We start from the raw sequence: 57671 nt of genomic DNA, 5'->3' as shown, positions 1-57671 counted from the left end.
CTGAGCGCTGCCGAGGCCGCCTCCGCGAAGCTGTTCTGCACCGAGGTTGCGCACCGCGTCATCGACCGCTGCCTCCAGCTGCACGGTGGCTACGGGTTCATGAACGAGTACCCGATCGCCCGCCTGTACGCGGACAACCGCGTGAACCGCATCTACGGCGGCACCAGCGAGATCATGAAGTCGATCATCGCGAAGAACATGGGCCTGTAACCCGGCGAGAATGTCTCCTCGGTACAACTGACCTCATGCACCACGCACTCGAATCCCTCCTCGATCTGCTCGACCTCGAGCAGATCGAGGAGGACATCTTCCGCGGCCAGTCCCGGTCCTCCGTCGTCCCCCGCGTATTCGGCGGGCAGGTGGCGGCCCAGGCGCTGGTCGCGGCCGGTCGCACCGTTCCCGCCGACCGGCACGCCCACTCGCTCCACGCCTACTTCCTCGTCGCGGGCGACCCCGGCGCGCCCATCGTCTACACCGTCGACCGGATCCGCGACGGCCGCTCCTTCACCACGCGCCGCGTCGTCGCCGTCCAGCACGGGCAGCCGATCTTCCACCTCTCCGCGTCCTTCCAGACGTACGAGGAAGGTCTCGAGCACCAGGCGGACATGCCGCCCGCGCCCGACCCGGAGTCGTTGCCGACCGCGGAGGAGATGCTCCCGCGCTACGTCGACGGAGTCCTGAAACCCGACGTCGTACAGCGCCTCCTCGAGGCCCGGGAGGCCGTCGACCTGCGGTACGTGGACGCGCCGCCGTTCGCCTTCGTCGGCGATCCGCAGCCCCCGCGCTCCCAGGTCTGGTTCCGCGCGCGGGACAAGCTCGCGGACGACCCGCTGCTGCACGTGTGCCTCGCGACGTACGTCTCCGACATGACGCTCCTCGACTCCGTGCTGCTCGCCCACGGGCGGGGCGGCTGGGCCGTCGGCGACGTCGTGGGCGCGTCCCTGGACCACGCGATGTGGTTCCACCGGCCGTTCCGGGCCGACGAATGGCTGCTGTACGACCAGGAGTCGCCGTCCACGTCCGGCGGGCGCGGGCTCGGGCAGGCCCGGATCTACACGCAGGACGGGCGGCTCGCGATCACCGTCATCCAGGAGGGTGTCGTTCGCGTTCCGCGTTGATCGGACATAACGTCCCGTACATGGATGTACGGGCGGACGATGGCGCGAGCGGAACGGAAGAAGCGGGCGGGGAGAGCGTCTTCACGGTGCTCGTCGCCGCGGCGGCCAACCTGGGCATCGCCCTCGCGAAGGCCGTCGCCGGCGTCATCAGCGGCTCCAGCGCGATGCTCTCCGAGGCCGCGCACTCCTTCGCCGACACTGTCACGGAACTGCTGCTGCTCACCTCCCTGAAGCGCAGCGACAAGCCCGCCGACGAGGAGCATCCGCTCGGCTACGGCGGCGAGCGGTACGTGTGGTCGCTGCTCGCGGCCGTCGCCACGTTCGTCGGCGGCGCCGTCTTCTCCCTGTACGACGGGATCCACACGCTCGTCGCGGGCGAGGAGCTGGGCGATCCGCTCGTGTCGTACGTGGTGCTGGGTGTCGCCTTCGTACTGGAGGGGTTCTCGCTGCGGACCGCAGTGAAGCAGGCGCGGGGCGAGGCGGCCCGGGTTCGGGTGCCCTTCGGTACGTATCTGCGGCACACGCCCGACACGGCGGTGAAGGCGGTCGTCCTGGAGGACAGTGCGGCGCTGGCCGGTCTGGTGTTCGCGGCCGGCGGGCTGCTCGGCGGCCAGCTCACCGGCTCTGGGGTGTGGGACGGGGTGGCGTCCCTGTGCATCGGCGTGCTGCTGCTGGGGGTCGCGTGGGTGCTCGGGCGGTCCAACGCGGAGCTGTTGGTGGGGCGGCCGTTGCCGAAGCCCTTCCGGGACGAGATCCGGCAGATCGTGCTCGGGGTCGAGCACGTCGAGGCCGTGCTTGAGCTGACGACGCTGGTGCAGGGGCCGCGGGAGGCGCTTGTCGCGGCGAAGGTCGACTTTCGGGATGCGTCCACCGCGGCGCAGATCGAGTGGGCGTGTGAAGACGCGGCGCGGAGGATTCGGGAGCGGTTTCCTGCGGTGCGGCGAGTCTTCTTGGACCCGACCCCGGGGTTCGCGGCGCGCCGCACGGAGGGGCTCAACCCGTGGTGAGTTCCTTCCCCTGCGGCGGTCGAGCCTTTTAAGCCCCTGCGGCGATTGAGCAGCGGGGTCCGGGGCGGAGCCCCGAGGCGTCGACCACGGCGCCGCGCTCAAAAGATTGGGGCTCTGCCCCATACCCCGCTCCTCAATCGCCGGAGGGGCTTAAATTGCGCAGGGGCTTAGCTCAGGCCCGCCGTGTCCAAGAGGTACGCCGTCATCGGGTCGTAGTGCCTCGGGCTTGTGACGTGGTCGTCCAAGGGGATCGTGACCTGCATCGTGCCCTCGGATTCGGCGACGAAGAGGGCCGGGTCGTTGCAGTCCGCGTAGCCGATGGAGTCCAGACCCCGCTGGGCCGCGCAGCCCGCCCAGCCGTGGTCGGCGACGACCAGGTCGGGCAGCGGGCGGCCGTCACGGGCGAGACCGTCGAGGATCGCGGCCATGGGGTCCGGGGAGTGCGTGTGCCACAGCGTCGCACCGCGCTCCAGCATCGCCACGTCCGCGAACTGGAAGACCATGCCCTCGTCCGTGGCGAGGCCCTCGGGGATGACCACGATCTCGCAGCCCGCCGCGCGCAACGCCGTCGCCGTCGCACGGTGGACGTCGAGGAGCCCGCCCGGGTGCCCCGTGGCGAACAGCACGCGCTGGCGATCCTCCGCCGCCTTGCGCAGGCGCGTCGCCATGCGGTCCAGCGCGTCGACCGTCAGTTCCGGGTCGATGGTGTCCTGGCCGGAGCGGTGCCCCGCGTCGGGGACGACTCCGCAGCGTTCGGCCATGACGGCGAGCACGTCCTGCTCATCGGTCCAGCGGTCACCGAGTTCCAGGCCCAGCCAATAGTGGCGGTCGCCGTTCGCGAGCCTTCGGTAGTGCGAAAGGTTGTTCTCGCGTGGGGTGGCCACGTCGCCCGCGATCCGGGTGCGGACGAGGTGGTCGACGAGGGCGGCACGGGTCGGAGTATCGCTGGGCAGTCCGGGTATCGGCATACGCCCATTGTGCCGGGGGCCGCGGCGGGCCGTTGATCGGTTCCGGGGAGTGGAACGGGACCGTCACCTCGCCCCGCGGAGCGCGAACCAGAGTTCCATGCGGGTGTCCGGGTCGTCGAGGTCGGATTCCAGGAGCGTCGCGCATCGGGCGATGCGCTGGCGGACCGTGTTGCGGTGGATGGTCAGGGCGAGGGCCGTGCTCTCCCAACTGCCGTGCAGGGAGAGCCAGGTGCGCAGGGTTTCCAGGAGCGCCGGCTTGTCCGACAGCGCGGCCAGCGTCGGCGCGGGGGCGTCGTCCGGGCGGTGGTGGGCCAGCGGGCTGCGGGTGGCCCGTGCGCGGGTGAGGGCGTGGGCCGCCTGGGCGTCGGCGAGCGGCAGGTCACGGGCGAGGGCCGGGGCGCTGACCCCGAGCACGTGGCCCGTGTGCGCCGTGACGTCCTGGTCGGCCGGGACCAGGGCACGGGTGAGCGGATCACCCCCGGAGGACGTGGAGGTCAGCGGCGTCGCCAGGTCCGGGGCCGGGCGGGACGCGAGGGGGTGGGCGTGGATCACCCGCCAAGTGGTGTCCGCGCCCAGCAGGTCCGTCGCCGCCTGCGCGCGGTCCGCGCCGAGGAGGAGGTCGACCAGGGCCGCCGCGCGGCGCGTAGCACCCGTCGAGCGGTGTTCGCCGGTGAGGAGTGAGAGCAGGACCACCGCCGCTCCCGCGATCGTGTGGTCGCCCGGCGAGCGGGCCTGCGTCGCGAGACCGAGCGCGCCGCCCGGCTGAAGCGCGTACGCCGACAGGTGCGTGCCGCCCACCGTGTCCGCCGCCGACGACGGGGTGGGGAAGAGGCGCGTGGCGTGCGGGCGGACCACCGCCGTCAGCTCGGCGAGGGCCTCGCTCGCGGCGCGCGCGGGGCGCTTCCCCGCGTGGTGCGGCTCATCGCCCTCCGGGGTGACGACCACCGCGAACCCGCCGGTGCGCTGGGCGAGTTGGCGCAGCACGGAGGGGAGCGGGTCGGGCCGGGCCGCCGCCGAGGCCAGCGCCTGCTGGGCCTCCGTGACCCGCCGCAGTTCCGCGTTCCTGGCCTGCGCCATCAGCTCCCACACGGCGCGCGCGATCCCGCTGAACGTGGTCCGTGGCGGGACCTCCAGGAGCGGGATCCCGCGCCGCTCGCAGGCCGTGACCAGCTCCGGCGGAACCGTGTCGAAGACCGGCGTCACACCGAAGCCGAGCGCCACCGCGCCGCCCCGCGCGAGCCGCTCCGCGTACTCCTCGAAGTAGCCGTCGTCGGGCGCCGCCGGCGCGTGCACGCCCGCCGTCAGCAGCAGCTCGCCGCCCAGCAGGTACGGCTCCGGGTCCGTCAGCTCGGAGGTGTGCGCGCCGTGCACCAGGACGTCCGCGGCCGGGGGCCCCGCGATCTGGCGAAGGCCCAGGTCGGCGCGGGCGAGCACCGCGGCGAGCGGAACGCCCTGCGTGGGCGGCGCGGTCACGGTCATGGGTGGACGATTCCTCTGCTCAAATCCAGATCGATGAACGGAACGTACACTTCAGCACCGCTTTTCGGCCACCTAGATTTCTTCCGACCGGTGGGTGCGGGTACGGGCGGATGTCCCCGACACCCCAGGAGCCCCGACGGACCCAAACGGTCCGACAGGGCTCCGCAGCCGGACACCCCCTGCACGACACGCCACCGAGGTGGACCAAAGGAGGACGCCCCATGGCCGTCGACTACGTAGTGATCGTCGTATACCTGGCCGGAATGCTCGCGATGGGCTGGTGGGGCATGCGCCGCGCCAAGTCCAAGAGCGACTTCCTGGTCGCAGGGCGGCGCCTCGGTCCCGCCATGTACTCCGGGACCATGGCCGCTGTCGTGCTCGGTGGCGCCTCCACCATCGGTGGCGTCGGCCTCGGCTACCAGTACGGCCTGTCGGGCGCCTGGATGGTGTTCACCATCGGCCTCGGCATCCTCGCCCTGTCGCTCTTCTTCTCGGCGCGCATCGCCCGCCTGAAGGTCTACACGGTCTCCGAGATGCTCGACCTGCGCTACGGCGGCGGCCGCGCCGGGATGATCTCCGGCATCGTGATGTGGGCGTACACGCTGATGCTCGTCGTCACGTCCACCATCGCGTACGCGACGATCTTCGACGTCCTCTTCGACGTGCCGCGCACCCTCGCCATCGTCGTCGGCGGCACCATCGTCGTCGCCTACTCGACGCTCGGCGGCATGTGGTCGATCACGATCACCGACATGGTGCAGTTCGTCGTGAAGACGATCGGTGTGCTGCTGATCCTGCTGCCGGTTGCGATCGTCAAGGCCGGCGGCTTCAGCGAGATGAAGGCGCAGTTGCCCACCGAGTACTTCGACCCGCTGGGCATCGGAGGCGAGACGATCTTCACGTACGTGCTGATCTACACGTTCGGCATGCTCATCGGTCAGGACATCTGGCAGCGCGTCTTCACCGCCCGGGGCGACAAGGTGGCCCGCTGGGGCGGCACCTTCTCCGGCGCCTACTGCCTGGTCTACGCGATCGCCGGCGCGGTGATCGGCACCGCCGCCAAGGTTCTCTACCCGACCGGTCTCGGGACCGCCGACGAGGCGTTCGCCCGGATCGTCAAGGACGAACTGCCCGTCGGTGTCCGCGGACTCGTCCTCGCCGCCGCGCTCGCCGCCGTCATGTCGACGTCCTCCGGAGCGCTCATCGCCTGCGCCACCGTCGCCAACAACGACATCTGGAAGCGGTTGCGCGGCGTCAAGGCCGAATCGTCCGGGGCGGACGAACACGACGAGGTCAAGGGCAACCGGATGTTCATCCTCGGCCTCGGCATCGTCGCGATCGTCATCTCGATCCTCCTCAACAACGTCGTCGAGGCGCTGACCGTCGCCTACAACCTGCTCGTCGGCGGGCTGCTCGTGCCCATCCTCGGCGGACTGCTCTGGAAGCGCGGCAACGTCAGCGGCGCCCTCGCCTCCGTCACCGTCGGCGGCCTCACCGTCATCGGCGGGATGTGGCGCTACGGCATCCTCGCCAACGAGCCCGTGTACTACGGCCTGGTCGCGTCGCTCGTCGTCTACGTGATCGGGTCCCTGGCCACTCGGCCCACCGACGCCGCCGTCCTCGCCAACTGGCGCGAGCGGCTTGCCGGACGCGGCGCCGAGGAGCCCGAGCCGGCTCCCGCCGCCGCGGCGCAGTAATCCCGTACGAACCCTGTACGCACTCGTAGGAAAGAAGGCATGCGCGCAATGAACAGCAACGAGACGCCCCGCGTACCCAACGGCCCCGCCGGAGCCGTCGGACCGGTCGACTCCTCCCGCGTCCCGCGCTACGCGGGCCCGGCGACGTTCGCCCGCCTGCCCCGGCTCGACGAGGTGGACGCCGCCGACGTGGCGGTCGTCGGCGTCCCCTTCGACACCGGAGTCTCCTACCGGCCCGGCGCCCGCTTCGGCGGCAACGCGATCCGCGAGGCCTCCCGCCTCCTGCGCCCCTACAACCCGGCGCAGGACGCGTCCCCGTTCGCGCTCGCGCAGGTCGCGGACGCCGGTGACATCGCCGCCAACCCGTTCAACATCAACGAGGCCGTCGACACGATCGAGGCCGCCGCCGATGATCTTCTGGGGTCGGGCGCGCGGATGATGACCCTGGGCGGCGACCACACCATCGCGCTGCCGCTGCTCCGCTCGGTCGCGAAGAAGCACGGCCCGGTCGCCCTGCTCCACTTCGACGCGCACCTCGACACGTGGGACACGTACTTCGGCGCCGAGTACACGCACGGCACGCCGTTCCGCCGCGCTGTGGAAGAGGGCATCCTCGACACCTCCGCCCTCAGCCACGTCGGCACGCGCGGCCCGCTCTACGGCCGCTCCGACCTCACGGAGGACGAGAAGCTCGGCTTCGGCATCGTCACTTCCGCCGACGTCTACCGGCGCGGCGCCGACGAGGTCGCCGACCAGCTCCGCCAGCGCATCGGCGACCGCCCGCTGTACATCTCCATCGACATCGACTGCCTCGACCCGGCCCACGCGCCCGGCACGGGTACGCCGGAGGCGGGCGGCATGACCTCCCGCGAGCTCCTGGAGATCCTCCGCGGCCTTTCTTCGTGCAACCTGGTATCCGCGGACGTCGTCGAGGTGGCGCCCGCGTACGACCACGCGGAGATCACGTCCGTCGCCGCCTCGCACACCGCGTACGAGCTGACGACGATCATGTCCCGCCAGATCGCGGAAGCACGCGCGTAAGACATACGCGCTCAGAAGGAGACGGGCACCAAGTGACGCACGACCACGACCTGCTGCATTCCCCCGGGGGATAACCCCCGGACCCCCAGCCGGACAAGCAGGCCGGCCGGTCTTGAGTCGTCGCTGACGCAGAGGACCCGGACCATACCGGCACGGACCGCGGAGACACTGGACACATGACGCACGACCACGACCTTGAGCTGACGCCCACCCCCGAGCAGATCGCGGCGGCGCTCAACCCGCCCGCCGGGCGCAACGGCGGTGACCTCGTCGTCGAGACCCTGCACGGTCTCGGCGCGGCGACCGTCTTCGGGCTGCCGGGGCAGCACGCGCTCGGCATGTTCGACGCGCTGCGCCGGTCGTCGCTCAGGTACGTGGGGCTGCGCGTCGAGAACAACGCCGGGTTCGCGGCGGACGCGTACGGCCGGGTCACGGGAGAGGTGGCGCCGCTGCTCCTCTCCACCGGGCCCGGTTCGCTGATGTCGCTCGCCGCGCTCCAGGAGGCGGCGGCCGCCTCGGCCCCCGTGCTCGCCATCGGCAGCCAGATCCCGGTCGCGGGCCTCGGCGGCGGTCGCCACGGCTACCTGCACGAACTCCGTTACCAGCAGGCCTCGTTCCGCGACGTGGTCAAGTCCGTCCACACCGTGCGTACGCAGTCCCAGATCCCGTCGGCGATCGCCGCGGCCTGGGAATCGGCGCTGAGCGCCCCGCACGGCCCGGTGTGGGTGGAGATCCCGCAGGACGTGCTCCTCGCGGAGACGACGCTTCCGGTCGTCACGGCGGTGGACGCCACCCCGCGCGAACTCGTCCCGCGGCCCGAACTCACCGCCGTGGCCGCCGACCTGCTCGCGCGCGCCGAACGCCCGGCGATCATCGCGGGCGGCGGCGTCGTCCGCGCCGACGCGACCGGCAAGCTCCGCGCGCTCGCCGAACGCGTCAACGCCCCCGTCGTCTCCACCTTCGGCGGCAAGGGCGCCTTCCCCTGGGAGCACGCCCTCTCCCTCCAGTCCTGGATGGAGGACCGGCACACGACGGACTTCCTGGAGGACGCGGACGTCCTGCTGGTCGTCGGCTCGGGCCTAGGTGAACTCTCCTCGAACTACCACACGTTCAAGCCCCGCGGCCGCGTCATCCAGATCGAGGCCGACCCCGGAAAGCTGGAGTCCAACCACCCGGCCCTCGGCATCCACGCGGATGCCAGGCTCGCGCTCCAGGCGCTGGTCGAGACGGTGGCGGAGCGCCCGGACGACTCTGCTCCGCAGCGGGTGGCCAAGGTCCTCGCGGCCGTACGGGAACGTATCGACGCGCAGGAACTCACCCTGGAACAACAGGTGTTGGCGTCCGTCCGCGAGGCGCTCCCGGCCGCGTCCCCGTCCTTCTGGGACATGACGATCCTCGCGTACTGGGCGTGGTCCGCGTGGCCGGGAGCCATGCACTCGGCGCAGGGCGCGGGCGGCCTCGGCTACGGGTTCCCGGCGGCGCTCGGCGCGGCGGTGGCCGACCCGACGACACCGGTCCTCGCGGTGTCGGGAGACGGCGGCGCGCTGTACTCCATCGCGGAACTCGCCACGGCCCGCCAGCACGACCTCGACGTCACCTGGCTCATCGTCGACGACGGCGGCTACGGCATCCTCCGCGAATACATGACGGACGCCTTCGGCGAGCCCACCGCGACGGAACTGACCCGCCCCGACTTCGTGGCCCTCGCCGAGTCCTTCGGCGTCCCCGGGGTGCGCACCACCCCGGAGACACTCGGCGCCGACCTGGCGGAGGCGTTCGCGGCGCCGGGGCCGCGCGTGGTGGTGCTCCCGGCGGTGCTGCGGATGTTCGCGCCTACGCATCTGGGCTGACGCGGACGACCGCGCCTACCAGATCGACCCGACCCACTCCGGGTGGTCGATGAACGGGTTGCGGTTGTGCTGGTACGAGTCGTAGATGACCTCGTTGCGGTTCTGCTCGAAGGCGTCCGGCGGGTCCTCGTCGCTCCAGGTCTTCAGGACGGACAGTTTGCCGATGTTGGGTGCGCTGCCGTTGTCCACGGAGTCGTTGGGTTCGAGGTCGGCGAAGGAGTCGTCGCCTTCGTAACGGACCGCCATGTAGAGGATCATGCGCGCCACGTCGCCCTTGACGGCGTCGCGCGGCTCGAACGAGTCGTCGTCGGTGAGGCTGCCGCCGCCGTTGTCGACTGCGCTGCCGCCGTCGTCGAAGTCCTTGTTGCCGCGGATCGAGTTGACCGTGACGTCCTCCGGGCGGAGGTGGTGCAGATCCGTGCCGGGGCCCGTCGCGGTGCCGAAGTCGCCGTGCGACTTGGCCCAGACGTGCTCGCGGTTCCAGTCGCCGCTGTCGCCGCCGTTGGCGGACTTCGCGCGGGAGGTGCCGCTGTACAGCAGGATCACGTTGGAGCTGTTGGCCGGGTCCTGGTCGGTGGTCTTCAGGGCGTCCCAGACGGCGTCGTAGGAGAGCTTCGTCTGGTCGCTGATGATCGTGTGCAGCGCGCTCTTGAGCTCGGTGCCGGTCTTGCCTTCCGCGTCCTGGTAGTACGTGTCGTCGTACGCGGTGGAGGTGGAGGCAGCGGGTGGGGTCGCCGTCGCTGTCGCCGCGGGGAGGGCGAAAGCGGCGAGTACGGCCGCGGTGGTGAGGGCGACGGTGCGTATGTGGATTCCGGGCATGTGGGGTGTCCGTCCGTTCTACGCGGGTTGATTGGTGGAACGGAGCGTGACATGAACACGTATGGATTGGGTGAATGCGAAGCGTCGATCGTGTGACGACAAGGGCCCCTGACTGGTTGTCAGGGGCCCTTGCTGTGGGTGGAGTTGCGGGGTCAGTTCACGTCGGACGGGTCCAGGCGGTACAGCGACTGGGAGTCGGAGGACTTGGAGGAGTCGGACGAGCTCTTGCTGTACTCGCTCGACTTCACCGCCGTGCCGTGCTTCTTCACCCAGGCGTTGACCGCGGTGCTGGCTTCGTTGCCGCCGCCCATGCCACCGCCGCCCATGCCGCTTCCGCTGACCTGGATGTAGTGCAGCTGACCGCTCTTGACCAGCTTCTTGAGCTTGGCGACGGTCATGCCGCCGTCGGAGCCCGTGAAGCCCCACATGGAGATGACGGGCTTCTTGGTGCTCAGGATGACCGACGCGGCGGACTGCGAATTGGACACCGCGAGCAGCCACTTGGCGCCGTCCTGGTGCTTCTCCAGGTACTTGATCATGGAGCTGTCGACATTGCCGCCCATGCCGCCACCACCGCCGCCGGGCATGCCGCCCTTGGTACCGGAGGAACCGCCCTTGCCGCTGGACGTGCCGTCGCTCTTCTGCGAGCCGCTGCCGGACTTGCCACCGCCGGGCATCTGACCGCCGCCGGGGCCGCCGCTGTCGCCGCTGCCGCGCGGGGGCGTGCCGCCGCCCGGCATCTCGCCGCGGCCCTGGCCCGAACCGCCGCCCGGCATCTCGCCGTTGCCCTGGCCCGAACCGCTGCCTTGCTTGCCGCCGCTGGGCATCTCGCCGCCCCCGGGGAACCCGCCCCGGCCGCCGCCACCGCCCCCACCGGGACCGCCCATGCCGCCGCCCGTCGAAGGCCCGGCCGTCGGGTTGGACCCGCCCATGCCGCCGCCCGCTCCGGACCCGAACGGCACCGAGAAGGCGTACGCCGCGGGGCCCGCCACCGACGCGACGACCGCCGCCGCCACGGCCACCGCGAGCAGCCGCAGCCGCCTCCCCGTCGACGTACGGAAGACGAGCAGACCCGCGATCGCGAGCGCCATGACGAGCGCGATCACCGGCCACAGCCAGCCGTTCCAGCCGGACGCACGGCGCAGCAGCACCGCCGACCAGATCCCGGTCACCGCGAGCGCGACCGGCAGCACCCACGCCCACCGCTTGTCGTCGCGGAAGGCGCGCCACAGCATCACGCCGCCACCGCCGCACAGCGCCGCGATGCCGGGGGCTACCGCGGTCGTGTAGTACGGGTGCATGGTGCCTTCGGCCGTGGCGAAGGTGACGTAGTGCAGGAGCAGCCAGCCGCCCCACAGCACGAGAGCCGCGCGGGTGAGGTCGGTGCGCGGGGCGCGGCCGCGCAGCACCAGGCCGCCGACCAGCGCGATCGCCGCGAAGGGGATCAGCCAGGAGATCTGGCCGCCGAGCGTGTCGTTGAAGAGCCGGCCAAGGCCCGCTGTGCCGGAGAAGCCGCCGCCTCCGCCACCGCCCCCGCCGTTGCCCTCGCCGCCGAGGATCCGGCCGAAGCCGTTGTAGCCCATGATCAGGTCCCAGGCGGTGCCGTCCGTCGAGCCGCCGATGTACGGGCGCTCGGACGCGGGGATCAGGGAGACGGCCGTCGCCCACCAGAAGCTGGAGACCGCGAGGACGAGCGCCGCGAGCACCAGGTTCCGGGCCTTCTTCGCCCAGCCCAGCTGCGACGCGTACAGGTACACGGCGAAGACGACCGGCAGCGCGATGTAGCCCTGGAGCATCTTGGTGTTGAACGCGAGCCCGAAGCAGACCGCCGAGCCGAGCAGCGGGAGCAGCTTGCCGTTGCGGGTGGCGCGCAGCGCGAGGGCCGCGCCACTGACCATCAGGAGCACCAGGATGGTGTCCGGGTTGTTGTCCCGGTTGATGGCGACGGTGATCGGGGTGAGGGCGAGGACCAGGGCGGCGACGGTCGCCGCCACGTGGCCCCACACCCGCTTCACGGAGGAGTGCAGGACCCAGATCGAGCCGAGCCCGGCCGCGACCTGCGGCAGCATCATCTGCCAGGTGCCGAAGCCGAAGATCCGGCTGGACAGGCTCATCACCATCGTGGCGAACGGCGGCTTGTCCACGGTCATGAAGTTGCCGGCGTCGATGGATCCGAAGAACCAGGCCTTCCAGCTCTGCGTGCCGCTGTAGATCGCGGCGCTGTAGAAGCTGTTGAGGCTGTTCGACGAGAGGTTCCAGGAGTACAGCACCCCGGCGACCACGAGGATCGCGAGCAGCGCAGGCAGCGACCAGCGCGGCGTGCGGCGCTCGGCCGGCGGATCCACCGGTGGCGGGGGTGCGGGTGCGTCGGAATGCGTATCGGTCATGGAGGTCACCAGTGCACGGTGCACGGCCACGGTGGGGGCGGGCTGTGATGAGGCTGGGCGTCACCTGTGCATGTCACCGAGCACCTCGTCGTTCAGCGAGGGACGCCCGCACCGATGCCCGCATCGTTCACGGAAAGTCCGCCCGGCCGTCGCCGCCCACGCCATACCGTGCCCCCATGTCGCGCAGATCAGCACGCTCCGTACTCGCCACCGTCGCCCTCTCCGCCGCCGCCTCCCTGACGGCTCTCCCGGCCCCGGCACACGCCGACTCGCCCGCCCCGACGGGGAATTGCGCCCCGTCCGTGACGGTCACCGGCTACTCCGACGCCCTCGACAAGACGACGTACGACGGCACCTTCGTCGGCAACATCTCCGCGCTCGCCACCGACCGGGGCGGAAGGATCGCCGCGCTCTCCGACCGCTCGTCCCTGTTCACCCTGGACGGGCGGACGCTCGCGCCCCGCTCCGTCGCGCCGCTCGCCGACGAGAAGGGCGCCGCGCTCGACTCCGAGGGCCTGGCCGTCGACCGTGACGGCACGTACCTCGTCACGTCCGAGACCGAGCCCTCGATCCGCCGCTACGACCGCTCGGGCGCCCACATCCTCGACCGGCTGCCCGTCCCGGCCGCGCTGCTGAGCCGGGCCCGCGCCAACGCCACGTTCGAGGGACTGACCCTGCTGCCCGGCGGCCGCACCCTCCTCGCCTCCATGGAGTCCCCGCTCACCGGCGACACCGTCAACCGGCTCCAGACCTGGCGGCGCACGCCCACAGGCCACTTCACCCCCGCCGCCCAGTACGGCTACCGCGCCGACGCGAACCTCGGCATCTCCGAGGTCACCGCCGCCCCCGACGGCCGCCTCCTCGTCCTGGAACGCGGCTTCACCAGCGGCGTCGGCAACACGATCCGGCTGTACGAAGCCGATCTCCGCGGCGCCACCGACACCTCGGACCTCGACACCATCGGCGACGACACCCGCCTCGCCCACAAGAGGCTCCTTGCCGACCTGGCGGACTGCCCGTCCCTCGGCGCGCCCTCCCACCAGCCCCAGACCAACCCGCTGCTCGACAACATCGAGGCGATGACCGTGACGGGCCGCGGGCCGCACGGCGCCCTCCGCCTGCTCCTCGCCAGCGACGACAACCAGAGCGCGAACCAGATCACCCGGTTCTACTCGCTGCGGATCGCGCCGCGGATTGTTGCGGCGGGATGAAATCCGCTCCCGGTCGCGTTGGCCCTCACGGCAGAGCAGCAGGTGAGACGTGGAGGCGAAAGCGTGGCGGAACAACGGGGCTGGGCGAAACGACTCGCGGGGTACGCATGGCGTCATCCCAAGGACGTCGTCCTCGCGCTCGGGGCCTCGCTCGGCGGCATGGGCGTCATGGCGCTCGTCCCGCTGATCACGAAGGTGATCATCGACGACGTGATCGGGAACCACTCCCGGTCCATGGCGACGTGGGCGGGCGTGCTCATCGGCGCGGCCGTCGTCGTCTACGTCCTCGCGTTCGTCCGCCGCTACTACGGGGGCCGGCTCGCCCTCGACGTCCAGCACGACCTGCGTACGGAGATGTACGGGTCGATCACCCGGCTCGACGGCCGGCGCCAGGACGAGCTGTCGACCGGGCAGGTCGTGGGGCGCGCCACCAGTGACCTCCAGCTGATCCAGGGCCTGCTCTTCATGCTCCCGATGACCATCGGGAACGTCCTGCTCTTCCTCATCTCCCTGGTGATCATGGCGTGGCTGTCGCCGCCGCTGACCCTGGTCGCGCTCGCCGTCGCCCCCGCCATCTGGTTCATCGCCAAGCGCAGCCGCACCCGGCTGCACCCCGCCACCTGGTACGCGCAGGCGCAGGCCGCCGCCGTGGCCGGGGTCGTCGACGGGTCCGTCAGTGGCGTCCGCGTCGTGAAGGGGTTCGGGCAGGAGGAGCAGGAGACCGGGAAGCTCAAGACGGTCGGCCGCAGGCTCTTCGCGGGACGGCTCCGCACCGTCCGGCTGAACTCGAAGTACACCCCCGCGCTCCAGGCCGTGCCCGCCCTCGGGCAGGTCGCGATGCTGGCCCTCGGCGGCTGGCTCGCCGTGCACGGAGAGGTCACGCTCGGCACGTTCGTCGCGTTCTCCTCGTACCTCGCCCAGCTCGTCGGTCCCGTACGGATGCTCGCGGTCGTCCTCACCGTCGGGCAGCAGGCGCGGGCGGGTGTCGAGCGCGTCCTCGAACTCATCGACACCGAGCCCTCGCTGACCGACGGCACGAAGGAGCTTCCCGCGGACGCCCCCGCGACCGTCGAGTTCGACGACGTGTCCTTCGCGTACGCGGACGCCGAGGACCGCCCCGTCCTCAACGGCCTCTCCTTCGGGATCAGGGCCGGTGAGACCCTCGCCGTCGTCGGCTCGTCCGGCTCCGGCAAGTCCACCGTCTCGCTGCTGCTCCCGCGCTTCTACGACGTCACGCACGGCGCCGTCCTCGTCGGCGGGCACGACGTGCGCGAGCTGACGACGGCGTCGCTGCGCGCCGCGATCGGGCTCGTCCCGGAGGACTCGTTCCTGTTCTCCGACACCGTCGGCGCCAACATCGCGTACGGCTTCCCGGACGCGACGCAGGAGCAGATCGAGACGGCCGCGCGCGCCGCGCAGGCCCACGGCTTCATCAGCGCGCTGCCCGACGGCTACGACACCACGGTCGGCGAACACGGCCTCACCCTCTCCGGCGGCCAGCGCCAGCGCGTCGCGCTCGCCCGCGCCATCCTCACCGACCCCCGCCTCCTCGTCCTCGACGACGCGACGTCCGCCGTCGACGCCCGCGTCGAGCACGAGATCCACGAGGCGCTCGCGCACGTGATGGCGGGCCGTACGACGCTGCTCATCGCGCACCGCCGCTCCACCCTCGGCCTCGCCGACCGGATCGCCGTCCTCGACGGCGGGCGGCTCGCCGCGATCGGCACGCACGAGGAGCTGGAGGCAGGATCGCCGCTGTACCGGCGCCTGCTCACCGACCCCGACGAGTTGGGCGGAGTGTCACCGGGACACACCCCGCCCGTCGCGGGGGAGCCGGTGGAGGACACCTCCGTACGGGACGAACTCGACGCCGAGTTCGACGCCGAGCGCGGCGTCACCCCCAGGCTGTGGACGGGCGACCGCGAGCCGCGGGACGCCGCGCTCGCCGGGTCGCCCGCGACGCCGGAACTCCTCGCGCAGGTCGACGCGCTGCCACCGGCCACCGACACCCCCGACGTCGACGAGACGCGGGCCGTCACGGCCGAGGAGTCGTACGGGCTTCGTCGCCTGCTGCGCGGATTCCGGGCGCCGCTGCTGATCAGCCTCGCGCTCGTCGCCGTCGACGCGGGCATGGGCCTGCTGCTGCCGATCCTCATCCGGCACGGCATCGACGAGGGCGTCTCGCAGCTCGCGATCGGCGCGGTGTGGGCGGCGGCCGGGCTCGGCCTCGTCGCCGTGCTCGTGCAGTGGGCCGCGCAGTTCGGCGAGACGCGGATGACGGGACGTACCGGCGAGCGAGTGCTCTACTCGCTCCGGCTCAAGATCTTCTCCCAGCTCCAGCGGCTCGGACTCGACTTCTACGAGCGGGAGTTGACGGGTCGCATCATGACCCGCATGACCACCGACGTCGACGCGCTCTCGACGTTCCTGCAAACCGGGCTCGTCACCGCGTTCGTCTCCCTCGTCACGTTCTTCGGCATCATGGTCGCGCTCCTCGTGATCGACGTACAGCTCGCGCTGGTCGTCTTCGCGACGCTGCCGCCGCTGATCGTCGGGACGTTCTTCTTCCGGCGCTCCAGCGTCAAGGCGTACGAGCTGGCGCGCGAGCGGATCTCCGTCGTGAACGCCGACCTCCAGGAGACGGTGGCCGGGCTGCGGATCGTGCAGGCCTTCCGGCGTGAGCGGGACGGCAGCGCGAAGTTCGCCGCGGGCAGCGCCAGTTACCGCAAGGCGCGGATCCGCGGCCAGTGGCTGATCTCCGTGTACTTCCCGTTCGTGCAGCTCCTGTCGGCGGTGGCGACCGCGGCCGTCCTCGCGGTGGGCGCGCACCGGGTCGACGCGGGCACCCTGACGACGGGCGCACTGGTCGCGTATCTCCTCTACATCGACCTGTTCTTCGCGCCCGTGCAGCAGCTCTCCCAGGTCTTCGACGGCTACCAGCAGGCCACCGTCTCGCTCGGCCGCATCCAGGAACTGCTGCGCGAGCCGACGTCGACGAAGAACGCCGAACGCCCCCGCGAGGTGCCGTCGCTGCGCGGCGAGATCGCCTTCGAGGACGTGGACTTCGCGTACGGGTCCGCCGACAAGCCGGAGGTCGCCCTGAGCGATGTGGACCTGCGCATCCCCGCCGGGCAGACCGTCGCGTTCGTCGGCGAGACCGGCGCGGGCAAGTCGACCCTCGTCAAGCTCGTCGCCCGGTTCTACGACCCGACGGGGGGCCGGGTCACCGCCGACGGCATCGACCTGCGCGAACTCGACCTCACCGGCTACCGGCACCGGCTCGGCGTCGTCCCGCAGGAGGCCTACCTCTTCCCCGGCACGGTCCGCGACGCGATCGCCTACGGCCGGCCCGGCGCGAGCGACGCCGAGGTGGAGGCGGCGGCGCGGGCCGTCGGCGCGCACGAGATGATCGCGACGCTCGACGGCGGCTACCTCCACGAGGTCGCGGAGCGGGGCCGCAACCTCTCCGCCGGGCAGCGGCAGTTGATCGCCCTGGCCCGCGCCGAACTCGTCGACCCGGACATCCTCCTGCTCGACGAGGCGACCGCCGCCCTCGACCTCGCCACCGAGGCCCAGGTCAACCAGGCCACGGACCGCATCTCCGGAAAGCGCACCACCCTGGTCGTCGCCCACCGCCTGACGACGGCGGCCCGCGCGGACCGGGTGGTCGTCATGGACGACGGCCGGGTCGCGGAGGACGGCACGCACGACGAACTGCTGCAACTGGACGGGAAGTACGCGGCGCTGTGGCGGACGTTCCTGGGGGAGCCGGTGGCGGCCGACGAGGTCAGCTCTTCGACGTGAGGCACGCAACCGCCGGCCGGTCTGGTGCGTCAGTTCACCAGTACGCTGGTGCGGATGTGACGGGAGGGGCTGTGGTGCGCGGACGAGGGCTCGGTGAAGGCGGCATACGTACGCCGCGCGCGCCCCGCGGGGTGCTCGCGCCGGCCCTGTCCGTACTGGTCGCCGCGGCCCTGCTGGTCCTCGCGGGCCCCACGGTCACCGGCGTTCAGGCCGCCTCGCTGTGCGGGGGACACAATGCGCGCACGCTGCACTTCGAGACGGGCCGCACGGTCGTCTACAAGAACAGCGGCTACGTCTGCGCCGTCACCTACGCCAAGCGCACCGGCGCCCGCCGCACCATGTCCGTGAGCGTCCAGGCCCGCGGCAACCGGGCCGTCGTCGACAAGGGCCGCTACAGCCGGCACGCGGGCCCGATCACCGTGCACGCAGGGCACCGCTGCGTCCGAGTGAAGGGCTCCGTGGGCGCGAAGTCGGTGCGCAGCGGCTGGATCCTGTGCTGAACGGGGCTCCGGGTGCGGTTGCGGTGTTCGGCCGCGGCCCTCACACCGTGACCGCGCAGCCCACCGGTTTGCTGCCGCCCAGGGTCACGTAGAGCGAGGTCGACGGCGGGCACGCCGAGCGGGACAGGACTGCCGTGAGCACCCGGTACCGCGGGGCGTCCCGGTCCGTGCCTGCGCAGGCCGTCTCGCGGACCTGGCCCTTGCCCGCCGCCGTGAGGCAGTCGCCGACGATCGTGCGGGGGCCGCCGCCGCGACCCGGGTCGCCGGGGTGCGGGGGAGCCAGATTGCGCATGCAGGCGTAGCCGCGGTCCACGGCCCCGTCGCCGTTCTCGTCGGCCGCGGGCCGCCTCTCGCTGATGTGCAGCACGAAGTCGGTGCGGGCGGGGCACGCGGGCCCGTCCGACGTCTCCCCGTCGTGCCGGGCGACGACCCGTGCCACGGCCCGCTCGCTGCGGCACGGCACCTCGTTGAACGACGCGCGCCCGCGCGAACTGCACTCGTCCACGGCGAGGAACACCGCCCCGTACCCGGAGGACGCGCGCGAGGACGGCCGGTCAACGGAAGCGCCCGGGGAGCCCTGACACCCGGCGAGCGCGAGTACGAGCGTGAGCGCCAGTACCGGCACCGCGCACACCCCACCGACCCACCGCCCAAACATGGCAAAACCCCCCGACGTCCCCGCCCAGCGTGGCCCGTGGCGACGGGCGCACGCCAGGTGTGCGGGGGGCTTTGCGCCAGTTGGCGGTGGCGTGCGCCGATCGCGGCGTACGCCCGCTACGGACGGGTCAGTACGACAGCCCGTAGCCGATCGGGTAGAGGACCTGCGCAGGGTCGTCGGCCTTCTGTACGGGCACCGGCAGCTTCCCGCGCGGGTCCGCCTTCCCCGCCAACACCCGTACGGCGGCCCGCAGTTCGACATCGATCCACGAGTACGCCGCCACATGCGCGTCGGCGGCGGCCAGTTGGGCGACGTCGTACGGGTTGCGCATGGACAGCGTCACGACCGGCACCCCGGTCTCCGCCACCGCGTTCACCAGCGACTGCTGCGCGCTGCCCGCGGCGACGTTGTACGTGCCGATGACCACGGCGTCCTTGCCCTTCGCCGCCGCGACGGCCTGCGCGATCGTCGCCTGGGTGGGCGTCGTGCCGGTCGCCAACACCGTTGCGGTGAAGCCCAGTTCGGTGAACGCCGAGCCGATCGCGGTGGTCGGCGGGCCGTCGCTGAGGGACGGGGAGGCGGGGTTGGCGCCGAGTACGAGCACGTTCTTGTGCGTACGCCGGGACAGCGGCAGCAGCCCCTTCTTGTTGACCAGGAGCGTCGTCGTGCGCTCGGCGATCCGGTCGGCCGTGGCGAGGTGCGCGGGGGTGCCGACGGTGCGGTCGACGCCCGACTGAGGGACGTAGGGCTCCTTGAAGAGCCCCAGCTTCGACTTCAGACGCAGCACGCGCAGGATCGACTCGTCGAGCCGCGCCTCGGTCAGCTCGCCGCTCCTGACGGCGTCGAGGACCCCGTTCCAGGCGACGGACAGCGTCGGCGGGTTGAGCAGCTGGTCGACGCCGGCCTTGAGGGCCAGTACGGGCACGCGGTCGTCGCCGTACTTGTCGCGGACGCCCTGCATGCCGAGCGAGTCGGTCACCACGACGCCGTCGTAGCCGAGTTGCTCGCGCAGGATGCCGGTGAGGATGGGGCGGGAGAGCGTCGCCGGGTCCTCGCTCGGGTCGAGCGCCGGGACGACGATGTGGGCCGTCATGATCGAGTCGATGCCGGCCGCGATCGCCGCCTTGAACGGCGGCGCGTCCAACTGCTCCCACTGCTCACGGGTGTGGCTGATGTACGGGATCCCGGTGTGGCTGTCCGTCGCTGTGTCCCCGTGTCCGGGGAAGTGCTTGGCGGTCGAGGCGATGTGCGACGACTGGTAGCCCTTGACCTGCGCCGCCACGAGGCCCGCGACGGCCTTCGGGTCCGCGCCGAAGGAGCGTACGCCGATGACGGGGTTGGCCGGGTTGACGTTGACGTCGGCGTCGGGCGCGTAGTCCTGCCGGATGCCGATGGCGCGCAGCTCGGCGCCCGCGATCTGCCCTGCCCTGCGCGCGTCCTCCCGGGAGCCGCTCGCGCCGAACGCCATCGCGCCGGGGAGCAGGGTGGCGGGCTTGCCGACGCGGGCGACGATGCCGTGCTCCTGGTCGGTGGAGATCAACAGCGGTATACGGGACGGCTGTTGGAGCCCCACCTTCTGTATCCCGTTGCTGAGGTCGGCTATCTGGTGCGGGTCGCGGACGTTGTGCGCCCACGCGAAGTAGATGATGCCGCCGAGCTTGTACGTGTCGATGAGCTCGGCGGCGGTGCGGACGCCGATCTCCTCGAGGTTGGCGTCGATGTCGGCCTGGTCGGGGGCGGTGGCCGAGTGGCCGTACACCCGCATCACGAAGAGCTGGCCGACCTTCTCCTCCAGGGACATCCCGGAGATGATCTTCCTGAGGGCCTGCTCGGAGGCGGGGGTGGCCCCCGCGGCACCCGCGGCCCGTGCAGTGGTGGCGCTGAGGCCGACCGCCGTGGTGCCGATGGTGGCGGCGGCGAGCACGGTACGTCTGGACAGTGGCACGATCGCTCCTTCCGGAGGAGGCGCGGACCCTGAAAATAACTTCCGCGCGCAACGAGTATCCGGAAAATTACTGCCAGTCAAGAGGCTGTGTAGGTGCGGGAGTTGGGTGGCGGGCCCTTGGGGAGGGGGCCGCCACCGGCACTTTGGAGGGGGCGCACCGGTGGCGGCGACACTGCCGGCCGCAGGCGGCGGAGAGGGTTCGTCAGCGTTCGCAGCCAGCAGCGATGCCGACACCGCACTGCGGTGACTCTCCGGCAGCGTGTCCTTCTGACGGAAGCATGCGGGTCCGGGTTCCCGGAATTCGGGGATTTCGTGAAATCGGTGCGCAGGTGGTGAACGGGGTTGCCGTGGTCGGGCCCACCGCACGGCCCGCCCACCCGCACGGGGCTCCGCCCCGGACCCCGCGCCTCAAGCGCCGGCGGGGCTTGATTTTGCCACCCGTGCCCGGCGGTGAATCGGGTCACATGGAGCCCCTGCGGCAGACGGGGAAAACCCTGCCCTCACGCCGACCGTGCAACATCCTGCCCTCACGCCGACCGTGCAACATCCTTCCCCTGCGCCGGGTGGGCAATTTAAGCCCCTGCGGCGATTGAGCAGCGGGGTGCGGGGCGGAGCCCCGATCTTTTGAGCCCCGCCGGCGATTGAGGCGCGGGGTCCGGGGCGGAGCCCCGTGGCGTCGGCGACAGGGGCCGCCATGAACACCCGGGCTAGGCCGACTCGTTCAGCAACCGCGCAACGTGCTCCCGCCCCGCCCCCAGCAACCCCGACAGAGGAACCGCCGCCGGATACCACCGCGCCTCGTACTCCCAGCACAACCACCCGTCCCACCCCTCCCGACTCAGCACCTCCACACACTCCGCCAGCGGCAGCACCCCCGCCCCCAGCGCCAGCGGAACCGTGTCGTCGGGCCCCGCGATGTCCTTGACCTGCACGTATCCGAGGTACGGAGAAAGCGCCGCGTACGAGGAGGCCGGCTGCTCGCCGCCGAGCCACGTGTGCATCACGTCCCACAACGCCCCCACGTTGCGGTGCCCGACAAGGCCGAGGACGCGGGACGCCGCCGCCCCCGTGCGATGCGAGTCGTGCGTCTCGAGCAGCACCTGCACCCCACGGTCCGCCGCATACTCGGCGGCCACGCCCAGCCGCCGCGCCGCCGTGGCATCCGCCTCCTCGGGTCCCTGCTCATCGCCCCCGCCCGGGAAGACGCGTACGTACCGGGCGCCCAGGTCGTGCGCGAGGTCCACCAGGGCCCGCACCTCGTCGAGCACCGGACCGTCCTCGCTCGGCGCCGCCACGCGCGCGTACCCGGCCACACCCAGGACCTCCACCCCGGCGGCCTTGAACCGGGCGGCGGCGTCCGCCCGTTGCTCACGGTCGATCCCAGGATGCACCGGCTCCTCGGGGTGCGCGCGCAGTTCGACGCCGTGATATCCGTGCGCGGTGGCGAGCGCGAGCACGTCGTCGAGGGGGAGACCAGGGACACCGAGGGTGGAGAACGCCAGTTTCATGGGCGGGACCCTACCCGTCAGTCCGCCGTCCTATGGAGGGTCATTTTCCAGTCCTGGCCGATCAGATCCGCTCCGAACGAGCGGTGCGGCTTCTCGCCGACGAGTACGAACCCGTGCCGCTGGTAGATCGAACGGGCCGACTTCAGCACGTCGTTCGTCCACAGCACCAGCTCCCGGTAGCCGACGCCCCGCGCGAAATCGGCGACCGCCCGCACCAGCCGGTCGCCGATGCCGAGCCCCCGCGCCTCCGGCTCGACGAGCAGCAACCGCAACCGCGCGGTACCCGGCGCCTCGTCCCGTACGCACATCACGCAGCCCACCGGACGGCCGTCCAGCTCGGCGATCCACACCCGCTCCAGGTGCGGGTCGTGGTCCTGCGCGAAGTCGGCGACGATGCGGGCGACCAGGCCCTCGTAGTCCGCGTTCCAGCCGAACTCGGCGGCGTACAAGGCCCCGTTGCGCGCCACGATCCAGCCCAGGTCTCCGGGGCCGGGATCGCGCAGCAGGACGTTCTCGGGGTGCGGGGCCGCGCGGCCGTCGCCGAGCACCTCGCGCACGGTGCGCAGCGCGTCGGAGAGGCGGTCGCGGTCGGTGGCGGGGACGGTGTCGAGGAGCGCGCCCACGGTTTCCCGCGAGCGCTCCTCCAGCAGCTCGGAGGTGCTCCGGCCGCGCGCGGTGAGGGTGATGCGGCGCCGCCGCGAGTCCCGCTCGGACGAGCCGCGCTCGACGAGCCCGTCCCGCTCGAACTTGTTGAGGATGCGGCTCAAGTACCCGGCGTCCAGGCTCAGTCGGACGCGCAGATCGGCTACGTCGACCCTCTCCGTGTGCGCCAGCTCGTACAGCACGCGGGACTCGGTGAGGGTGTACGGGGCGTACAGATGGCGGCTGTAGTCGAGCGCGCCGATCACGTTCGTGTAGAAGCGGTTGAAGGACCGGATGTCGTGCACGGTCATGGTCATCGACCTCGCTGCTCGGACAGTTGACTCAGTCAGAGGTTCGGGGTGCTGACCACAGTACGCCGGGGGCGGGGAGGCGTCCACGCGCCGGGCGTCCGCGGCGCCCCGCGAAGGCGGCTCCCGGTCAAGTCCGTGCATGCGGCAGGTATAGCGGTTCAAGGACGGCCCATGGGTTGGCCAAGCCCACCCGTGGCGTTGTCCCCGAGTTCATCGCGGGCCTCCTCCGCGCCACATCCCACGCGCCGCACAGTGGTCCAACGGCCCGTCGCACGCGGGCCGTTGGCATGCCCGGACTTCCGGCACCACACCCCAGGGGACACTCATGGCCGAACTCACCCGACGTAGACTCCTCGGCTCCGCGGCAGGCGCCGTCGGCGGCGCCGCCGCACTCTCCCTCCTTCCGCCCAGCGTCCAGAAGGCGGTCGCCGCGGGCCCGCCCCGCAAGGGCTCGCTGCGCGACATCGAGCACGTCGTGATGCTGATGCAGGAGAACCGCTCCTTCGACCACTACTTCGGCACGCTCAAGGGCGTCCGCGGCTTCAACGACCCCGAGGCGCGGAAGCTGGGCACCGGCCGCTCGGTCTTCTATCAGCCCGACGCCGAGAATCCGAAGGGCTACCTGCTCCCGTTCCACCTGGACACGCACACCTCCAGCGCTCAGGCCATCCCCTCCACCAGCCATGCCTGGTCGGTCCAGCACGAGGCCTGGAACGGCGGGAGCATGGACCAGTGGCTGCCGGCCCACCGCAAGGCCGACGGCGTCAACGGCCCCTATGTGATGGGCTATTACACCCGTAAGGACATCCCGTTCCAGTTCGCGCTCGCGGAGACGTTCACGATCTGCGACAACTACTTCTGTTCCGTCTTCGGCCCGACGTGGCCCAATCGCCTCTACTGGATGACCGGTTCGATCGACCCGGGCGGGACGCAGGGCGGCCCGGTCCTCAACAACACGGCGCCGCAGCCCTACCGCTGGACGACGTACGCCGAACGCCTCCAGGCCGCCGGTGTCAGCTGGAAGGTCTACCAGCAGGACGACGACTACGGCTGCAACATGCTGGAGCAGTTCGCGAGCTTCAAGGACGCGAAGCCCGGCTCCGATCTCTACGAGCGCGGGATGCGCCCGCAACCCGAGGGGACCTTTGAGGACGATGCCCGGAACGACCGGCTCCCGGCGGTCAGCTGGATCATGCCGACGTCCTACGAGTCCGAGCACCCGGACTATCTGCCGGCGGCCGGGGCCGACTTCGTCGCCCGCAAGATAGAGGCGATAGCCAGTAATCCGAAGGTCTGGGCGAAGACCGCCTTCATCCTCAACTACGACGAGAACGACGGCCTGTTCGACCACGTGGCCCCGCCCACGCCCCCGGCCGGCACGGCGGGCGAGTTCGTCCAGGGCCTGCCCATCGGTGGCGGCTTCCGGGTCCCCGCGATCATCGTCTCGCCCTGGACGGTGGGCGGCTGGGTGGCCTCGGAGGCCTTCGACCACACGTCGGCGCTGCAGTTCCTGGAGCGGTTCACGGGTGTGCGGGAGCCGAACGTCACCGACTGGCGACGCGACACGTTCGGCGACCTCACCTCCGCCTTCCGCTTCTCTCACGCCCGCCCCACGCCTCCCGGACTCCCCGACGACACGGCGCGGCAGTGGGAGCGGGCGAAGGGCGACGTGGCCACCCTGCCGAAGCCGACGCTGCCGGGCGCGGACCAGTCCTTCCCGGAGCAGGAGAGGGGTGGCAGGCCCCACGTGTGACGCTGCCGCGCGGGGCGGCCGGGGCCGTGGCGGGGCCGGTGTCAGGCGCCGCCCCGGCCTCCCGGCCACGCCGCCAGTGCGAACTCGGCCGCCCCCGCCAGCTCCCGCGCGTCGGCGCCGTCCCGTGCGCGCTGCGACAGGCCCTGCACCACGGCGGCGAAGTACGAGGCGAGGGCGGTCGTGTCCGTGTCCTTCGGCAGTTCGCCCGCCGCCCGTGCCTGGCGCAGCCGCTCCTCGAAGGAGGCGACTCCGGCGTTGCGCACGTCGCGCAGGAACGCGGCGACCTCCGCGTCCTGCTCCGTCACGTTGGTCGCGGCGCTGTTGGCCAGGCAGCCCGCGGGGTGCGAGGGGTCCGCGTAGACGCGGGCGGCCTCGCGCAGGATGCGGGCGAACGCCGCGTACGCCGTAGCCTCCTCGGCGAGCGCCACACCGACGAACGCGCCGACGGGGGACCGCCCGTAGACCTCGACGGCCTCCCTGAACAGCGTCTTCTTGTCCCCGAACGCGGCGTACAGGCTGGCTGGGCGGATGCCCATGGCGGCGGTCAGTTCGCCCACCGAGGTCGCCTCGTAGCCCCGCTCCCAGAACAGCCGCACGGCCACGGCCAGCGCCGCGTCGCGATCGAACGTGCGCGGCCGTCCGCGCGGCCGGGCCTTGCCCTCAGTCGTACCGCCAGTCATGCCGCCACTGTATCGGCTCTTCTTGAGCGAGCGCTCAAGAAGAGTGCTACGGTCCACCCGAGTTCTTCTTGAGTCATCGCTCAATAAATACCGATGATCGCGGAATTGGAGGCATGACACATGGCGACGACGGACGAAGGCCACACCCTCGCCGGCTGGACCGGCTGCGCCGTGGCCACCCTCGGCTCGGCCATCATTGGTGCGGGCGTCGTCGGCTGGCGCCCCGGAATCTGGCTGGGCCTCGCCGCCCTGCCGCTGGCGGCACTGACGGTGTGGGCCCTGCACCTGACCGGCTGGGGCAAACCGCCGACACCACGCCCGGCCGACCAACACCCTTTGACCCGGCGGGACTTGACCGCCCGTACTGGCCACCCGAACTGCCTCGGCTGCCGCCTGGCGGGCCGCCGCGACCGGGCCACCCCGCGGTGAACTCGTACTGCACCTCGTAGAGATGGCCGGCCTTCACCATGACCGTCGCCTCGATGGGGCGCTCACCGTCGGTGAGGGCGACGCGCAAGGAACGCAACACGGGCAGGTCGAGAGCCTGGAGGTGCTGCGCGCCTACGCCGGGGCGCTCGGCGGCGAGGTCGCGGTGTTCGTCCAGCGCGGCGACGTGTCCGTCAAGGTGGCCTGAGCGGCGGTCGGCTCGGTAGCCCGACGCGCGCCGCGCCGCCCGGACGGGGCGGCCCGCCCGTCCACGAACCCGACTGTGACGCCGAACTCCGGTATGTCCGCGCTTTGCCGTCACAGTCACACAGTCGCGGGGGCGGCGTACGGAGCGCGTTACGCCCTCGCACCTCGCCCGTGCCTACATACGCGGCTTACCCGTCGACCCCCGCACCACCAGTTCCCCGCCCACCTCCACGATCCGCCCCTTGGGCGCCGCCTCGCGGCCCATCGCGATGCGGCCCGCTCGGGCCGCCGCCTCGGCCAGGGGGAGGTGGAAGGTCGTCAGGGGAGGGGCCGCGTCGATGCTGAAGGGGAGGTCGTCGAAGCCGACCACCGAGACGTCCTGCGGGATGCGCAGGCCCGCCTCCCGCAGGGCCGCGCACGCGCCGAGCGCCACGCTGTCGTTCGCCGCCACCACGGCTGTCAAGTCTGGTTCGCGGGCGAGGAGTTCGGCCGTCGCCTCGTAGCCCGACGTACGGTCGTACGAGCCGTGGGCCACTAGGCCGTCCGACTCGCGCACCCCCGCCGCGGCGAGGGCCGCGCGGTGGCCCTCCAGGCGGTGGCGGGTCGTCGTGCGTTCCTCGGGGCCGCCGACGTAGCCGATCCTGCGGTGGCCCAGCCCCAACAGATGCTCCGTCAACTCCCGCGCCCCGCCCCGGTTGTCGAAGGTCAGCGCCACCGCGTCGGTGTCCGGCACCGGCGGTCGGCCGCACAGCACCACCCGCGTCCCTGCCTCCGCGAGTCGTCGCAACTTGGCTGCCACGGCCGCGACATGGGCCTCGTTCTCGATCGCCCCGCCGGTGAGGACGACCGCCGCAGCGCGCTGGCGTTGGAGGAGGGTCAGGTAGGTGAGTTCGCGTTCCGGTTCGCCGCCCGTGTTGCAGACCACCGCGAGCCGCTCGCCGCCCGCCCGGCCACCGGGCCCGACGATCTCCGACTGCACCGCGGAGGCCATGATCCCGAAGAACGGGTCGGCGATGTCGTTGACCAGGACTCCGACCAGGTCGGAGGTGGCGGCGGCGAGGGCGCTGGCCGGCCCGTTGAGCACATAGTCCAGGTCGTCCACGGCCTTGAGCACCCGCTCGCGCGTACTCGTGGCGACGGGATAGTTCCCGTTCAGCACGCGCGAGACGGTGGCGGGGGACACCTGCGCGCGGGCGGCCACATCCGCCAGGGTCACGGTCATCGAGTCTGCCTCCGTGAAGGGTCCCGGGCCCGCGGTAGCACTCCCGAGGCCCCGGTCTCGTATCCGCTCTTGTCCGAGCGGCAGTCCAGAGGCTAGCTTCTCCTTGTATAGAAAGCGCTTGCTACGAAGGATTCGGCAGGCGCCGCCCCGCGTATGCGGCCATACCGGGGCACGAGTGGCCGGCCGGCCGGAGGAAGGGACTCACGTGACACGCAAGACGGTGCGCATCGCCATGAACGGTGTGACGGGGCGCATGGGCTACCGCCAGCACCTCGTCCGCTCCATCCTCGCGCTGCGCGAGCAGGGCGGACTCGACCTCGGTGACGGCACGGTGCTGTGGCCCGAGCCGGTCCTCGTCGGGCGCCGCGAGCACGCCCTGAAGGCGATCGCCGAGCAGCACGGCCTCGACCCGGCGAACATCTCCACCGATGTGGACGCCGTGCTCGCCGACGACAGCATCGAGATCTTCTTCGACGCCGCGATGACCCACACGCGTGAGGACTTCCTCAAGAAGGCGATCGCCGCCGGAAAGCACATCTACACCGAGAAGCCGACCGCCACGGGCCTGGAGGGCGCCATCGAGCTGGCGCGGCTCGCGCGCGCGGCGGGCGTCAAGTCCGGTGTCGTGCAGGACAAGTTGTTCCTGCCGGGGCTGCTGAAGCTGAAGCGGCTGATCGACGGCGGGTTCTTCGGGCGGATTCTCTCCGTGCGGGGTGAATTCGGGTACTGGGTGTTCGAAGGGGACTGGCAGGAGGCCCAGCGGCCGTCCTGGAACTACCGCTCGGAGGACGGCGGCGGCATCGTCGTCGACATGTTCCCGCACTGGGAGTACGTGCTGAACGGGCTGTTCGGCCGCGTGACCTCCGTCAACGCCCTTGCCGCCACGCACGTCCCGACCCGCTGGGACGAGAACGGCAAACCCTACGAGGCCACCGCCGACGACTCCGCGTACGGCATCTTCGAGATCGAGGGCGGCATCGTCGCGCAGATCAACTCGAGCTGGGACGTGCGCGTCAACCGCGACGAGCTGGTCGAGTTCCAGGTCGACGGGACCGAGGGTTCCGCCGTCGCGGGGCTTCGCAACTGCCGTGTGCAGCACCGGTCCGCGACCCCCAAGCCCGTGTGGAACCCGGACCTGCCCGCCACCTACTCCTTCCGCGACCAGTGGCAGGAAGTGCCGGACAACACCGAGTTCGACAACGGCTTCAAGGTCCAGTGGGAGCTGTTCCTCCGGCACGTCTACGCGGGCGCCGACTACCACTGGGACCTGCTGGCCGGCGCGCGCGGCGTGCAGATGGCCGAGCTGGGGCTCAAGTCCTCGGCTGAGGGCCGTCGCCTCGACGTTCCGGAGATCTCGCTGTGACCATCCATCTCCCTGATGCAGCGGGGCAGTTGAAGACCTACGAGCCGCGCGCCGAGCCCCTCACCTTCGACACCGGCGCCGCGCTCGCGTCCCGCGTCGTGTTCTCGGCGGCGCACGTCGTCGCCGACCCGCTCGCCGACACCACCCCGGACTCCCCGGCCGCCGTCGACTGGGACGCCACCCTCGCCTTCCGCCGCCACCTGTGGTCGCACGGCCTCGGCGTCGCGGAGGCCATGGACACCGCGCAGCGCGGCATGGGCCTGGACTGGGCGGGCGCCGCCGAGCTGATCCGCCGCTCGGCCGCCGAGGCGAAGACCGTCGGCGGCCGGATCGCGGTCGGCGTCGGCACCGACCAGCTCGCGCCCGGCGCCGGTCTCGACGAGGTCCGCAGGGCGTACGAGGAGCAGCTCGCGGTCGCCGAAGAGGCCGGCGCCCAGGTCATCCTCATGGCCTCACGGGCGCTCGCCGCCGCGGCCTCCGGGCCCGAGGAGTACGCCGAGGTCTACGGCCACCTTCTCCGGCAGGCCACCGAGCCCGTCGTCCTGCACTGGCTCGGCCCGATGTTCGACCCTGCCCTGGAGGGCTACTGGGGCTCGTCCGACCTCGACACCGCCACCGACACCTTCGTCGACATCATCAAGGCGCACTCCGACAAGGTCGACGGCATCAAGGTCTCCCTCCTGGAGGCCCGGCGCGAGATCGACATCCGCCGCCGCCTCCCGAACGGCGTGCGCTGCTACACCGGCGACGACTTCAACTACCCGGAGCTGATCGCCGGCGACGACCGCGGCTTCAGCCACGCACTGCTCGGCATCTTCGACCCGCTGGGCCCGCTCGCCGCGAAGGCGGTACGCACCCTCGACACCGGAGACGTGGACGGGTTCCGTCAACTCCTGCATCCGACCGTCGAGTTGTCGCGCCATCTGTTCCAGGCGCCGACCCGCTTCTACAAGACCGGCGTCGTGTTCCTCGCCTGGCTCTCCGGTCACCAGGACCACTTCGCGATGGTCGGCGGGCAGCAGTCCTCGCGCTCACTGCCGCACTTCGCGCGCGCCTACCAACTCGCCGACGAACTGGGCCTGTTCCCGAAGCCGGAACTCGCCGAGGCCCGAATGAAGAACCTGCTCGCCCTGTACGGAGTGACCTCTTGAGCGGCCCGACCCCCTTCACCGCCGATCCCCGATTCTCCATCAATCAGATGACGGTGAAGCAGCTGTCTATCTCTGAACTGGCCGCTGTCTGCGGCGAGTTGGGTGTCCGGAACCTCGGCACCTGGCGCGCGCCCGTCCAGGAGTACGGCGTCGAGGCCGCGGCGAAGCTGCTGCGCGACGCCGGTCTGAACGTCACCACACACTGCCGCGGCGGCTTCCTCACCGCGGTCGACGAGACGGAACGCAAGGCCGCGATCGAGGACAACAAGCGGGCCGTCGACGAGTGCGTGACGCTCGGCACGAACGTCCTGGTGCTCGTCTCGGGCGGCCTCCCGGCCGGTTCGTACGACCTGGTGGGCGCCCGGGAGCGGATCGGTGACGCGCTCGTCGAACTCGCCCCGTACGCGGCCGAGCGCGGTGTGCGGCTCGCGATCGAGCCGCTGCACCCGATGTACGCGTCCGATCGCTGCGTCGTCTCGACGCTCGCGCAGGCCCTGGACATCGCCGAACGCTTCCCGGCGGAGCAGGTCGGCGTCTGCGTGGACACGTACCACATCTGGTGGGACGACCGGGCGCCCGCGCAGATCGCGCGGGCCGGGGCGCAGGGGCGTATCGCGACGTTCCAACTCGCCGACTGGACCACCCCGTTGCCGGAGGGCGTGCTCAACGGGCGCGGTCAGATCGGCGACGGCGCGATCGACATGCGGTACTGGCGCGGTCTCGTCGAGGCGCAGGGGTACACGGGGCCCATCGAGGTCGAGCTGTTCAACGACGGTCTGTGGGCCCGCGACGGGCGCGAGGTGCTGGCGGAGACGGCGGAGCGGTTCACGGCTCACGCCGCGTAGAAAGTTTTCTCCGCAACCACGTACAACCCTTCGCGCGGTCCGCGTGTCGTATTGGGTGTCGGAACACCCTGGGGGGGCGATCTGGGGGGATCGAGGTTCCGGCGCAGGAGGGGGAAAGCCCGAGGGGCCCGGTCCGCGGACCGGGCCCCTCGCAGCGCTTCACGGCCAAGAGCGCATCACGACCAAATGGCCCTCGTCGTCAGAAGAAGACCCCGCAGCGCAGCAGCACGTTCGCGTACGGACGTGCCTCTCCCGTGCGGACCACGAGGCGCGCGTGCGCCGACAGCGCCTTCAGCTCCTCGTGCGTGACGAAGCCGAGGGGCTCCAGCCGGTCCTGGAGGAGTTCCGCGGTGTCCGGATTCGCGTCCCGGACCTCGCGGGCCGCCGTGGCCGCCTCCACCACCAGCTCGTCGAGCAGCCCGTCGAGCACCTCCGCGAAGGCCGGGACACCGGCCCGGAAGGCGAGGTCGACGACGCGCGGGCCCGCCGGGATCGGCATGCCCGCGTCGCAGATCAGCACCCCGTCGCCGTGCCCCAACTCCGCGAGGGCGCCCGCCAGATGGCGGTTGAGTATGCCTGCCTTCTTCACAGCGCGGCGACCTCCTCCGCCGTCGGGTACGAGGCCTGTGCGCCCTCCTTGGTGACGGCCGTGGCGCCGACCTTGGCGGCGTAGGCGGCGGCCTCGGCGAGCGATTCGCCGGCGCCGAGCCGCCACGCGAGCGCCGCCGTGAACGCGTCACCGGCGCCGGTCGTGTCGACGGCCTTCACCTTCACCGCGGCGACCCGCGTCGAGCCCGCCGCGTCCGCGACGAGCGCGCCCTCGGAGCCGAGCGTGACGACGACCGAGCGCGGGCCGAGCGCGAGCAGCTGCCGCGCCCAGTCCTCGGGGTCGTCGCCGAGGTCCTCGCCCGCGATGACCTTTGCCTCGTGCTCGTTGACGATCAGCGGGTCGCAGGCCGCGAGCACCTCGTCCGGGAGTGCGGCGGGCGGCGAGGGGTTGAGGACGAGGCGGGCGCCGTCCGCCAGGTTGCGGACCACCTCCGCGACCGTGTCCAGCGGGATCTCCAGCATCATCGACACGACCCGCGCGCCCGCGAACAGCCCGCCCGAAGCCCGTACGTCCTCGGGTGTGAGCCGCCCGTTCGCGCCCGGTGAGACCACGATCGAGTTGTCGCCGGACGGGTCGACGGTGATCAGCGCGACCCCCGTGGGCGCCCCGCCGACCAGCAGGCCGGACGTGTCCACGCCCGCCGCCTCCATCGAGTCGCGCAGCAGCCTGCCGTGCCCGTCGTCGCCGACGCGCGCGAGCAGCGCCGTGCGCGCCCCCAGCTTGGCGGCGGCGACGGCCTGGTTGGCGCCCTTGCCGCCGGGGTGGGTCCGCAGGTCGGAGCCGAGCACGGTCTCGCCCGCGGCCGGCCGCCGGTCGACGCCCACCACCAGGTCGGCATTGGCCGACCCCACGACAAGGAGGTCGTACGTGTTCATGCTGTGCCTTTCTTCGTACATCACGGCAAAGGGTACGAGGCGCGCCTCGTGGTTCGCGTCACTTGAAGTCGGCGACGTTCTTCGCCGTGACGACCTTCACCGGCACCTTCACGGCCGAGGAGATCTTCTTGTCCTTCGCCGCGGAGATCGCGTTCTGCACGGCCATCCTGCCGAGCTCGCGCGGCTGCTGGGCCACGGAGGCGTACAGGGTGCCCGCCTTGACGGCCTTGAAGCCGTCGGGGGTGCCGTCGAAGCCGATGACCGGGACGGACTTGCCGGCCTTCGAGCCGAGGGCCTTGATCGCGCCGAGCGCCATCTCGTCGTTCTCGGCGAAGACTCCTTCGACGTCGGGGTGCGACTGGAGCATGTTCGTCATGACGTCCAGGCCCTTGGTGCGGTCGAAGTCCGCGGGCTGCTTGGCGACGACCTCGATACCCGGGTAGTTCTTGAGCCCGGCGGCGAAGCCGGCCCCGCGTTCACGGCTCGCCGACGTACCGGCCTGGCCCTGAAGGACCGCGATCTTCCCCTTGCCGCCCAGCTTGTCGGCCATGACCTTCGCGGCCTGCTTGCCGCCCGCGACGTTGTCGGAGGCGACGAGGGTCGCGGCCTTCGCCTTGTTGACGCCGCGGTCGGCGGCGACGACGGGGATGTCGGCCTTGTTGGCGGTGCGCACGGACGGGCCGACGGCGTCGGAGTCGACCGGGTTCACGATGACGGCGCTGAGTCCCTCGCTCGTGAAGTTCTGCATCTGGTTGGCCTGCTGCGAGGCGTCGTTCTGCGCGTCCGTGACGGTCAGCTCGACGCCCTGCTTCTTGGCCTCGGCCTGCGCGCCCGCCCGCATCTCCGTGAAGAACGGGTTGTTGAGCGTGGACACGGCCATGCCGAGCTTGAGGTCCTTCTTGCCGCCGGAGCCCCCGGTGTTGTTCCACACCGCGAGGCCACCGACGATCGCGATGGCGACGACGGCCGCGAGTACGTACTGCATCCGCTGCTTGGGACCGCCGGCCCCGGCACCCGCGGCGGCCGGCTGCGCACCGGCCTTGCGGCGCGCGGTGTCGAGCAGCACGGCGAGCGCGATGACGACACCGATGACGACCTGCTGCCAGAACGCGGACACCGAGAGGAGGTTGAGGCCGTTGCGGAGCACGGCGAGGATCAGCGCGCCGATGAACGTGCCCGACGCCTTGCCCGTACCACCGGCGAGCGAGGCGCCGCCGATGACGACGGCGGCGATGGCGTCCAGCTCGTAGCCGTTCGCGGCCTGCGGCTGCGCGGAGGCGAGACGGGAGGCGAGCACGATGCCGGCGACGGCCGCGAACAGGCCCGACAGGCCGTAGATGACGAGCTTCTGCCGCTTGACGCGCAGACCGGAGAGGCGGGCCGCCTCCTCGTTGCCGCCGATCGCGTACATGGACCGGCCGATGAACGTACGGCCGAGGACGACCGCCGTGATCAGCCCGATCACGATCATCACGATGACCGGCACGGGCAGCCAGCCGCCGAGCGTGTCACCGAGCTTGGAGATCGAACCGGGGAACGGGATCGGCGAGCCCTGCGAGATCACCAGCGACAGACCGCGACCGACCGACAGCATCGCCAGCGTGGCGATGAACGGCGGGAGCTTGCCGTACGAGATGAGCAGTCCGTTGACGAAACCGCAGGCGACACCCGTGACGACGGCGAGCAGCACGGCTATCGCGACCGGCACGCCCTCGCTGGTGGCCGCCCAGGCGAGGACGGTCGCGGAGAGCGCTGCCACGGAGCCGACCGACAGGTCGATGCCCGCCGAGACGATGACGAAGGTGACACCGAACGCGAGGATCGCGGTGACGGCCGCCTGGACGCCGACGTTCAGCAGGTTCTGGGTGGTCAGGAAGTCGCCGGACATCAGCGACATGGCGATGACCAGGACGACGAGCGCGGTCAGCGCGCCGTTGTCGAGGAGCAGCCGCAGCAGGCCCCCGCCGCTGTTCTTGGCCTGGTTCTTCTTGAGCGTGTCAGTGCTTGTTGAGGTCACGGGAGCCCTCCTCCTCGAAGGCGCTGTGCTGCTGGTTGCTGACGGCGAGCGCCATCACGGAGTCCTGGGTTGCTTCGTCGGCGGCGAGTTCACCGGCGATACGTCCCCCGGCCATCACCAGGACCCGATCGCTCATGCCGAGCACCTCGGGAAGGTCACTGGAGATCATGAGGACGGCGTGCCCGGCGGCGGTCAACTCGTTGATGAGCTGGTAGATCTCGACCTTCGCGCCGACGTCGATGCCGCGCGTCGGCTCGTCGAGGATCAGCACCTTGATGTCCGCGAGGAGCCATTTGCCGATGACGACCTTCTGCTGGTTGCCACCGGACAGGGTGCGCACGTGCTGACCCAACCCGGCCATCCGGACGCCCAGTTGCTCCGCGATGCGCTCGGCGGCGTCGTGCTGGCCCTGCCGGTCGACGAACCCGGCGCGGGTCGCGGTCCGCATGGTGACGAGCCCGAGGTTCTCCTCCACCGACTGGTCGAGGACGAGCCCCTGCCCCTTGCGGTCCTCGGGGACGAGGCCCACGCCCGCCGCCATCGCGGCGATCACGTCGTGCCGGGGGAGCTTCGACCCGGCGACCTCGACGGTCCCGGCGTCGTACGGATCGGCGCCGAAGACGGCGCGTACGACCTCGGTGCGTCCCGCGCCCACGAGGCCTGCGATGCCGACGACCTCGCCGGCCCGCACCTCGAAGCTCACGTCGTGGAAGACGCCGTCCCGCGTCATCCCCTCGACCTTCAGCAGCGCGCCGGCCGTGTCCTGTCCGGCCGGGCGTTCGCGCGGGTACTGCTGGTCGATGGAGCGGCCCACCATGAGGCGGACGAGCTCGTCCTCGGAGGTGGAGGCGGGCACCTGGCCCACACTCCGCCCGTCCCGGATGACGGTCACGCGGTCACCGAGAGCGGCGATCTCCTCCAGGTGATGCGTGATGAAGACGACCCCGACGCCGTCCTCGCGCAGCTGCCGCACGATGACGAACAGCTTCTCGACCTCCTCCGAGGTCAGCACGGCGGTCGGCTCGTCCATGATGAGCACGCGCGCGTTCAGGCTGAGCGCCTTCGCGATCTCCACCATCTGGAGCCGGGCGATGCCCAGTTCGCGCACCCGCGCGCGTGGCGAGACATTCACGCCCACGCGCGCGAGGAGCTTCTCGGCGTCGCTCTCCATCGTCTTGCGGTCGATGAGACCGAAGCGGCGCGGCTGGCGCCCCAGGAAGATGTTCTCGGCGACGGTCAGATCGGGAACGAGATTGAACTCCTGATAGATCGTCGCGATCCCGAGCCGTTCGGCGTCCTGCGCACCGTGGATGCGGACCTGCTCGCCGCCGACGGTGATACGGCCCTCGTCGGGCGTGTAGGCACCGGAGAGCATCTTGATCAGCGTGCTCTTTCCGGCCCCGTTCTCACCGAGCAGGACGTGCACCTCCCCGCGACACAGGTCGAAGTCGACGCTGTCGAGCGCGACCACGCCGGGGAAGGTCTTCCGTATCCCTTCGATACGCAGCAACTCTTCGGAGCTGCTCATCCGTTGCTCCTCTCCATTGAGGTGGGCGTGTGGGGGGCTTCGCCGGTCTCGCCGCAGGAGCGCCGTACGACGAGGTGGGCGGGGAGGGTGACCGACTCGGGCACCCGCCCCTCGATGCGGTCGACCAGGGCGCGCACGGCGGCCCGGCCGAGGTCCTTGGTCGGCTGGGCGATCGCCGTGATGGGCGGATCGGTGTGCACGAACCACGGGATGTCGTCGAACGCGGCGACCGCGATGTCGTCCGGGACGCGCAGGCCGCGCGCGCGGATGGCGTCGAGCGCGCCGAGGGCCATGAGGTTGTCGGCCGCGAAGACCGCCTGTGGCGGTTCGTCGAGGTCGAGGAAGGCCTCGGTCACCCGGCGCCCGCTGTCCGCCTGGAAGTCGCCCTGCCCTATGTAGGCGTCGGGGAGTTCCAGGGCGTACGTGGCGAGGGCCTCACGGAAGGCGTCGACGCGCTCGCTGCCGGTCGTGGTGACGGCGGGGCCCGCGATGATGGCGAGCCGGCGGTGGCCGAGTGCGTGCAGGTGGGCGACGAGGTCGCGCACGGCGCCGCGGCCGTCGGACCGCACGACGGGGACGTCCACGCCCGGAATCCACCGGTCGACGAAGACCATCGGCGTGCCCGCGCGGGCGGCGTCGAGCATCAGCGGCGAGGCGCCGTCGGTGGGGGAGACGAGCAGCCCGTCGATGCGGCGGTCGAGCAAGGTCCTTACGTGGTGGTCCTGGAGCTCGGGCCGTTCGTCGGCGTTGCCGATGATCACGCTGTAGCCGAGCCCGCGGGCCTCCTCCTCGACGGAGCGGGCGAGCTCGCCGAAGTACGGGTTCAGCACGTCGCTGATGACCAGGCCGAGCGTGCGGGTCTGCGCGGTGCGCAGTGAGCGGGCCACCGCGTTGGGCCGGTAGCCGAGCGACTCCACGGCGGCCAGCACGCGGGTGCGGGCGTCCGGGCTCACGGACGGATGGCTGTTCAGAACGCGAGACACCGTGGCGACGGAGACGCCGGCCGCGGCCGCGACATCCTTGATACCGGCCATCGCGCCACCTCCTTGTGGCTACGTGGAATCGATTACACGGAGGATTGGAATCGATTACACGGGACGGAGGCAAGGGGCGGGAGGCGGTCGTGACGCGATCGTGATCGGCGAGGCGGACGTGGTTACGGCCACGGGGGTCCGGGGCGGAGCCCCGTGGCCGTAACCACGTTGCCGGGCGACCGGGATTGTCGGTGCCGCGTGCGAAGGTGGGGGCATGAATCACGCGCAGCTCACCACGCTCGGCCGAGCGCTCCGCGTGCTCGGCGAGCACGGCGAGAAGCTCACCGGCGACACCCCGGACGACACGCTGCACGAGGTCCGCGACGACCTGACCCGCGCCCTCGCCCAGCTCGACGACGCCGTGGCCGGCGAGAAGCCCACGACCCGCTGCAAGGAACACCCGTACGGCCCGGTCGAGGAATCCGCCCCCGACCTGTGCCTGTTCTGCGAGACCCGCCGCCGCAAGGCCCGCCGCTCCCAGATCTCCGGCGACGCCGGCCCGGCCCGCCGCCCCACGGACGAGCGCCCCGTGCTCTCCCGCTACGGCACCCGCGAGGACCGCCCGCAGCCCCAGCAGCGCTGGATCCCGGAGATGTGGAACGGGCAGGTGTGGCAGCTCTGCGGCACCCCCCGCCACGACCGCCACGAGGCGGACCTCTACCTGGCGGCACAGCGCCGCCGCCCGGACGCGGCGATGGCGTACCGCCTCGTCCACGAGTTCACGGACTACGAGGTCGTGCGGGTGTGGGGAACCCCCATCCGCGTCGACCCGGAGCCGATGGGCGGCATCTGATCCTCAGGGCCGGGTGTCGCCGCTCCGGCGCCGGGCGGTCGACGCGAAGCCCAGCCAGGTGTGGCGGTTGCCCGCCCAGCACCAGCCGACCTTGGGGGCGTCGCGGCGCTCACGGCCGTCGCGGCCCGTGCCGTTGCTGATCCAGATCGCAGGGGTGCGGGCGTCGAGGGTGCCGTTGGCCTTGGGCAGTCGGGAGCCGATCGTCATGAAGCAGCGGTTGCGCTCCAGGGCCTCGGGCTGCTGGAGCAGCCAGTGGATGCCCTCGGTGAGCAGCAGCGGCGTACGGCCCCGCTCGGTGAGGGCGGGCAGCGCCTCGTCCGGGCTCCAGTTGGCCATGTCGTCCCCGCGGTCGGGCCTGGCGACGAGGTAGAGCGGGGCGTCGGGCACGTCGACGGAGCCGAGCGGCGTGAAACGGTCCACGTCGGGCATGTCGACGACGACGAATCCGGGCTTGTCGCCACGGCGCAGCAGCGGGGCGAGCGCCGATGCGGGCGCCCGGTCGGGGTGGACGACGAGCAGCACGTCACCGTCTTGCGCCGCGGCCTTCTCGGCGAAAGCCCGCACGTCGTCGGCGGCGAGCCCCGCCGTGTCGTGCACCCCGAGCCCGATGAGCCGCTCGGCCTGGGCGGCGGGCGAGGGGAGCGGGGGCAGGCCGGCGGCGGGGGTGGGGGATGCTGCGGCGGATTCGGTCACGGAGCTCCTTGGGTTCGCGGCGCGCACGGATGCGGTGTTCCGTGGTCCCAACGGTCCGCCCCCACCCGAGAGTTCCTCGCTCACCGCCCGGCGCGATCCTCGGCGAGCGTGTACGCCACCAGCGCGTTGGCGTGCCCGTGCCCGAGCGCGTACTCGCTCTTGAGCCAGTTCACGAGTTCCATGTGCTGGGTGAGCGGCGACGTACGGATGGCGTTCTGCCAGTGGGAGACGGGCTGTCCGTACTTCTTCTCGATGGAGGGGAAGTAGGAGGCGGGGCCTTTGACGGAGGTCATGAGCGCGGTCCTGTCTGCCGGGGTGTGTGATGTTCGCCTGTATGACCGCGCGGCGGGGCAGGACTCATCGGTCGGCCCGGCTCCGTGACAGGCCCTGTCCGTTGTCACACCCCACCGCTACCGTCGGATCATGGCGAAGCAGCAGGCGGCTGCCGGGGCACGGCAGATGGCGCGGCTCGAGGGCGTCCTCGAGCGGATCACGTACGCCAACGAGGAGAGCGGGTACACGGTCGGCCGGGTCGACACCGGCAGAGGCGCCGGGGATCTGCTGACCGTCGTCGGCGCGCTCCTCGGGGCGCAGGTGGGGGAGTCGCTGCGGATGGAGGGCCGTTGGGGCTCCCACCCGCAGTACGGCAAGCAATTCACTGTCGAGAATTACTCGACAATCCTTCCGGCCACGATCCAGGGCATCCGCCGCTACCTCGGATCCGGCCTGGTCAAGGGCATCGGACCGGTCTTCGCCGACCGCATCACACAGCACTTCGGGCTCGACACCCTCGACGTCATCGAGCAGGAGCCGAAACGGCTCATCGAGGTGCCGGGGCTCGGCCCCAAGCGGACGAAGAAGATCGCCGACGCGTGGGAGGAACAGAAGGCCATCAAGGAGGTGATGGTCTTCCTGCAGAGCGTCGATGTCTCCACGTCCATCGCCGTGCGCATTTACAAGAAGTTCGGCGACGCGTCGATCTCCGTCGTGAAGAACCAGCCGTACCGCCTCGCCTCCGACGTCTGGGGCATCGGTTTCCTCACCGCCGACCGCATCGCCCAGTCCGTGGGCATTCCGCACGACAGCCCGGAGCGGGTCAAGGCCGGTCTCCAGTACGCTCTTTCGCAATCCACCGACCAGGGGCACTGCTTCCTGCCCGAGCAGCGGCTCATCGCCGACGCCGTGAAGCTGCTCCAGGTCGACACCGGCCTCGTCATCGACTGCCTCGCCGAACTGGCCCTGCCGGACGAGGATTCCGGCGAACCCGGCGTGGTACGCGAGACGGTGCCGGGCGAGGACGGCGAGCCGGTCACCGCGATCTACCTGGTCCCCTTCCACCGGGCCGAGCTCGCCCTCTCCGCCCAGCTGCTCAGACTGCTGCGCACACAGGACGACCGGATGCCCGCCTTCCAGGACGTCGCGTGGGACAAGGCACTCGCGTGGCTCGCCGACCGTACGGGGGCGCAGCTCGCGCCCGAGCAGGAGGAGGCGGTCAAGCTCGCGCTCAGCAAGAAGGTCGCCGTGCTCACGGGCGGCCCCGGCTGCGGAAAGTCGTTCACGGTGCGGTCCGTCGTGGAGTTGGCCCGCGCCAAGCGCGCCAAGGTCGTGCTCGCCGCGCCCACGGGCCGCGCCGCCAAGCGGCTCGCCGAGCTGACCGGGGCCGAGGCCTCCACCGTGCACCGCCTCCTGGAGCTGAAGCCGGGCGGGGACGCCGCGTACGACAAGGAGCGGCCGCTCGACGCGGACCTCGTCGTGGTCGACGAGGCCTCGATGCTCGACCTGCTGCTCGCCAACAAGCTGGCGAAGGCGGTGGCGCCCGGGGCGCATCTGCTGTTCGTGGGCGATGTGGACCAGCTGCCGAGCGTCGGGGCGGGGGAGGTGCTGCGCGACATGCTGGCCGAGGAGAGCCCCGTGCCTGCGGTGCGGCTCACCCGTATCTTCCGGCAGGCCCAGGAGTCCGGCGTCGTCACGAACGCCCACCGCATCAACTCCGGGCAGCAGCCCCTGACCCAGGGCCTGAAGGACTTCTTCCTCTTCGTCGAGGACGACACCGAGGAGGCAGGCCGGCTCACCGTCGACGTCGCGGCCCGCCGGATCCCCGCCACGTTCGGCCTCGACCCGCGGCGCGACGTCCAGGTGCTCGCGCCAATGCACCGCGGCCCCGCCGGGGCGGGCAATCTCAACGGGCTGCTCCAGCAGGCGATCACGCCAGGACGCCCGGACGTGCCCGAGAAGCGCTTCGGTGGCCGCGTCTTCCGGGTGGGGGACAAGGTGACCCAGATCCGGAACAACTACGAGAAGGGGGCGAACGGCGTCTTCAACGGCACGGTCGGTGTCGTCACGTCCCTGGACGCCGAGGAGCAGAGACTCACCGTCCGCACCGATGAGGACGAGGAGGTCCCCTATGACTTCGACGAGCTGGACGAGCTGGCCCATGCCTACGCTGTGACCATCCACCGCTCCCAGGGCAGCGAGTACCCGTGCGTGGTGATCCCCGTCACGACGGGGGCCTGGATGATGCTCCAGCGCAACCTCCTCTACACGGCGGTCACGCGCGCCAAGAAGCTCGTCGTCCTGGTCGGTTCGCGCAGAGCGATCGGCCAGGCGGTGCGTACGATTTCGGCCGGAAGGCGGTGTACCGCCCTGAATTTCCGGCTGTCGGGCACCGCTGCCCAAAAGATTTGATCGATCAGATGAGTCACGAAGGTCACAAGGACTTCCGGAACCAGGGCGAAGGGGGCAGGATGAGCAAGTTGGCGGCACTGAGTGCCGCCAATGGGCCCCATGGTCGACCCCGAGTGCACTCTGCTGGTCCAAGTGGGGGAAGGTAGAGACAGTCAGGGCACCTCGAAGAAGAGGCACTACGTCGGTGAGGGATGACGTGAGCGAGCAGAACGAGAAGGCTGTAGTACTCCAGTACGGCGACGACGAGTACACCTACCCGGTGATCGACAGCACCGTGGGCGACCAGGGCTTCGACATCGGGAAGCTGCGAGCCCAGACGGGCCTGGTGACCCTGGACAGCGGCTACGGCAACACCGCCGCGTACAAATCCGCGATCACCTATCTCGACGGTGAAGAGGGCATCCTCCGCTACCGCGGCTACCCGATCGAGCAGCTGGCCGAGAACTCGACCTTCACCGAGGTCGCCTACCTGCTGATCAACGGCGAGCTCCCGACGGTCGACGAGCTCTCCGCCTTCAAGAACGAGATCACCGGGCACACGCTCCTGCACGAGGACGTGAAGCGGTTCTTCGACGGCTTCCCGCGGGACGCCCACCCGATGGCCATGCTGTCCTCCGTGGTCTCCGCGCTGTCCACCTTCTACCAGGACAGCCACAACCCGTTCGACGAGCAGCAGCGTCACCTCTCCACGATCCGGCTCCTCGCGAAGCTGCCGACGATCGCGGCGTACGCCTACAAGAAGTCGATCGGCCACCCGTTCGTCTACCCGCGCAACGACCTCGGCTACGTCGAGAACTTCCTGCGCATGACGTTCTCGGTGCCGGCCCAGGAGTACGTGCCGGACCCGGTCGTCGTCTCCGCCCTCGAGAAGCTGCTCATCCTGCACGCGGACCACGAGCAGAACTGCTCGACGTCCACGGTGCGCCTGGTGGGCTCGTCGCAGGCCAACATGTTCGCGTCGATCTCCGCCGGTATCTCCGCGCTGTGGGGTCCGCTGCACGGTGGCGCCAACGCTTCCGTCCTGGAGATGCTCGAGGGCATCCAGGCCGCCGGCGGCGACGTCGACGAGTTCATCCGCAAGGTGAAGAACAAGGAAGACGGCGTGAAGCTCATGGGCTTCGGGCACCGCGTCTACAAGAACTTCGACCCGCGGGCGAAGATCATCAAGGCGGCGGCGCACGATGTCCTCTCGGCGCTCGGCAAGTCCGACGAGCTGCTCGACATCGCGCTGAAGCTGGAGGAGCACGCGCTGGCCGACGAGTACTTCGTCGAGCGCAAGCTCTACCCGAACGTCGACTTCTACACCGGTCTGATCTACCGGGCCATGGGCTTCCCGACCGAGATGTTCACGGTCCTCTTCGCCCTCGGCCGGCTTCCGGGCTGGATCGCCCAGTGGCACGAGATGATCAAGGAGCCGGGTTCGCGCATCGGCCGCCCGCGCCAGATCTACACGGGCGTCGTCGAACGCGACTTCATCCCGGTCGAAGGGCGCTGACTGATCTTCCCCGAGCGCCGGTTGGGCACATTAAGCCTCGCCGGCGATTGAGGCGCGGGGTCCGGGGCAGAGCCCCGAAACCGTAACCCCGCCCCACCGCAACAGTTCACGGCCACACTGCGGCCAGCAGAGAGCGCCCCGCTGTCGGTCCCCCCACGGGCCGACAGTCGGGGCGCTTTCCTTTACCCGGGTCGGATTCCCCCCACGGGATCCGGCCTGGGGGTCTGTGGTGCGTCGGCCGCCGGAACACGTACCGCCGGGCGGGCCGCTCAAGCTTCCCGGCGCACGTGCCCCGGCCAACGCTGTCGGGACCGCCCCCCAAGGCGGGTCCCTCCGATGCGGAAACGTCCCCCAAGACGTTCCTGCATCGCCTCCTTAGACTCACGAGAGCCGCAAAGGGTTACGTTCAGATCGGTGTGATCTGCGTCTCTTGCATATGTCCCATGCGTGCGCAAGGGATCCGATATGTGGATATCGGCCTCTGTGGGTGAGTGCTGCAATTGTGCCGTGTGGATTGTGTGGAGGTCCAGAGTTCTCGGCAGGTATCTGCATAAATCTGCGCAGATCTCAGACGAGTTCGTAGCCCGCCTCGTCCACCGCGGCGCGAACCGCCTCCTCGTCGAGCGGGGCGGTGGAGACGACCGTGACCTGGCCGGTTGCCGCGCTCGCCTGGACCGAGGCCACGTCGGCGAGCTCCAGGATCTCGTCGGCCACCGCGCCCTCGCAGTGGCCGCACGTCATGCCCTTGACCTCGTACACGGCGGTGAAGGCGCCCTCGGCGGTCGGGGGTGCGGCGTCGGAGTGGCAGGCGCCGCCGCAGCAGGAGCCGGCGGGCTCGCTGTCGACCTGGGGGAGCTCGGTGTGGGCGCTGCTCATGGCGTACTCCTTGGTGGTGGGGTGAGTCTTCTGATGCGCTCGACCCTATACCCCTAGGGGGTACTCTTCCAAGAAGGATCGCGGCGTGCGAGTGAGCGCACCCAGGTGAGTGCCAGGAGCGTGATGATGACAAGACCGCCGACCGAGAAGAGCGTGAAGAGGTGCTGCTGGGTCCCGGTCGGCTTCGGGATGTAGCCCTCGGCGAAGAGCGCGCGGTCCAGGCTCGTGGTGGTCAGCCGGGCGACCAGCCAGATCGCGATGCCGTGCATCGAGTCCCAGAGCGCGTGCAGGAGCGAGACGCCCAGGTAGGTGCCGATCACCGGGGCCGCGAAGCGGTAGCGGCCGTCCGGGCGGCGGAAGGACAGGAGGACCGCTGCCGAGATCGCCGTCCACAGGCCGTGGCCGAAGGGGGCGAGGAGGCCGCGCAGGACCTCCGTCTCCAGGAGGGCCCGCAGGTCGATGCCCTTCATGGTGATCGCCGCGTTGAACGCGTAGCCCGCGCTCTCGAAGGCGGCGAAGCCGAAGCCGACCGTGGCGCCCAGGACCAGTCCCGCGCGCAGTCCGCTGATGTGCGGGTGGCGGTGGAGTACGTAGATGAGGGCGAGCAGCTTGACCGCCTCCTCGATCAGGCCGACGGCCACGAACATCCACACCGAGGGGTGTACGAGGTAGTACTCCATCACCGACGCCCCGAGGACGCCGAGGATGCCGCCCACCAGGAAGCAGCCCAGGATCAGGATCACGCCCAGGTCGCGGCCGTGCCGCTCGTACGCCCAGAGCACGAAGACCGCCGGGGTCAGGAAGCTGCCGAGCATGATGAGCGTCGGGAGCAGGGTGGTGTTCTGCGTCGCGTACGTGACGATCGCCGTCAGCGCCCACAGCGCCAGGCCGCCCCACAGGCAGCGCTTCCAGAGTCCCGGGCGGATCTGCGGCCCCGGCGGGGGCGACTGCTGCGGAATCCGGGCCTGGGATGCCCCGAAGGGCTGTTGGGGCTGCGTCACTGCTGCGATCCCTCCGCCTGCCGACAACTTACGGTCACCTTGGGTGATTTGTCCGAAGTTTATGGCGGGGGCGGATGGGTCGCAGTGTGGGCGCCGGGTCGTGCGTGCGTACGGCCCGGCGCCCCGGTTCAGTCCTTGCGGCCCCGGTTGCTCGGCCGGGAGGCCACCCAGGCGCGGACCGTGTCGGCGTACCAGTAGGGCTTGCCCGACTCGACGTGGTCGGGCGGGGGCAGCAGGCCGTGCTTGCGGTACGAGCGGACGGTGTCGGGCTGCACGCGGATGTGTGCGGCGATGTCCTTGTACGACCAGAGCCTGCGGTCGCTCATGGTGGCTCCTCCCTGCCGGTGCTCACGGCGGCTCGGGGGTGCCGCCCGTGATCAACTCAGCCTGTGCCCGGAGAACGAGGTGACCCGTGGTGAAGGGAGGGCCTGTGGGACCTCTGTGACGCAGAACCCGCGTAGGCCTGACATGTGTGACGCGATGGGGGCGTTTGTGACGCGAATGATGCAAAGGGGGCGCGCCATCGGCGCATGCTCCGGCGCGTAAGTGGATAGGCGGGCGCCGAACCGACACGGTGTGGTCCGGATGTCAGGACAAAGTATTGACAGGGGGCCCGGGCAGGTCTAGATCTGACGGGGCGACGGAGATCGTTCCATCCCCTTCGGCGCGACCCCCAGGAGGAGAGTAGAGAGATGACGCACCTTCCACGCGGTAGCGCCGCCGACGGGGCCTACGCCCTGTCCGTCGATCCCGACAAGGCCGGCTGGTCCCGGGCCGGGCTGCGGATTCTCGAACTCGCGGCCGGGCAGGGGCACGCCTTCGACACCGGGGAGAGCGAGTGGATCGTGCTGCCGCTCTCCGGCGGATGTTCGGTCCGCGCGGAGGGGATGAACCTCGAACTGGCGGGCAGGGGCAGCGTATTCGGTTCGGTGAGTGACTTCGCCTACGTACCGCGCGACACCAGCGTGGAGATCTCCTCCGGTGCGGGAGGCCGGTTCGCCCTGGCAGGAGCGAAATGCGGTCGACGACTCCCCGTCCGCTACGGCCCCGCGCCGGAGGTTTCCGTCGAGGACAGGGGTGGCGGCCAGAGCGCCCGCCAGGTGCGCAACTTCGCCGCCGCCGACGCCTTCGACTGCGATCAGCTCATCGCAGTCGAGGTGATCACCCCCGGCGGGAACTGGTCCTCGTACCCGCCGCACAAGCACGACGAGCACCGGCCGGGCGAGGAGACGCTGCTCGAGGAGATCTACTACTTCGAGATCGAGGGGCGGGAGGGCGCTCCCGAGGGGTACGGCTACCAGCGCGTGTCCCCGTCGAGGCCCGGCGGCACCGACCTCCTCGCCGAGGTCCGCACCGGCGACACGGTGCTCGTGCCCGACGGCTGGCACGGCCCGTCGATCGCCCAGCCGGGACACGCCATGTACTACCTGAACGTCATGGCGGGACCGGGGGACGAGCGGGAGTGGAAGATCTGCTTCCATCCCGATCACGCCACGGAGGGATACCGATGACGACGACCCGAACGGTACGACTCACCGTCGCCCAGGCCCTCGTCCGCTTCCTGGCGAACCAGTACACGGAGCGCGACGGCGCCCGGCACCGCCTCATCGACGCCACCTGGGGCATCTTCGGTCACGGCAACGTGGCCGGGCTCGGCCAGGCGCTCCTCCAGTACGGCACCGCGCCCAGTGGGGGGACACCCCCCACACCCCCCGTCATGCCCTTCCACCAGGGCCGCAACGAGCAGGCGATGGTGCACGCCGCCGTCGGCTACGCCCGCCAGTGCGACCGCCTGTCCACGCACGCCGTCACCACCTCGATCGGCCCCGGCGCCACCAACCTCGTCACCGGCGCCGCCCTCGCGACCATCAACCACCTGCCCGTACTGCTGCTCCCCGGCGACGTGTTCGCGGCCCGGCCCGCCGACCCGGTGCTCCAGCAGCTCGAAGTGCCGTACGCGGGCGATGTGTCGGTCAACGACTGCCTGCGGCCCGTCTCGAAGTACTTCGACCGGATCGAGCGGCCCGAGCGGCTCGTCCCGGCCGCGCTCCAGGCCATGCGCGTACTCACCGACCCCGTCGACACCGGCGCCGTCACGCTCGCGCTGCCGCAGGACGTGCAGGCGGAAGCGTACGACTGGCCGGAGGAGTTCTTCCGGGAGCGGATCTGGGCCGTGCGCCGCCCCGAGCCGGATATGCAGGAACTCGCCGATGCCGTAAGGGAGTTGAAGCGCTCACGGCGCCCGCTTCTCGTCGCCGGTGGCGGCGTCCACCACAGCGCCGCCGAGGCCGCCCTCAAGGAGTTCGCCGACGCCACCCGCATCCCCGTCGCCTCCACCCAGGCGGGCAAGGGCTCGCTGCTGCACGACCACCCCGCCGACGTCGGCGGCATCGGGCACACCGGCACCGCCACCGCCAACGAACTCGCCCGCACCGCCGACCTGGTGATCGGCGTCGGCACCCGGTACACGGACTTCACGACGGCCTCCGGCACGCTCTTCGCCAACCCCGACGTCCGCTTCCTGAACCTGAACGTCGCGGCCTTCGACGCCCACAAACTGTCCGCGCACCCGCTCGTCGCCGACGCCCGCGCGGGGCTGACCGCCCTGCGTTCCGAAGCGGCCGGGTACCGCGCCGAGCCCGCGTACGTCGCCGAGTACACCGAGGACAAAGAGCGCTGGGAGCACCGCGTCGACGCCTGCTTCACCGCCGAGGACGAACTCGTACGCCCGACACAGTCCCAAGTGCTCGGCGCACTCGACGAGTTGGCGACCGCGGACGACATCCTCATCAATGCCGCCGGTTCGCTCCCCGGGGATCTCCACAAGCTGTGGCGGGCCCGCTCCCGCGACCAGTACCACGTCGAGTACGGGTACTCCTGCATGGGCTACGAGATCCCGGCCGCCCTCGGTGTCGCGCTCGCCGCGCCAGGCCGGCCCGTGTGGGCGCTCGTCGGAGACGGCACGTATCTGATGCTGCCGACGGAGATCGTCACCGCCGTCCAGGAGAACATCCCGGTCAAGGTCGTCATCCTGCAGAACCACGGGTACGCGTCCATCGGCGGGCTCTCCGCGTCCGTCGGCGCCGAGGGCTTCGCCACGCAGTACCGGTTCGCGGGGGAGCAGGGCGCGTACGAGGGGGCGCCGCTGCCCGTCGACCTCGCCGCCAACGCGGCCAGCCTGGGGATGACGGTGCACCGCGCCAAGACCGTGCGTGACCTGCGTGAAGCGCTCGCCGCGGCGCGTGATGCCACGCGCCCCACATGTGTCTACGTGGAGACCGAAACGTCAGACACAGTGTCGGGCCCGCCTCCCGCGCAGGCGTGGTGGGATGTTCCTGTGGCCGAGACGGCGGAGCGCAGCGCCGCGGTCGAGGCCCGCGAGAAGTACGACCGGCACGCCGCCGGCCGACGTCGCCACCTCTGAGAAGTACGTAGCCGTCACAGGAGTTGCCCGTATGTCTGACACGAAGTTGGTCCACCACTGGATCGGCGGCAAGGCCGTCGAGGGCGCGTCCGGCAATCACGGTCGGGTGACCGACCCGGCGACCGGCGCCGTCACCACGCACGTCGACTTCGCGAGCGTCGACGAGGTGGACACGGCCGTCGCCACCGCCAAGGAGGCGTACACGTCCTGGGGGCAGTCGTCCCTCGCCAAGCGCACCGAGATCCTCTTCCGGTTCCGCGCGCTGCTCGACGCCAACCGGGACGCGATCGCCGAGCTGATCACCGCCGAGCACGGCAAGGTGCACTCCGACGCGCTCGGCGAGGTGGCCCGCGGCCTGGAGATCGTCGACCTGGCCTGCGGCATCAACGTGCAGCTGAAGGGCGAGCTGTCGACGCAGGTCGCGAGCCGCGTCGACGTGGCGTCGATCCGGCAGCCGCTGGGTGTCGTCGCCGGCATCACGCCGTTCAACTTCCCGGCCATGGTGCCGATGTGGATGTTCCCGATCGCCATCGCGACCGGCAACACCTTCATCCTGAAGCCGTCCGAGAAGGACCCCTCGGCGTCGCTGAAGATCGCCGAGCTGCTCTCGGAGGCCGGTCTGCCCGACGGCGTCTTCAACGTCGTCCACGGTGACAAGGTCGCCGTCGACCGCCTACTGGAGCACCCGGACGTCGCCGCGATCTCCTTCGTGGGCTCGACGCCGATCGCCCGCCACATCCACGCCACGGCCTCCGCCAACGGCAAGCGCGTGCAGGCCCTCGGCGGCGCCAAGAACCACATGCTGGTCCTGCCGGACGCCGATCTGGACGCGGCCGCCGACGCCGCGGTCTCGGCCGCGTACGGCTCGGCGGGCGAGCGCTGCATGGCGATCTCGGCGGTCGTCGCGGTGGGCTCCATCGCCGACGAGCTCGTCGCGAAGATCAAGGAGCGCGCCGAGAAGATCAAGATCGGTCCCGGCAACGACCCGACGTCCGAGATGGGCCCGCTCATCACGGCCGCCCACCGCGACAAGGTCGCCTCCTATGTGAAGGGGGCGGCGGCCGAGGGCTGCGAGGTCGTCCTCGACGGCAGCGACCACACGGTGCCCGGCTTCGAGAACGGCCACTGGGTGGGCCTCTCCCTCCTCGACAACGTCCCGACGTCCGCCAAGGCGTACCAGGACGAGATCTTCGGCCCGGTCCTGTGCGTGCTGCGCGTCGACACGTACGACGAGGGCGTGGCCCTCATGAACGCGTCCCCGTTCGGCAACGGCACGGCGATCTTCACCCGTGACGGCGGCGCCGCCCGCCGCTTCCAGCTGGAGATCGAGGCCGGCATGGTCGGCGTCAACGTGCCGATCCCGGTCCCGGTGGGCTACCACAGCTTCGGCGGCTGGAAGGACAGCCTCTTCGGCGACCACCACATCTACGGCAACGACGGCACGCACTTCTACACCCGCGGCAAGGTCGTCACGACCCGCTGGCCGGACCCGGCCGACGCTCCCTCGGGCGTCGACCTGGGGTTCCCGAGCAACCACTGAGGACCCTGCCGAGGTTCCCGGGCCGTCCGGAGTACGGACAGTTCGCTGTGAACTTCAGCGCTCCGGCTGCGGTTCTCGTACGTAGGGGATGAACCGGGCGGCGTAAGTGGACTCCCGTGTATACCTTCGATACGAAGGTCATCCACGGGAGTCGCTGCGTAAATCCCGGCACCCTTTGCAAACCTCTTGCGAACCCCTCGCACACCGCGCGTAGTTGGCGGAAGGCGTACTGCGGATTCCGAAGGAAAACAGGCGTTGACGTTCGGATATCGGCGAGGTTGCATGGCGCAGCCCTGTCGCACGAGTCGATCGGATTCGCTTCATGACCGACACGCTTCGCCCCGCCGCTCCTCCGTCCCCACCAGAAGCGGCACCCCAGGCCCAGAAGCTCAAGCGTTCCATCGGCGTCGTCGGAGGCACCCTGCTCACGCTGTCCTGCGTGACGCCCGCCTCCTCGCTCTTTGTTGTCGTCCCCGACCTGTTCGGCAGCCTCGGCACCGCGACCGCGCTCACCATCGCCGTCGGCTCGCTGATCTGTATCGGCGTGGCCTTCCTCTACTCGGAGCTGGGCACCCTCATCCCCAGCGCGGGCGGCGAGTACGCCATGGTGTCGACGCTGGCGGGACGCCTCGCCGGCTGGCTGGTCTTCGTCCTGTCCCTGCTCGTCGTGTTCATCGTGCCGCCGGTGATCGCGATGGGCACGGCCGACTACCTGGAGCCGGTGATCCACCTCGACCCGGCGATGGCGGGCGCGGGCGTGATGCTGCTGTCCACCCTCGCGGGCCTGCTCGACCTGCGTGCCAACGCGTGGATCACCGGCATCTTCCTCGCCCTCGAAGTCATCGCGGCGGCCCTCGTCGCGGTCCTCGGCTTCGCGCACGCCGAGCGCGGCGTCGGCTCGCTCGGCTCGATGCAGATCGCGGGCGGGAACGGCCACACGGACGCGGTGACGGGCATGCTCGTCGTCTCCGGCCTGGCCATCGCCCTCTTCGTCACGCAGGGCTTCTCCACGGCCGTCTACCTCTCCGAAGAACTGGAGAACCCCCGCAAGTCCGTGGCCCGCACGGTGCTCGCGACGCTCGCCATCTCCACGGTCGTCATCCTCGTCCCGGTCGTCGCGATCACCATGGGCGCGAAGGACCTGACGGCGCTCACCTCGGGCGACATCAGCACGATGGTCGTGGCCTGGTCGAACTCGGCGGTCGGCACGTTCGTCTCGCTGTGCGTCGCACTCGCCATCATCAACGCGGGCATCGTCATGGTCATCCAGAACTCCCGCGTCCTGTTCGCCTCGGCCCGCGACAAGGCGTGGCCGGGGCCGGTCAACAACGCGCTGTCCCGGCTCGGCCGCTTCGGCTCCCCGTGGGTCGCGACGCTGGCCGTCGGCGTCCCCGGCGCGGCGCTCTGCTTCGTCAACCTCGACACCCTGTACGGCGTGACGGGCGTCTCCGTCACCGGCATGTACCTGCTGGTCGCGGTGGCCGCGCTCTTCGCCCGCCGTGGCGCTCACAAGGGCCGGCCGGCGTGGCGGATGCCGTTGTGGCCGGGGGTCCCCGTGGTCCTGATCGCCCTGATGATCTACATCCTCGTCGAGCAGGAGGTCGAGTACCTGCTGTGGACGGGCGGCATCATGGCGGTGGCGAGCCTGTACTGGGCGCTTTACCTCCGGTCGCGGCGGGAGACGCGGTGGCTGGTGACGGTCCCGACGGACTGACACCGCGAGCCGGGGTTGCGCTCCCGGGGCTCTGCCCCGGACCCCACTGCTCAATCGCCGCAGGGGCTTAACAACAGCCCCGCCGGCGTTTGAGGCGCGGGGCCGGGGCGGAGCCCCGAGGCGTTCACCAGAGGTGGCCGGTTTCCATCGGGAGGCCGGTTGTCAGTGACTCGTTTCCGGCGACGCCGACCGCGAGGGCGAGGGCTCCGTCGCGCGCGGTGGCTCCCTTGCCCGCCGCAGGGACCGCGCCGTCGTCCGACCCGTCCCCCACCGGCCCGAAGAGTTCCTTCAGCATGCGGAGGTCCCCGCCACCGTGGGACCCCGCCGACCACTCGTAGGGAATCTCCCGCGGCGCCTCCCAAAGGGGCCGCAGCAGGATCGACGTACGGCCGGGGCGGTCCATGACCACCCCGCCGTGCGACGCCCCCGCCGAACCGCCGGAGGCAACCGTCGGCGACTGCCACGTGTTCTCCTCGACCTCCAACTCGAGCCGCCCACCGGTCCCGTTGAACATCACCCGGTACCCCTCCCAGGGCGAGTACGCCGTGAGGTGGTACGTCATCGTGGCCCCGGAGTCGTAACGGACCAGGACCGACAGGTCGTCCTCGACGTCGATGGCGTCGCCGAAGACGTTCCGGTCGCGGACGTAGTCGGAGTCGCCGGCCGTCTCCGCGTCCGCGTAGAGGGACTTGAGGTTCGGGTCGTCGGCGAGATGGATCGCGTACGGGTCGCCCGCCGCCTCCTGCGAACCGTGCGCCCGCACATAGCCGCGGCGAAGGCCGGTCCGCTCGCCGTTGTCGCGGCCGTAGAAGACGAGTCCGCCCTCCGCGTACACGCGTGAAGGGGCCGCGCCCAGCCACCAGTTGACGAGATCGAAGTGGTGGCCGGACTTGTGCACGAGCAGTCCGCCGCTGTGCTGCTTCTCGCGGTGCCAGCGGCGGAAGTAGTCGGCGCCGTGCCGCACGTCGAGCAGCCACTCGAAGTGCACCGAGCGGATCTCGCCGATCGCGCCGTCGTGGAGGAGTTGCCAGACCTTCTCGTGGGCCGGGTTGTAGCGGTAGTTGAAGCCCACGGACAGCTCGCCGCCGGTGCGGCCCACCGTGTCGAGAATGGCGCGGCACTTCTCCGCATCCGTGGTCATCGGCTTCTCCGTCACCACCCGGCAGCCCGCTTCGAGCGCCGTGTTGATGTACGTGTGGTGGGTCGCGTCGACGGTGGTGACGACGACCTCGTCGATCCGGTGCGTACGCAGGGCTGCCGCGAAGTCCGACGGGTCGCAGGTGGCCGCCTCCCCGCGGCCGAGCGAGCCGAGCAGCCGGTTGTGGTGGGCGATGCGGGTCGGGCTGGGGTCCGCGAGGAGGACTGTGTCGTAGTGGGGGCGGGCGGCCAGGGCCCTGGTGTACATCTGGGCGCGGTGACCGGTACCGATGATCGCGGCACGCTTCATGGGGGTCAGGATTCCTTTCGCGAATGGGGTCTCCCCTGCTCGAACGCAGTTGAGAGCTTGGGGAATGGGCCTGTGGAGCGGCGGACTATCAACTCGCTTTCCAGGACGAGCTCTTCGGGTACGCGGTCCGGTTCGTCGAGTCGGCGCAGCATCAGGTCGACGGCGCGTTCGCCGAGCGCGTCGAGCGGGATGCGGACCGACGTGAGCGCGGGGGTGGCCGTCGTGGCGAGGAGAGTGTCGTCGGCGCCCACGACGCTGACGTCGTCGGGCACCCGTACCCCGCGGTCGGCGAGGCGGGACAACACGCCGAGCGCCATCAGGTCGTTGTGCGCGACGATCGCGGTGGCGCCCGCGGCCAGCGCCAGGTCGGCGACCTGCGCGCCCGTGTGGAACTTGGGCTCGTGCGGGCCGAACTCGGTGACCTTCAGCTCCAGTTGCTCGGCGGCGTGGCGGACGGCGTGGCCGCGCTGCTCGCTCGACCAGGAGTTGCGGGCCCCCAGGATCAGGGCGAGGTGGCGGTGGCCGAGCGCGTGCAGATGCGCCACCGCCTGGCGCAGTCCGTCCTCGCTGGGCGCGACCACCGACGGCACGCCGGACACGCTCCGGTTCACGGCGACGCTCGGCACCTGCCGGACGACCTCGCCGAGCCGGGCGCCGTCCATCCGCGGGGCGACGAGCAGCAGCCCGTCGACCTGGCGGGCGAGCGTGAGCGCCAACTCGTACTCGTCGTCGGGGTGTTCATCGGTGTCCGCGAGGAACACGGCGTAGTCCTTGCGGCGGGCGCGGGCCTGCACGGCCTTCACGATCACCGCGAAGAACGGATTGGCGATGTCGGGCACGATGAGCCCGAGCGTGCGGGTGCGCCCGCGGGCGAGCGAGCTGGCGATGCGGCTGGGGCGGTACCCGAGCCGTTCCGCTGCCGCGAGGACGCGGGTCCTTGTTTCCGGGCGCACTTGGTGCGGGGAGGCGAAGCACCGGCTCACGGTGGAGGGGGAGACGCCGGCGTCGGCGGCGACCTCCTCAGCGCTTGCGGCTCCGCCCGATTGCCGGTCGTCGTTACGCATGACGGTCTCCCCTCACGTGGTCGTTTTCGCGCGTGCGCCGCGGGTGGTCCCGATTCGTGGGCGGGTTCCGTCGCGCCGTGGTTTGCGCAGTTCCCCGCGCCCCTGAAATGCCGGCACATCAAGCCGCGTCAGCGATAGTTGGGCCACAATCAAGCCCCGCCTTTGGACGAGAACCAGCGGGGTTCGGGGCGGAGCCCCGAGGCGTTGCGGCGGTCGACTGCCACCGCGGCCAACGCCAGCACACCCGTCACCAGAGGCGCCAACAGCACGAGCTGCCAGACGCACACCGACGACACGAGCACCGCGCCGCCGAGCATCAACGTCCCCCGGCCATCCCGCAGAGGCCGCGCCCAGCGCCCCGTGAGCGACCAGGTCGCCGCCATCCGAACCTGATACACGACCACCGCCCCCGCCGCCCCCGCGATCACCACCGCCAGTACGCCGAAGAGCGGAACGTCCCCCGCGACCGCCGCCAGGCGCAGGTCCGCGCCCAGGAAGCCGAGGGCGAGCAGGCCGACCGCGCCGACCCGCACCCCACCCGGCACCGCCCCGCGGAAGTCCGCCACGAACCGGCGGGCCGTGCCGGGCGAGGGGCCGTCCGGTACGCAGCGACGTACCGCCGCGCAACCTGCCGCCATCGCCGCCGGCCACGTGACCAGCAGCAAGGACCCCGCCGCCACCAGCACCCCGATCCACAGCACCTCCGCGAAGAGCGTGAACCGCTCGCCGTACGGGGTGTCGCGCCGCACCCCCGAAGTCGCCTCGCTCATCCCTTCACCCCGGAGGTCGCCGCGCCCTCGATCAGCAGCCGCTGGAACGCCACGAAGAACGCGATCACCGGGAGCAGCGAGAGGACCGACATGCCGAGCATCGCCCCGTAGTCCTGGCTGCTCGTCGAGTCGACGAACAGGCGCAACGCCACCGGCAGCGGGTACTTCTCCGGCGACTGGAGGTAGATCAGCGGCGCGAAGAAGTCGTTCCAGGACCAGATGAAGGTGAAGATCGCCGTGGTGATGAGTGCGGGCCGCAGCAGCGGAAGCACGATGTGGCCGAAGATTCGGAAGTGCCCGCAGCCGTCGATCAGCGCCGCCTCGTCGAGGCTGCGCGGCAGGTTGCGTACGAACTGCACCATCAGGAAAACGAAGAACGCGTCCGTGGCGAGGAACTTGCCGAGGAGCAGCGGCACGTAGGTGTCGACCAGGCCGACCTGCTGGAACATCGTGTACTGCGGGATGAGCAGGAGGTGGGTCGGCAGCAGGATGGTGCCGATCATCACCGCGAACATCGGGCCGCGACCCCGGAACCGCAGCCGCGCGAAGGCGTACGCGGCGATCGAGCACGACAGTACGTTGCCGATCACCGAACCCACCGCCAGCAGCAGGGAGTTGCTGAAGAAGCGCCACGCCGGAACCTCGGCGATCCCTTCGAGCGCCGTGCCGAATCCGCTCCAACTCAGCTTCGATGGCAGCAGGTTGAAGCTGGAGATGATCTCGTCGGCGGGCTTCACGGACGCCGTGAACACCCAGAACACCGGATAGAGCAGCACCAGGAGCAGGGCGATCGCGCCCACGTGCCACAAGGTCGAACGCGTGGTGGCCGTGCTGGTAGTCGGGGCCATCGTCACTTCTCCTCGCCCGCGTAGTGGACCCAGCGGCCCGAAGTCTTGAAGAGCACCGCGGTGATCACGCCGACGACCAGGAGCAGCACCCAGGTCAGGGCCGCCGCGTAGCCCATCCGGAAGTCGTTGAAGCCGAGTTCGTACAGGTACATCGAGTAGACGTGGGTGGAGCCCGCGGGGCCGCCGGTTCCGTTGGAGAGCACGAACGCCGAGTTGAACATCTGGAAGGCGTGCACCATCTCCAGGACCAGGTTGAAGAAGATCACGGGGGAGAGCATGGGGACCGTGACCGAGATGAAGCGGCGCCAGGGCCCCGCCCCGTCGATCTCCGCCGCCTCGAACAGATCGCGCGGGATCTGCTGGAGCGCAGCCAGGAAGATCACCATGGGCGCGCCGAACTGCCAGACCGAGAGCGCGACCAGGGACATCAACGACCAGTCGGGGTTGGAGATCCAGCCGCCCGTGTGGATCCCGAAGCCGCCGAGGAACCGGTCGACGACGCTGCCGGTGGAGAACAGCAGCCGCCACACGATGGCCGCGCCGACGCTCGCGCCGATCAGGGACGGCATGTAGAAGGCGGCCCGGTAGAAGTTGCGGCCCTTGCGGCGGGTGTGCAGCAGGAGGGCCACGCCGAGCGCCGCGATCAGCTTCAGGGGCGTCGCCACCACTACGTAGAGCAGCGTCACGCCTACGGTGTCGCGTACCTCGGGATCGTCGAACAGGATCCGCTTGTAGTTGTCGAGGCCGATCCAGCGCGGAGCGTCGAACAGGTTGTAGTCCGTGAACGACATGTAGAGCGAGAACAGCATCGGGCCGAGCGTCAGCACGGCCGCGCCGATCATCCACGGGGTGAGGAAGACGTACGCGGAGCGGTCGTTCGTGCTCCGGCGGCGCTTTCCCGGTGGGGGCGAGGGGGAGTCGCCGCGGCGTGCGCGGGGTATCGCGGCGTCGGTCGTCGTCGTAGAGGCCATGAGGGCTCCGTACGGGTTCGGGAGGGGCGAGAGAGGGGCGGCGAGGTCCTGCGCGGGGTCCTGCCGTCAGGCGAGGACGACCTCCGACTGGTCGAAGTAGAGATCCACGGCCTGGTCCACGGAGACAGTTCCGTAGAAGAGCTTCTCGGCGACGCGCTGCAGATAGACGTTGAGGGACGCGCCGCCGTCGGCGGGCGGCGGCGGGGTCGCGGCGAGCGTCTTGGCGACCTGTTCCTCGTACGCCTGGACCTGGCGCACCTTCGGGTCGGAGGTGTCGGCCGCGCCCTGCTGGCTCGTGGTGGGCGCCATGCCGATGTTGGTGCCGAGGATCTTCGCCACCCGCCGGTCGTTGACCATGAAGTCGATGAACCGCGCGCTCTCGCTCTGATACGAACTCTGCGCGGCCGCGGCGATCAGCATGCCCGGCTTGGCGTAGATGCCGGAGCGCCCGGTGTCGCTGGGGACCGTGCCGAGGGAGAGCGTGCTGCCGCGCATGTCGCTGCGGCCTCCTACCTGGTTGTCCCACTCCAGGTAGGAGGCGGCCCTGCGGGTGGAGATGGGGAAGCCGGGCAGCGATTCGAGTACGGCGTCGGGGCCCGCGAGCGCGCCCTCCTTGCGCCAGCCGTCGACCAGGGTGAGGTAGCGGCGCATGTCGTCCCGGTCGAAGCCGAGCGTGCCCTTGTCGGTCCACATCTGGAGCCCCTGCTGGCGCATCCAGACCTCCAGGCCCATGTAGTTCTGCCCGGGGTTGTCCATGCCGTACTGCACGGGGCTGCCGTGCCGTCTGCCGTACCGGGTCACCTTCAGGGACTGCTCCATGAACGCGTCCCAGCTCATCCGGCCCGTCGGCTTGCGGGCACCGGCCTCGGACCACGTCTTGGCGTCGTACATCAGGGAGACGCAGTTCGCGCCCAGCGGCAGCGCGACGCGGCGGCCGTCGACCTTGCCGGCGGTGCGCAGCGACGGGATCACCGTCGAGGCGTCGATCTCCTTGCCGGATCCGGTGTGCGGGCCCAGGTCGGCGAGTACGCCGTGCTCGCCGAGGGTGCGGACCCAGGCGTAGTCGACGTGCATCACGTCGGGCGGGTTGCCGCCTGCGGCGGCGGTGCTGAGCTTCGGCCAGAAGGAGTCGAACGCGGCGAAGCTCGACTTCACCTTGATCTTGGGATGCTCGCGTTCGAACACCGCGATGCACTTGTTGATGAGGTCGGCCCGGCCACTGTCGCCCCAGAAGAAATAGCGCAGCGTCACGGTGCCACCGGCGCCGACGGAGCGCGCGGGCCCGCCGCAGCCGGTCAGCGCGGCACCGAGGCCGGAGGCGAGCAGGGCGGACAGGGCGGTGCGACGGGAGGGGGCGGCATAGCCCATAGGGGCCTCCACGAGCGGCTCGGCGGTGGGAGCGGTTCGGTTCGTGGAGGGACGGTTGCATGCGCTCGCAGGTCGGTCAATGGGTTGCGCGACGATTTCCGGAACGGCCCCTTCCCGCCAACTCCCGCAGGCGCGGGGCCCCTTGACGATCTCTGCGAGCGCTTGCAGTATGTGCCGCACCGTGGCCGACGCCGCCGTTTCCGCTGGGCCGCACCGTGGTCGCCTCAATCGCCGGCGGGGCTTGATTTATCAAGCCCCGCCGGCGGGTGTGGCGCGGGGTGCGGGGGGGGGGCCCCGGGCGGGGGGGCGGGGCGGCCGGGCGGGCG

47 protein-coding genes and 1 pseudogene (1 of these 48 running past the window's edge) are annotated in these 57671 nt (G+C 70.8%); 21 read left to right on the top strand and 27 right to left on the bottom strand.

The window, feature by feature from the left end; genetic code table 11:
* The 3 genes in view from ACWD2L_RS25455 to ACWD2L_RS25445 are tightly spaced (at most 35 nt apart) and all read left to right on the top strand, a layout consistent with a single transcriptional unit that may run on beyond the window.
* On the top strand, positions 1–210 hold the 3' portion of the coding sequence (locus ACWD2L_RS25455; protein ID WP_351339374.1) for an acyl-CoA dehydrogenase family protein. It extends 948 nt beyond the left edge of the window; the window shows 210 of its 1158 coding nt (coding positions 949–1158); the start codon falls outside the window, past its left edge; the stop codon is at positions 208–210.
* Between the two features lie 35 nt (positions 211–245).
* Positions 246–1118 (top strand): acyl-CoA thioesterase, encoded by an 873-nt coding sequence (locus tag ACWD2L_RS25450; protein WP_351339377.1) that lies wholly within the window; start codon positions 246–248, stop codon positions 1116–1118.
* 20 nt (positions 1119–1138) lie between these two features.
* Complete coding sequence (locus ACWD2L_RS25445) at positions 1139–2125, top strand: cation diffusion facilitator family transporter (RefSeq protein WP_351339380.1); 987 nt, start codon at positions 1139–1141, stop codon at positions 2123–2125.
* 167 nt (positions 2126–2292) lie between these two features.
* Here the strand turns inward: ACWD2L_RS25445 and ACWD2L_RS25440 are convergent, their stop codons facing one another.
* Positions 2293–3093: a phosphatase gene (locus tag ACWD2L_RS25440; protein WP_351339382.1), complete on the bottom strand. Its 801-nt coding sequence runs from the start codon at positions 3091–3093 to the stop codon at positions 2293–2295.
* Positions 3094–3156: 63 nt separating this feature from the next.
* The gene (locus ACWD2L_RS25435; protein ID WP_351339385.1) at positions 3157–4572 is read right to left on the bottom strand and encodes a PucR family transcriptional regulator; all 1416 of its coding nucleotides are present in this window, start codon (positions 4570–4572) and stop codon (positions 3157–3159) included.
* A 221-nt stretch (positions 4573–4793) separates the two neighbouring features.
* Here ACWD2L_RS25435 and ACWD2L_RS25430 point away from each other — a divergent pair, with 221 nt between their 5' ends.
* The 3 genes from ACWD2L_RS25430 to ACWD2L_RS25420 all read left to right on the top strand — a co-directional run bounded on the left by ACWD2L_RS25430 (position 4794) and on the right by ACWD2L_RS25420 (position 9160).
* A complete protein-coding gene (locus ACWD2L_RS25430) occupies positions 4794–6269 on the top strand; it encodes a sodium:solute symporter (protein ID WP_351339387.1) in 1476 nt (491 codons plus the stop codon).
* 48 nt (positions 6270–6317) lie between these two features.
* The gene (speB, locus tag ACWD2L_RS25425) at positions 6318–7310 is read left to right on the top strand and encodes an agmatinase (protein WP_351339434.1); all 993 of its coding nucleotides are present in this window, start codon (positions 6318–6320) and stop codon (positions 7308–7310) included.
* Positions 7311–7486: 176 nt separating this feature from the next.
* Positions 7487–9160, top strand: a complete 1674-nt coding sequence (locus ACWD2L_RS25420; protein WP_351339390.1) for a thiamine pyrophosphate-binding protein — start codon at positions 7487–7489, stop codon at positions 9158–9160.
* A 15-nt stretch (positions 9161–9175) separates the two neighbouring features.
* Here ACWD2L_RS25420 and ACWD2L_RS25415 read toward each other — a convergent pair whose 3' ends face one another.
* Together ACWD2L_RS25415 and ACWD2L_RS25410 are read right to left on the bottom strand one after the other, a co-directional pair.
* Complete coding sequence (locus ACWD2L_RS25415; protein WP_351339392.1) at positions 9176–9979, bottom strand: endonuclease I family protein; 804 nt, start codon at positions 9977–9979, stop codon at positions 9176–9178.
* 152 nt (positions 9980–10131) lie between these two features.
* Positions 10132–12375 (bottom strand): ArnT family glycosyltransferase, encoded by a 2244-nt coding sequence (locus ACWD2L_RS25410; RefSeq protein ID WP_451191504.1) that lies wholly within the window; start codon positions 12373–12375, stop codon positions 10132–10134.
* A gap of 167 nt (positions 12376–12542) precedes the next feature.
* Here ACWD2L_RS25410 and ACWD2L_RS25405 point away from each other — a divergent pair, with 167 nt between their 5' ends.
* The 3 genes from ACWD2L_RS25405 (at position 12543) to ACWD2L_RS25395 (ending at position 17881) form a co-directional block, all read left to right on the top strand.
* Positions 12543–13577 (top strand): esterase-like activity of phytase family protein, encoded by a 1035-nt coding sequence (locus tag ACWD2L_RS25405; protein ID WP_351339397.1) that lies wholly within the window; start codon positions 12543–12545, stop codon positions 13575–13577.
* Positions 13578–13640: 63 nt separating this feature from the next.
* Positions 13641–17381, top strand: a complete 3741-nt coding sequence (locus ACWD2L_RS25400) for an ABC transporter ATP-binding protein (protein ID WP_351339400.1) — start codon at positions 13641–13643, stop codon at positions 17379–17381.
* Positions 17382–17455: 74 nt separating this feature from the next.
* Positions 17456–17881, top strand: a complete 426-nt coding sequence (locus ACWD2L_RS25395; protein ID WP_351339436.1) for a hypothetical protein — start codon at positions 17456–17458, stop codon at positions 17879–17881.
* A 40-nt stretch (positions 17882–17921) separates the two neighbouring features.
* Here the strand turns inward: ACWD2L_RS25395 and ACWD2L_RS25390 are convergent, their stop codons facing one another.
* The 4 genes from ACWD2L_RS25390 to ACWD2L_RS25375 form a co-directional block, all read right to left on the bottom strand.
* Positions 17922–18539 (bottom strand): hypothetical protein, encoded by a 618-nt coding sequence (locus ACWD2L_RS25390; RefSeq protein WP_351339402.1) that lies wholly within the window; start codon positions 18537–18539, stop codon positions 17922–17924.
* Positions 18540–18666: 127 nt separating this feature from the next.
* On the bottom strand, positions 18667–20487 hold the full coding sequence (locus ACWD2L_RS25385; protein WP_451191559.1) for a glycoside hydrolase family 3 protein: 1821 nt from the start codon (positions 20485–20487) through the stop codon (positions 18667–18669).
* A gap of 704 nt (positions 20488–21191) precedes the next feature.
* Positions 21192–21992 carry a sugar phosphate isomerase/epimerase family protein gene (locus ACWD2L_RS25380; protein WP_351339405.1) on the bottom strand — a complete coding sequence of 267 codons (801 nt, stop codon included), beginning with the start codon at positions 21990–21992 and terminating at the stop codon, positions 21192–21194.
* A 17-nt stretch (positions 21993–22009) separates the two neighbouring features.
* Positions 22010–22945 carry a bifunctional helix-turn-helix transcriptional regulator/GNAT family N-acetyltransferase gene (locus ACWD2L_RS25375; RefSeq protein ID WP_351339407.1) on the bottom strand — a complete coding sequence of 312 codons (936 nt, stop codon included), beginning with the start codon at positions 22943–22945 and terminating at the stop codon, positions 22010–22012.
* Between the two features lie 325 nt (positions 22946–23270).
* Between ACWD2L_RS25375 and ACWD2L_RS25370 the strand changes: the two genes are divergently transcribed.
* Positions 23271–24698: an alkaline phosphatase family protein gene (locus tag ACWD2L_RS25370; protein ID WP_351339409.1), complete on the top strand. Its 1428-nt coding sequence runs from the start codon at positions 23271–23273 to the stop codon at positions 24696–24698.
* A 41-nt stretch (positions 24699–24739) separates the two neighbouring features.
* On the opposite strand, the gene ACWD2L_RS25365 is transcribed toward ACWD2L_RS25370, so the two are convergent.
* Positions 24740–25378 carry a TetR/AcrR family transcriptional regulator gene (locus tag ACWD2L_RS25365; RefSeq protein WP_351339412.1) on the bottom strand — a complete coding sequence of 213 codons (639 nt, stop codon included), beginning with the start codon at positions 25376–25378 and terminating at the stop codon, positions 24740–24742.
* 120 nt (positions 25379–25498) lie between these two features.
* On the opposite strand from ACWD2L_RS25365, the gene ACWD2L_RS25360 reads away from it, so the two are divergent.
* Positions 25499–25807 carry an HGxxPAAW family protein gene (locus ACWD2L_RS25360; protein ID WP_351339415.1) on the top strand — a complete coding sequence of 103 codons (309 nt, stop codon included), beginning with the start codon at positions 25499–25501 and terminating at the stop codon, positions 25805–25807.
* On the opposite strand, the pseudogene ACWD2L_RS25355 reads toward ACWD2L_RS25360, so the two are convergent.
* Together ACWD2L_RS25355 and ACWD2L_RS25350 are read right to left on the bottom strand one after the other, a co-directional pair.
* Positions 25803–25916 (bottom strand): annotated as a pseudogene (locus ACWD2L_RS25355) (GntR family transcriptional regulator); the annotation flags it as partial. The gene ACWD2L_RS25360 and the pseudogene ACWD2L_RS25355 sit on opposite strands and share 5 nt — an antisense overlap.
* Positions 25917–26186: 270 nt before the next feature.
* Positions 26187–27233 (bottom strand): LacI family DNA-binding transcriptional regulator, encoded by a 1047-nt coding sequence (locus ACWD2L_RS25350; RefSeq protein ID WP_351339418.1) that lies wholly within the window; start codon positions 27231–27233, stop codon positions 26187–26189.
* Between the two features lie 205 nt (positions 27234–27438).
* Between ACWD2L_RS25350 and ACWD2L_RS25345 the strand changes: the two genes are divergently transcribed.
* From ACWD2L_RS25345 to ACWD2L_RS25335, 3 genes are read left to right on the top strand one after another with little or no spacing between them, the layout of a single operon-like run.
* Complete coding sequence (locus ACWD2L_RS25345) at positions 27439–28596, top strand: Gfo/Idh/MocA family protein (protein ID WP_351339421.1); 1158 nt, start codon at positions 27439–27441, stop codon at positions 28594–28596.
* Positions 28593–29747, top strand: coding sequence for a dihydrodipicolinate synthase family protein (locus ACWD2L_RS25340; protein ID WP_351339423.1), 1155 nt, complete (start codon positions 28593–28595; stop codon positions 29745–29747). Before ACWD2L_RS25345 ends, ACWD2L_RS25340 begins: the two co-directional genes overlap by 4 nt.
* Before the next feature lie 47 nt (positions 29748–29794).
* Positions 29795–30592, top strand: a complete 798-nt coding sequence (locus ACWD2L_RS25335; protein ID WP_351339441.1) for a sugar phosphate isomerase/epimerase family protein — start codon at positions 29795–29797, stop codon at positions 30590–30592.
* A gap of 199 nt (positions 30593–30791) precedes the next feature.
* Here the strand turns inward: ACWD2L_RS25335 and rbsD are convergent, their stop codons facing one another.
* From rbsD to ACWD2L_RS25310, 5 genes are read right to left on the bottom strand one after another with little or no spacing between them, the layout of a single operon-like run.
* Complete coding sequence (rbsD, locus tag ACWD2L_RS25330; RefSeq protein WP_351339426.1) at positions 30792–31181, bottom strand: D-ribose pyranase; 390 nt, start codon at positions 31179–31181, stop codon at positions 30792–30794.
* Positions 31178–32077 (bottom strand): ribokinase, encoded by a 900-nt coding sequence (locus tag ACWD2L_RS25325; RefSeq protein ID WP_351339428.1) that lies wholly within the window; start codon positions 32075–32077, stop codon positions 31178–31180. Before ACWD2L_RS25325 ends, rbsD begins: the two co-directional genes overlap by 4 nt.
* Before the next feature lie 58 nt (positions 32078–32135).
* A complete protein-coding gene (locus ACWD2L_RS25320) occupies positions 32136–34094 on the bottom strand; it encodes an ABC transporter permease/substrate-binding protein (protein WP_451191495.1) in 1959 nt (652 codons plus the stop codon).
* Positions 34075–35622, bottom strand: coding sequence for a sugar ABC transporter ATP-binding protein (locus ACWD2L_RS25315; protein WP_351339430.1), 1548 nt, complete (start codon positions 35620–35622; stop codon positions 34075–34077). Before ACWD2L_RS25315 ends, ACWD2L_RS25320 begins: the two co-directional genes overlap by 20 nt.
* Positions 35619–36656 carry a LacI family DNA-binding transcriptional regulator gene (locus ACWD2L_RS25310; RefSeq protein WP_351339432.1) on the bottom strand — a complete coding sequence of 346 codons (1038 nt, stop codon included), beginning with the start codon at positions 36654–36656 and terminating at the stop codon, positions 35619–35621. Before ACWD2L_RS25310 ends, ACWD2L_RS25315 begins: the two co-directional genes overlap by 4 nt.
* A gap of 214 nt (positions 36657–36870) precedes the next feature.
* On the opposite strand from ACWD2L_RS25310, the gene ACWD2L_RS25305 reads away from it, so the two are divergent.
* A complete protein-coding gene (locus ACWD2L_RS25305) occupies positions 36871–37449 on the top strand; it encodes a hypothetical protein (protein ID WP_351343118.1) in 579 nt (192 codons plus the stop codon).
* Positions 37450–37452: 3 nt separating this feature from the next.
* Here ACWD2L_RS25305 and ACWD2L_RS25300 read toward each other — a convergent pair whose 3' ends face one another.
* Positions 37453–38142, bottom strand: coding sequence for a DUF5701 family protein (locus ACWD2L_RS25300; RefSeq protein WP_351343120.1), 690 nt, complete (start codon positions 38140–38142; stop codon positions 37453–37455).
* An 80-nt stretch (positions 38143–38222) separates the two neighbouring features.
* Positions 38223–38435, bottom strand: a complete 213-nt coding sequence (locus tag ACWD2L_RS25295) for a DUF4287 domain-containing protein (RefSeq protein ID WP_351343122.1) — start codon at positions 38433–38435, stop codon at positions 38223–38225.
* A gap of 130 nt (positions 38436–38565) precedes the next feature.
* On the opposite strand from ACWD2L_RS25295, the gene recD2 reads away from it, so the two are divergent.
* Both recD2 and ACWD2L_RS25285 read left to right on the top strand, forming a co-directional pair.
* Complete coding sequence (gene recD2 / locus ACWD2L_RS25290; RefSeq protein ID WP_351343124.1) at positions 38566–40827, top strand: SF1B family DNA helicase RecD2; 2262 nt, start codon at positions 38566–38568, stop codon at positions 40825–40827.
* Between the two features lie 184 nt (positions 40828–41011).
* A complete protein-coding gene (locus tag ACWD2L_RS25285; RefSeq protein ID WP_351343126.1) occupies positions 41012–42322 on the top strand; it encodes a citrate synthase in 1311 nt (436 codons plus the stop codon).
* A gap of 567 nt (positions 42323–42889) precedes the next feature.
* Here the strand turns inward: ACWD2L_RS25285 and ACWD2L_RS25280 are convergent.
* The 3 genes from ACWD2L_RS25280 to ACWD2L_RS25270 form a co-directional block, all read right to left on the bottom strand.
* Positions 42890–43198 (bottom strand): heavy-metal-associated domain-containing protein, encoded by a 309-nt coding sequence (locus ACWD2L_RS25280; protein WP_351343128.1) that lies wholly within the window; start codon positions 43196–43198, stop codon positions 42890–42892.
* Between the two features lie 53 nt (positions 43199–43251).
* Positions 43252–44199 carry a PrsW family intramembrane metalloprotease gene (locus ACWD2L_RS25275; RefSeq protein WP_351343130.1) on the bottom strand — a complete coding sequence of 316 codons (948 nt, stop codon included), beginning with the start codon at positions 44197–44199 and terminating at the stop codon, positions 43252–43254.
* A 128-nt stretch (positions 44200–44327) separates the two neighbouring features.
* A complete protein-coding gene (locus ACWD2L_RS25270) occupies positions 44328–44525 on the bottom strand; it encodes a helix-turn-helix transcriptional regulator (RefSeq protein ID WP_351343131.1) in 198 nt (65 codons plus the stop codon).
* Between the two features lie 366 nt (positions 44526–44891).
* Between ACWD2L_RS25270 and iolB the strand changes: the two genes are divergently transcribed.
* From iolB to ACWD2L_RS25250, 4 genes are all read left to right on the top strand, one after another.
* Positions 44892–45710 carry a 5-deoxy-glucuronate isomerase gene (iolB, locus tag ACWD2L_RS25265; protein ID WP_351343133.1) on the top strand — a complete coding sequence of 273 codons (819 nt, stop codon included), beginning with the start codon at positions 44892–44894 and terminating at the stop codon, positions 45708–45710.
* Complete coding sequence (iolD, locus tag ACWD2L_RS25260) at positions 45707–47623, top strand: 3D-(3,5/4)-trihydroxycyclohexane-1,2-dione acylhydrolase (decyclizing) (RefSeq protein WP_351343135.1); 1917 nt, start codon at positions 45707–45709, stop codon at positions 47621–47623. Before iolB ends, iolD begins: the two co-directional genes overlap by 4 nt.
* A gap of 31 nt (positions 47624–47654) precedes the next feature.
* Positions 47655–49163: a CoA-acylating methylmalonate-semialdehyde dehydrogenase gene (locus ACWD2L_RS25255; protein WP_351343136.1), complete on the top strand. Its 1509-nt coding sequence runs from the start codon at positions 47655–47657 to the stop codon at positions 49161–49163.
* A 322-nt stretch (positions 49164–49485) separates the two neighbouring features.
* The gene (locus tag ACWD2L_RS25250) at positions 49486–50877 is read left to right on the top strand and encodes an APC family permease (RefSeq protein WP_351343138.1); all 1392 of its coding nucleotides are present in this window, start codon (positions 49486–49488) and stop codon (positions 50875–50877) included.
* Between the two features lie 124 nt (positions 50878–51001).
* Here ACWD2L_RS25250 and ACWD2L_RS25245 read toward each other — a convergent pair whose 3' ends face one another.
* The 6 genes from ACWD2L_RS25245 to ACWD2L_RS25220 all read right to left on the bottom strand — a co-directional run bounded on the left by ACWD2L_RS25245 (position 51002) and on the right by ACWD2L_RS25220 (position 57345).
* On the bottom strand, positions 51002–52324 hold the full coding sequence (locus ACWD2L_RS25245; RefSeq protein WP_351343140.1) for a Gfo/Idh/MocA family oxidoreductase: 1323 nt from the start codon (positions 52322–52324) through the stop codon (positions 51002–51004).
* Positions 52325–52329: 5 nt separating this feature from the next.
* A complete protein-coding gene (locus ACWD2L_RS25240) occupies positions 52330–53388 on the bottom strand; it encodes a LacI family DNA-binding transcriptional regulator (RefSeq protein WP_351343142.1) in 1059 nt (352 codons plus the stop codon).
* Positions 53389–53537: 149 nt separating this feature from the next.
* Positions 53538–54158: a hypothetical protein gene (locus tag ACWD2L_RS25235; protein ID WP_351343143.1), complete on the bottom strand. Its 621-nt coding sequence runs from the start codon at positions 54156–54158 to the stop codon at positions 53538–53540.
* Complete coding sequence (locus ACWD2L_RS25230; protein ID WP_351343145.1) at positions 54155–55006, bottom strand: carbohydrate ABC transporter permease; 852 nt, start codon at positions 55004–55006, stop codon at positions 54155–54157. The genes ACWD2L_RS25235 and ACWD2L_RS25230 overlap by 4 nt, the downstream gene beginning before the upstream one ends.
* Before the next feature lie 2 nt (positions 55007–55008).
* On the bottom strand, positions 55009–55977 hold the full coding sequence (locus tag ACWD2L_RS25225) for a carbohydrate ABC transporter permease (RefSeq protein WP_351343147.1): 969 nt from the start codon (positions 55975–55977) through the stop codon (positions 55009–55011).
* Between the two features lie 66 nt (positions 55978–56043).
* Entirely contained in the window at positions 56044–57345 is a 1302-nt protein-coding gene (locus ACWD2L_RS25220; RefSeq protein WP_351343149.1) for an ABC transporter substrate-binding protein, read from the bottom strand.
* Positions 57346–57671 lie beyond the last annotated feature (326 nt).

The sequence above is a fragment of the Streptomyces sp. NPDC002754 genome (genome assembly GCF_053592315.1).
The sequence above is the reverse complement of the archived record's forward strand: the minus strand, read 5'-3'. Positions and strand labels throughout refer to the sequence as shown.

Bases quoted from the DNA above. Each gene is read 5' to 3' on its own strand.
- ACWD2L_RS25435 (WP_351339385.1), bottom strand. From the start codon at position 4,572: ATGACCGTGACCGCGCCGCCCACGCAGGGCGTTCCGCTCGCCGCGGTG.
- ACWD2L_RS25390 (WP_351339402.1), bottom strand. From the start codon at position 18,539: ATGTTTGGGCGGTGGGTCGGTGGGGTGTGCGCGGTGCCGGTACTGGCG.
- ACWD2L_RS25250 (WP_351343138.1), top strand. From the start codon at position 49,486: ATGACCGACACGCTTCGCCCCGCCGCTCCTCCGTCCCCACCAGAAGCG.
- ACWD2L_RS25240 (WP_351343142.1), bottom strand. From the start codon at position 53,388: ATGCGTAACGACGACCGGCAATCGGGCGGAGCCGCAAGCGCTGAGGAG.
- ACWD2L_RS25445 (WP_351339380.1), top strand. From the start codon at position 1,139: ATGGATGTACGGGCGGACGATGGCGCGAGCGGAACGGAAGAAGCGGGC.
- iolD (WP_351343135.1), top strand. From the start codon at position 45,707: ATGACGACGACCCGAACGGTACGACTCACCGTCGCCCAGGCCCTCGTC.
- ACWD2L_RS25365 (WP_351339412.1), bottom strand. From the start codon at position 25,378: ATGACTGGCGGTACGACTGAGGGCAAGGCCCGGCCGCGCGGACGGCCG.
- ACWD2L_RS25350 (WP_351339418.1), bottom strand. From the start codon at position 27,233: ATGACCGTGACCCTGGCGGATGTGGCCGCCCGCGCGCAGGTGTCCCCC.
- ACWD2L_RS25370 (WP_351339409.1), top strand. From the start codon at position 23,271: ATGGCCGAACTCACCCGACGTAGACTCCTCGGCTCCGCGGCAGGCGCC.
- ACWD2L_RS25440 (WP_351339382.1), bottom strand. From the start codon at position 3,093: ATGCCGATACCCGGACTGCCCAGCGATACTCCGACCCGTGCCGCCCTC.
- ACWD2L_RS25225 (WP_351343147.1), bottom strand. From the start codon at position 55,977: ATGGCCTCTACGACGACGACCGACGCCGCGATACCCCGCGCACGCCGC.
- ACWD2L_RS25375 (WP_351339407.1), bottom strand. From the start codon at position 22,945: ATGACCGTGCACGACATCCGGTCCTTCAACCGCTTCTACACGAACGTG.
- ACWD2L_RS25280 (WP_351343128.1), bottom strand. From the start codon at position 43,198: ATGAGCAGCGCCCACACCGAGCTCCCCCAGGTCGACAGCGAGCCCGCC.
- ACWD2L_RS25405 (WP_351339397.1), top strand. From the start codon at position 12,543: ATGTCGCGCAGATCAGCACGCTCCGTACTCGCCACCGTCGCCCTCTCC.
- ACWD2L_RS25270 (WP_351343131.1), bottom strand. From the start codon at position 44,525: ATGAGCGACCGCAGGCTCTGGTCGTACAAGGACATCGCCGCACACATC.
- ACWD2L_RS25325 (WP_351339428.1), bottom strand. From the start codon at position 32,077: ATGAACACGTACGACCTCCTTGTCGTGGGGTCGGCCAATGCCGACCTG.
- ACWD2L_RS25430 (WP_351339387.1), top strand. From the start codon at position 4,794: ATGGCCGTCGACTACGTAGTGATCGTCGTATACCTGGCCGGAATGCTC.
- speB (WP_351339434.1), top strand. From the start codon at position 6,318: ATGAACAGCAACGAGACGCCCCGCGTACCCAACGGCCCCGCCGGAGCC.
- ACWD2L_RS25450 (WP_351339377.1), top strand. From the start codon at position 246: ATGCACCACGCACTCGAATCCCTCCTCGATCTGCTCGACCTCGAGCAG.
- ACWD2L_RS25305 (WP_351343118.1), top strand. From the start codon at position 36,871: ATGAATCACGCGCAGCTCACCACGCTCGGCCGAGCGCTCCGCGTGCTC.
- ACWD2L_RS25420 (WP_351339390.1), top strand. From the start codon at position 7,487: ATGACGCACGACCACGACCTTGAGCTGACGCCCACCCCCGAGCAGATC.
- ACWD2L_RS25295 (WP_351343122.1), bottom strand. From the start codon at position 38,435: ATGACCTCCGTCAAAGGCCCCGCCTCCTACTTCCCCTCCATCGAGAAG.
- ACWD2L_RS25310 (WP_351339432.1), bottom strand. From the start codon at position 36,656: ATGGCCGGTATCAAGGATGTCGCGGCCGCGGCCGGCGTCTCCGTCGCC.
- ACWD2L_RS25315 (WP_351339430.1), bottom strand. From the start codon at position 35,622: ATGAGCAGCTCCGAAGAGTTGCTGCGTATCGAAGGGATACGGAAGACC.
- ACWD2L_RS25235 (WP_351343143.1), bottom strand. From the start codon at position 54,158: ATGAGCGAGGCGACTTCGGGGGTGCGGCGCGACACCCCGTACGGCGAG.
- ACWD2L_RS25255 (WP_351343136.1), top strand. From the start codon at position 47,655: ATGTCTGACACGAAGTTGGTCCACCACTGGATCGGCGGCAAGGCCGTC.
- ACWD2L_RS25230 (WP_351343145.1), bottom strand. From the start codon at position 55,006: ATGGCCCCGACTACCAGCACGGCCACCACGCGTTCGACCTTGTGGCAC.
- ACWD2L_RS25380 (WP_351339405.1), bottom strand. From the start codon at position 21,992: ATGAAACTGGCGTTCTCCACCCTCGGTGTCCCTGGTCTCCCCCTCGAC.
- recD2 (WP_351343124.1), top strand. From the start codon at position 38,566: ATGGCGAAGCAGCAGGCGGCTGCCGGGGCACGGCAGATGGCGCGGCTC.
- iolB (WP_351343133.1), top strand. From the start codon at position 44,892: ATGACGCACCTTCCACGCGGTAGCGCCGCCGACGGGGCCTACGCCCTG.
- ACWD2L_RS25335 (WP_351339441.1), top strand. From the start codon at position 29,795: ATGACGGTGAAGCAGCTGTCTATCTCTGAACTGGCCGCTGTCTGCGGC.
- ACWD2L_RS25220 (WP_351343149.1), bottom strand. From the start codon at position 57,345: ATGGGCTATGCCGCCCCCTCCCGTCGCACCGCCCTGTCCGCCCTGCTC.
- ACWD2L_RS25245 (WP_351343140.1), bottom strand. From the start codon at position 52,324: ATGAAGCGTGCCGCGATCATCGGTACCGGTCACCGCGCCCAGATGTAC.
- ACWD2L_RS25415 (WP_351339392.1), bottom strand. From the start codon at position 9,979: ATGCCCGGAATCCACATACGCACCGTCGCCCTCACCACCGCGGCCGTA.
- ACWD2L_RS25360 (WP_351339415.1), top strand. From the start codon at position 25,499: ATGGCGACGACGGACGAAGGCCACACCCTCGCCGGCTGGACCGGCTGC.